This window comes from Ancylomarina subtilis, from assembly GCF_004217115.1.
GTDB classification, from domain to species: Bacteria; Bacteroidota; Bacteroidia; order Bacteroidales; family Marinifilaceae; genus Ancylomarina; species Ancylomarina subtilis.
The window spans coordinates 57,672-115,342 of sequence record NZ_SHKN01000003.1; the positions used below are offsets into that span (position 1 = coordinate 57,672).

The following is a 57,671-nucleotide window of genomic DNA, read 5'->3' on the forward strand; positions in this document are numbered from 1 at the left end:
AATAGCGAATTAGATAAAGGATCTGAATTTTGTTTGGACCTTCCGATAGAAATGGGGGAGGTTATTACAGACGAATCCGTACTGAAGCAGATCAGTAAGGTACCAGAGATGCTTAAGCTGAAGAAGATTCTGATAGCAGAAGATGATGAATACAGTTCGCTTTTAATGCGAACCGTTTTTAAAGGATGGGGATTGGAACCGACCTTTGTTAATAATGGATTAAAGGCTCTTGAGTGTTTGAAAGAATCTGCCTACGATATCTTATTGACAGATATACACATGCCGGAAATGGGAGGTGTAGAGCTAAGTCGTAATATCCGGAATGATTTGAAGTCTGATATGCCGATTATTGCTTTAACGGCCAATGTTCGTCAGGTCGATTTGGATAAATACATAAAGGAGGGCATGTCAGCTTATTTGTTGAAACCTTTTGATGAATCCGTCTTGTTGGAGATACTTTGTGAGCAATTGAATATCGATCTTGAGATGAATGAGATTGAAGAGGTGCCGTCTACTAAAGAAGCCCAGCATTTATTATTTGATTTATCGGAGATAGAAAAATTTACTGCATCAGACCCAATACTCATCGATCAGGTACTTTCCAGTTTTGTTCGTATTGCAAAAGAAAGCTTGTTGCTTCTAAAGAAAGCGAGCGAAGAAGAAAACTATATTCAGCTTGGCGAAGTTGCTCACAGAATGCTAAGTTCCTATCGACAGCTTAAGATAGACTCTGCCAGTGAAATTCTACTTGAGTTAGAAAAAATGATTCATCAGGAAGATACCAATTACTCGAATATTGACGAGCTGAACGCAGCCATAGCTCAGCTTGAAGAAATTTCGAATGAGGTGTTTGATCAAATCAATGAGTTGAAGAATTAGCCTTCAATACCATATTGCTTCATTTTTGTGTAAAGCGTTTTTCTGTCGATATTGAGTAAACGGGCTGCTTTCGATTTATTATTATTGACTTCTTTAAGGGTATTTATAATCTTATCTCTCTCAGTTGAAGCCTGAAGCAGTTTAAGATCCGTCGTACTATTATCTACACTTGATGTTTCCTGATAATGCAAAATTTCAGGAGGTAGAGCTGATGTTTCAACACGTTCACCAGTACTTAAAAGAAGGGCTCTGCGAATCACATTCCTAAGTTCACGTAAATTTCCTGGCCAATTGTAAGCTTTGAGTTTCTGAATAAATTCTTCAGAAAATTCGGTGATATTTTTATTCAGTTCCTGATTTGAAAGTTGAAGGAAATTATCGGCAAACAGTTTGATGTCTTCTTTTCGATCACGCAGAGCAGGAACCGATATTTTGAATTCGTTCAAACGGTGATAAAGATCTTCTCTGAAATTTGAATTATTCACTTCTTTAATCAGGTCTTCGTTGGTGGCAACAAGAATTCGAACATCTGTATCGATATCATCATTGCTTCCCAGTTGTCTGATTTTTCTTTCTTGTATAGCTCTTAAAAGTTTGATCTGAATTTCGTAGGACAGATTTCCTATCTCATCTAAGAAGAGAGTTCCACCTTTAGCATGTTCGAATTGCCCTTTTTTATCAGAGATAGCGCCGGTAAAAGCACCTTTGTTATGTCCGAAAAGCTCACTTCCGGCTAATTCGTTTGATAAAGCCCCACAGTCTACAGCGACAAAGTTCTTATCTTTTCGAGCACTAGCTTCATGAATTCTTCGGGCAACAATCTCTTTTCCAGTTCCACTTTCGCCCTCAATAATGACGGACATATCAGTAGGAGCAACCAAATTGATATATTGATCGATTTGGACTGAATTTGGACTTTTCCCACGAATAAATTCAATTTTCTTAACCTTATCAACTTTCTCTACAGTTTTAGATTTCTCGATTGCAGACTTGATAAGCACCAGAATTTCTTCAGGATTAAGAGGTTTTGTAACGTATTCGTAAGCCCCTAGTTTGATGGCATTCACAGCGGTTCGAATTTCAGCATAAGAGGTCATGATAATGACCGGGATGTGCGGATTCAGGCTTTTTATCTGCTTGAGAAGATCAAGACCATTGATGTCAGGTAGACGAAAATCACTAATGACTAAATTGGCCTTAAAGCTGCTAAATTTTTTTAATCCTTCATTGGCTGAAAAGGCGATTTCTGTTTCGTAACCCTTTTTGTTGAGAAGGCCTTGAAGCATAATGCAGATCGTAGGATCATCGTCTATAATGAGGATTTTATTCATAATGAGCTTCTGGTGATGCTTAACTGAGATAGTTAATTTAAACAAAATTAATTAAAAAGCTTTGACGGAATACTATGAGTTCGAAAAAAAAATAAAGGATTGTAAGCTTGCTTGAGCAATTTTACAATCCTTATAACAGTTACTTATGAATTTTCACGAGCGTATCTATGGCAAAGATCCGCTCTGCTTGCGTCAAAAAGTGAAAGGTTATAGCGACTTTCTGCTTTTCTTACCCGAAAGCTAAACTCATGATTATAGGCAGGTCTTCTGGCTTATCTCAATTTTGAACACCTTCCCGTCCACCTCAGCAGACAGTGGTCTTTTGTTCAAAATCTGGATTCGAACTGTGTCGAACCGAGAAATACAGCTGCGGGGACAGCTCCTGTTTTTAACAGGATTCCCTATTATTCCTTTCGGAACCCAAATCGTTCTGCAAGTTTAAACAAAAATAGATAAACCGCCAATTATTCCAGAAGACTGATTTTAAAAGAAATCCTCTTCTTCATTTTGGATTAAACCTTTATTCCTCGGGTTGTTAGATTGAGTGTCACAATCAAGATCAATATTGAAACCTTCTGGCTTTTCAAAATCACCTTTTGAAATATTTAAGCTTTCATCAGCATATACTTTTTGCATATAAAGGCCCCAAATTGGGAGAGCCATATTGGCACCTTGACCCAAGCTAATCCCTTCAAAGTGGATGGCTCTGTCTTCGGCACCAACCCAAACACCCGAAACAAGATTAGGTGTAACGCCCATAAACCAGCCATCGGAATGGTTCTGTGTTGTTCCCGTTTTACCACCTATTGGATTGTATAAATTGTATTTCCAGCCAAGACGTCTACCGGTACCTTGTTTGACGACACCTTTAAGTAAATTGGTCATTAGGTAAGCCGTTTTGGCACTCATCACCTCATGCTTCTGCGGTATAGAGTGAGCAACCTCGTTTCCTCTGCTGTCTTCTATTTTTGAAATAAAACGCGGTTTAATATAAACCCCTTTATTGGCATAAGTGGCATAGGCGCCTACCATTTCGCGGACAGTAATTTCAGATGTTCCCAGAAAGACAGAAGGAACCGGGTCGATTCGACTAATAATACCCATTTTCTTCGCCATATTAACAACGGTTTGTGGTTTGAATTGTTTCAGCACCCAACCGGATATATTATTGACTGAATGGGCAAGGCCCCACTTTAGGGTTACCATCTCTCCTGTTCTTGCACTTGTTGAGTTTCTTGATGTCCATGATGTGCCGTCGCCCATATCGAAGGTTTGTGCAATATTCGGCACCTTATCACAAGGGGTTAAGCCTTCTTGCATGGCTACAGTGTATAAGAATGGTTTAATAATAGAACCAACCTGACGCTTACCAAGGGTCACCATGTCATACATAAAGTGTTTGTAGTTAGGGCCTCCCACATAAGCTCTGACTTCACCTGTCTGAGGAACCATTGACATAAAACCAGCTCTAAGAAACCCTTTATAATATAACATCGAATCTATAGGAGAGAGTATGGTATCACGTTCTCCCTGCCATGTGAAGATTCTCATTTCAGTTGGTGTTGCAAAAATGTTTTTAATTGAATCAAGCGAAATCCCTTTGTTTTTCAAAACGCGATACCTTTCACTTCTTTTCATTGATAAAGTCAAATTGTTTTCGACAGCGTCGTCGTCTAAATCATCGGAGAAAGGTGGATTTTTGTGATTTTTTTTCTCATTATCGAATGCTGCTTGCAGATCAAGACCTAAATGTTCTTTTACAGCTTGTTCGGCGTACTTTTGCATGCGAGAATCAATGGTGGTATAGATTTTCAGACCATCCTTATAAATATTGTATGGCTGGCCATCAGCTTTTGTGTTTTTATTACACCAGCCGTAAAATGGATTATTCTTCCACTCTAATGAATCTTCAATAAATCGTTGCTGATTCCAAGAGGGATAATTTTCTCTTTCTGGTTTTTTGGCTGTAAGTGAAGTTCTCAAATATTCCCTAAAATATGGTGCACTCCCCCTTCGGTGGTCAACTTTTTGATAATCGAGACCAAGAGGAAGTAGTTTTAAAGAATCGTATTGTTGCTGACTTAGATAATTGTATTTTACCATTTGGCTTAAAACCACATTACGTCTATCGAGAGTTAATTCCGGTCGACGAAGAGGATTGAAGTAAGACGAGTTTTTAGCCATACCAACCAACATAGCCGATTGTTCAATTTTAAGTGAATCAGGAGTTGTATTAAAATAAACATGAGCAGCAGATTTTACTCCCACAGCCAAATTTAAGAAGTCATATTTATTTAAATACATGGTAAGGATTTCTTCCTTGGTATAACTCCTCTCAAGTTTAACACTGATAACCCATTCCCGAAATTTTCTGAAGACGATATCTAATTTGTTGCTGAATTGCTCTCTTGGAAAAAGCATTTTAGCTAATTGTTGAGATAGAGTACTTCCTCCCCCTGCATTTTTGTTTGCCGTTACAAGTCCTTTGGCAACTCGAGCCAGACCAATTAAATCGATACCTGAATGATCGTAGAAACGGACATCTTCAGTGGCAACAAGAGCGTGGACCATATCCGGCGATAGCTCATCGTATTTCACAAAACTTCTGTTTTGGAAATAGAATTTCCCGAGAAGCACTTTGTCTGCGGAATAGATTTCGGTGGCTAAACTATTTTTTGGATTCTCAAGTTCTTCAAAACTTGGCATAAAACCAAAGGTTCCGTTTGAGATACCCATAAATAAAAAGAATACACTTAGTACTACAGATGAGAACAGAGCCCAAAATGCAATGATGTATTTTTTGAAATTTTTAGATCCCTTATTTTTTTTATCTGTTTTGTTAAGATCTGACTCAGTCATATTATCTAATATTATTTGATGTTTGGCTTTGTTTGTGTACAATTGGTTTGTAAAAATAGTAAATAAAACAACAACTCGAATGGGTAAGTTTTGCCTTAAAATAAGCCACCTAAAATGAGAGGTTTTGAAAATTAGTATCATAAAATTTGGAACTTAGGGCGCATATGTTTTTACTTTGCACAAAATTTTAGAGCACGATTTTCCATAAATAGTGATGCAATGGTAGAGAATTTAGTTATTGTTGAGTCCCCTGCAAAGGCGAAAACAATTGAGAAGTTTTTAGGAGAGAGTTTTCTTGTAAAGTCCAGTTTTGGGCATATCAGAGACCTTGACAAGAAGGATTTTGGTATTGATATCAAGAACAACTTCACCCCGAAATATATTGTTTCGACGGACAAAAAGAAAGTTGTAACAGAACTAAAGAAGTTGGCGAAGGATGCGAAGACCGTATGGATTGCTTCCGATGAGGACCGCGAGGGAGAGGCTATTGCCTGGCACTTGTTTGAGGAACTTAGATTAAAAAAAGAGAATACAAAACGTATTGTATTTCATGAAATTACCAAGGAAGCGATTCTGAATGCTGTGGAGAATCCACGTCAGATTGATGATAACTTGGTAAATGCACAACAAGCTCGTCGAATTCTTGATCGACTTGTAGGTTTTGAGATTTCACCGGTTTTGTGGAAGAAGGTAAAGCCTTCTTTATCTGCAGGACGTGTGCAGTCTGTGGCTGTTCGATTGATAGTTGAGCGAGAACGTGAGATCATTGCTTTCAAATCGAAATCATTTTTTAAGGTTGTTGCGCACTTCTTAGTGACTGATAAAGATGGTTCTAAGAAAATTTTAAAATCAGAATTGCCTAAACGATTCGATACAAAAGAAGAAACCCTTCTGTTTTTGGAATCTTGTAAAAATGCAGAATATCATATTGATGATATTGTGAAGAAACCTTCGTTAAGAAAGCCAGCTGCACCTTTTACAACATCAACATTACAGCAAGAAGCTAGCCGTAAATTAGGATTTTCTGTATCGCAAACAATGACAGTTGCTCAGCGTCTGTACGAAGCGGGGAATATTACTTATATGAGAACAGACTCTGTAAATTTATCAGAATCTGCTTTGAAAACGGCTAAAGAAGAAATTACACGTTTACATGGTGCTGACTATGTAAAGATTAGAAAATACAGTACAAAAAGTAAAGGTGCTCAGGAGGCTCACGAGGCCATTCGTCCAACATACCTTAATAAGGAACATGTAGAGGGAGAATCGAATGAGAAGCGTCTTTACGATTTGATTTGGAAGCGAACAATTGCTTCTCAAATGAGCGACGCTAAACTTGAGAAAACAAATATCAAAATCAGTATTTCAACAAATGAAGAAAAATTTGTTGCAACTGGAGAGATGATTAAGTTCGAAGGTTTCCTAAAAGTTTATCTGGAGTCAACTGACGATGAGGAACAAAAGCAGGAAGAATCACTTCTTCCACAGGTAAGTGTGGGTGATAAACTTGAGAATGAATTTATCAAGGCCGTTCAAAATTTTACGCTTCGTCCTCCACGATACACTGAGGCAAGTTTGGTTAAAAAGCTTGAGGATTTGGGAATTGGTCGTCCGTCAACTTATGCACCAACAATTACGACAGTTCAAAACCGAGGCTATGTGGTTAAAGAATCTCGTGATGGTGTTCAACGTCAGTATGAAGTTCTTAATTTGGTTGATAATAATATAAATGAAGAGCTGAATACTCAAACCACCGGTGCAGAGAATAAAAAATTGTTTCCTTCAGATATTGGAATGGTTGTGACCGACTTCCTTATCAAGCATTTCTCAAATATCATGAATTATAATTTTACTGCTGAAGTAGAAAAAGAGTTCGATGAGATTGCTTTGGGGAATTCGATATGGTATGAGATGATAGGAAAGTTCTATTTCCCATTCCATGAAAACGTTGAGAAAACAATAGAAAATTCAGAGCGCTCAACAGGAGAGCGAATTTTAGGAGAAGATCCTAAAACCGGTAAGGTTATTTTGGTACGTATTGGTCGTTACGGTCCCATGGCTCAACTTGGTGAAAGTGCTGAGGGAGACGAGGAAAAACCAAAGTTTGCCAGTTTAAGAACAGGTCAGCACCTGGAGACAATAACCTTAGAAGAAGCGATCGATTTATTTAAACTGCCTAGAGATTTGGGGCATTACGAAGATAAAAAAGTTGTTGTAGCTATTGGCCGATTTGGCCCCTATGTTCGTCACGATGGTAAATTTGCATCCTTACACAAGGATGTTGATGATCCAATGACGATTGATTTAGATCGCGCTATAGTTTTGATTGAAGAGAAGCGTGAAAAAGATCGCCTTAAGCATATTAAGTCTTTTGAAGAGGATGCAGAACTTCAAATATTGAACGGGAGATGGGGCCCATATATTTCTTATCAAAAAGAAAACTACAGATTAGCTAAGGATATCGATCCTAAGTCTCTCTCTTATGAAGACTGTTTGAAGATTATTAAGGAAGGTCCTCAAAAGAAGAAAAAAACAGTTGCTAAAAAAACAACAGTGGCTAAGAAAAAAGCACCAGCCAAGAAGAAAGCTACCACTAAAAAGGCGACAACAACAAAGAAAAAGGCTAGTGTAAAAAAGATTGAATAAAAATTTTGAGCAAAAGTTTTTACGAAAAAAGAATCCTCTGATGTATTTCAGAGGGTTCTTTTTTTTTGAAATTGTTTGTGAATCAATATGATGATTTTCTAAATAGTTGTAATTTTATAGGAAGCTTGTTTAAATGTGAGACATGTGTTTTGTTTGACTAATGGCCCTTCTACTTTGATGAAGCTTGTATAAGATGAATATTATTGCTTACTTTACGACAAACCAGATTACCATTAGTATTGAATCTGTTTCTAATTTATGAGAAAAATATTTTTCATTATACTGGCTGTCGGGATTAGTTTAGTATCAAAAGCTCAGCAGGATCCTCAGTTCAGTCAGAATATGTATAATTTGCTCACTTTTAACCCTGCATTTGCAGGAGTTGGTGATGAAATGACTGGGTCTGTTATCAATCGCCAACAATGGATGGGATTTGAAAACGCACCTGTTTCTACTGCCTTTAATGGAAATGTTCCATTAAGAGTTGGGAGCAGAATGCATGGTTTAGGTCTGACTGTAATGAGTGACAAATTGGGGTTTGAAAATAAAACAACGATTAAGTTTCAGTATGCTTATCAATTTAAAATATTGAATGGTATTTTAAATGCAGGTTTGAGCCTTGGATTGCAAAATAATGCTTTGAATGGGAAATGGGATGCTAATGATGAAAATGATCCTATCTTAAATGGGGGGAGTACAGATGCAAGTGAGATGGTTTTTGATGCAGGCTTGGGTTTTTATTATCGAAGTAAAACATTATATTTAGGAGCATCATCAACACATATTAATAAGCCAAACGTGGCTTATAATGAAAAAAATAAAATATATCTGTATCGACATTATTATATCATGGGAGGTTATAAGTATGTATTAACCAATCAAATTGATATTATTCCATCTTTTTTCTTTAAAACCGATGGTAGAATGTCTCAGTATGATATCAATACAAATGTTGTATACAATAAAAAATACCGTAGTGGCGTTTCCTATAGAGTAGACGACGCTATTGTTTTTTTAGCCGGGATTCTGTTGAAAAATGGATTAGACATTGGTATTGCTTACGATGTGTCTGTATCAGATATCAAAAAGCCTTCACTTGAATTTATGTTGGCTTATCATTTTACACCGAGTCTAATTAAGCGTAAGCAGAAATATAAGAGTATTCGCTTTTTGTAGTAGAAATGTATTAAAAATCAGTGCATAGCACGAATCATAGAGTTATGAATAAACTTGTTGTATTTATCGGAGTTGTTTTTCTATTAGGATTGTCCAGTTGTATTCGTCGTAACGAAGGTGGCGAATTGGTCGGAGCATCTCATAGAGGGAAATATTTGGAACCCATTCCTCATGGTATGGTGCTTATCCCAAGTGGGAGTTTTACTCAAGGTATTAATGATCAGGATGCAACCTGGGCATTAAATTCTCAATCGAAACGTGTTTCAGTCGGAGCCTTTTGGATGGACGAAACAGAGATTACAAATAATGAGTACCGTCAGTTTGTTGAGTGGGTCCGCGATTCTATCGCCAGAACCAAACTTGGTGAGCAGTTTGATGAGTTCTTAAATACTGAAGACGATAAGGGGAATCTGATTGAGCCCCCAACTTTAAATTGGGACAAAGAAATTGAGTGGGATAACGAAGAGTATTCTGAACTTCTTGATGAGATGTATGTGCCTGAACATGAAAGATTCTCGAGCAGAAAAGAAATTGATGCCCGAAAATTAATCTATTCTTTCCAGTGGGTTGATTTTAAACAAGCCGCACTTTTATCGAATCGTTACAATAGTGAAACCGGAGAATACGAAGGATTAGTCGATGATTACCAGGGTGGACGTAAGAGTATTGAAGACAGATCATCTTTTATCATCAAAGAAAGTTTAAATATTTATCCGGATACCTTAAGTTGGATACACGACTTTACATACTCATATAATGAGCCATTGGCTGAGCAATATTTTTGGCATCCGTCGTTCGATGAATATCCGGTTGTTGGAGTGAGTTGGAAACAAGCTCGTGCTTTTTGTCGTTGGAGAACAGAATTGCATAATTCAGCACTTAGAAAAAATGGAAAGTATTCAGTTCCTGAGTATCGTTTACCCACAGAAACGGAGTGGGAATATGCAGCTCGCGGGGGTATCGCGCTTAATCTTTACCCATGGGGTGGCGATTACACACGTAATGAAAAGGGTTGTTTCCTGGCTAATTTTAAACCATTAAGAGGTAATTATGTCGATGATGGAGGTTTAGTAACACTTCCGGTTGGAACATACGAACCGAATGGATATGGTCTTTACGATATGGCTGGTAATGTAGCTGAATGGACTTCAGCTGTGTATGCAGAATCGGCATACAGCTTTACACACGATATGAATCCAAACTATCAGTATAATGCTTTACCAAATGATCCTCCAGCTCTAAAGAGAAAAGTTGTTAGAGGAGGTTCATGGAAGGACGTTGGATATTTCTTACAATGCGGAGTATCTAGCTATGAATATCAGGATACTGCAAAATCATTTATTGGATTCAGATGTGTTAGAACACGACACATGAAATAATTTCAAAATAAAACTATTCTAAACAATCTATTATGAATATTACCGAATTAGTCGAATCTCCAAGGTGGAAAAGATTTATGGGTTACGTGTATGGTTGGGGTGCGTCTGTCGTTTTATTAGGTGCTCTTTTTAAGATACAACATTGGGCTCATGCGGGTACATTATTAACTGTTGGTATGCTTACCGAGGTTATTATATTTTTCTTTTCGGCTTTTGAGCCACCACACGAAGAACCAGATTGGAGTTTGGTTTATCCTGAACTGATTGGCTTGGATCCTCGTGAAACTTCCGGAGGTCTTAAAGTTGAAGGTTTGGACGAGCTGCAATCATTCCTGGAGAATGTGAGTGTTGATTCGAATAAACTGACTAATTTAAGTCGAGGTTTAGGGAAATTGACTGATGCTGCAGATCGTATATCAGATATTTCAGAAGCAGCTGTAGCGACAGAGGGTTATATTCAAACACTCAGAAATGCTAGCGAATCTGTTGGGGTTCTTTCTGAAACGTATAACTCTTCATCAGCAGAGATTTCGGAATCGGCATCAGAATTAAGTAAATCGTACAATCAATTGGCTTCAGATATTTCAACAAATGGAAAAGTGTTCGCAGGTCGCGTTCAAGAGTCAGGAGATCAGTTATTGAATACATATGAAGATTTTAAGTCCAGTTTAAACGGGAATTTCTCTCATATTTCGGAGAGCGGTAAGAATTATGCCGAATCGATGACCAATTTGAATGAAAAACTATCTTCTTTAAATTCGGTTTTTGAATTGCAGTTGAAGCACTCAAATGAGCAGATTGAAGAAGGTAGACGCGTTCAGGAAAATTTCAATGAAATTGTTCAGAATTTGAATGTGACTCTTGATAACACAAAAGTGTACAGACAGGAAACCGAAGCCTTGAATCAACGCTTATCAGCATTGAATTCCGTTTATGGAAATATGTTGAGCGCTTTGGATATTAGTAAGAATAAAAATTAATTAAGATTAAAAATTTCTATTTGAGCTAATATGGGAGCATCGAATTGTAAAGAGACACCAAGGCAGAAGATGATCGGTATGATGTATTTATTCCTGACAGCAATGTTGGCAATAAATGTATCAAATGAGGTATTGGATGCTTTTACTATAATCGATAACGGTTTAGCGCAAACTGTTCGAACTTTTGAGGATAAGAATAAAATCATTTACAACGACTTTAAAATGGCTTTGGATGCAAATCCAAACAAGGTGCAGTCATCTTGGGATAAGGCTATGGAGATTAGGGAAATGTCGAATGATTTGTGTAAGGAATTACAGAATTATAAAGTTGAACTTGTTAAAATTGCAGACGGACCTGAAGGTCGATTAGATAGTATACAGAAGAAAGATAATATTGATGTTGCTGCCCAGGTGATGATTGTGGGGGGCGAAGGAAAAGTATTAAAGAAACAGATAACAGAATTTAGAGAGCATATTTTAAATTTAATTCCTGCAAAGGATAGTACGTTTAAACATACCATCTCTCAGAACTTGAATACAGCTAATCCTCCAAAGAAAAAGGCGGGAGATCCCGATTACACATGGGAATCATTGCAATTTGCACATATTCCTTTGGTGGGTGCCGTAACGCTTTTATCAAAACTTCAGACGGATATTCGTTCAGTTGAATCGGATGTGGTCAAGTATTTGTTTAATCAGATCGAAGCAGAATCGTTTCCTTTCAATAAGTTGAATGCAGAAGTGATTTCGAAATCGAATTTTGTTTTAAAAGGTGATATGTACGAGGCAGAGGTTTTTTTGGCAGCTGTTGATACAACCCTTAATCCTAAAATAACAATTAAAGGTGGAGGTGAGTTAAAGAATTTTGATCCGATTACCCGACGTGGAATTTACAGGAGAAAGGCTACTGATTTAGGGAAACATTCTTGGGGTGGTGTGGTTTATTACACGTCTCCATCAGGTAATGTAACCTCATATAAGTTTGAGGAAGACTATATTGTTAGTGAACCTCAGGTTGTTGTTTCACCAACGAAGATGAATGTTTTTTATGCTGGTGTTGATAATCCTGTAAGTGTATCGGCTCCGGGTTTTACTGCAGAAAATGTAAGAGCTACCGTTGATAATGGCGTTTTAATTAAAAATGGTAAGGGGTACATTGCAAGACCTAAAGTGGTTGGTAAAGATGCAAACGTGTTGGTTGAGGGAAAAATGGATGGCAAGTGGCGTCCTCTGAAATCAGTAGAGTTTAGAGTTAAACCAATCCCGGATCCGGTAGCAATGGTAGCGGGTAAAAATGGGGGTTCTATTAATAAAAACCTTTTAGCGGTTCAAACGGGTGTTGATGCTGTTATGGATAATTTTGATTTTGATTTGAAATTTAAGATCAAAAGCTTTACCGTATCTACGCAAGTAAAAGGTTTTACAAGAGATGAGAAATCAAATTCAGATTATTTTACGCCTGCACAGGTTAAGTTGTTGAAAAATTTAAGACGTAATCAGAAAGTTTATATTGAGGATATTAAGGCTGCTGGACCAGATGGTTCGATTCGTAATCTTCCTGCAATATCGTTTAGAGTTAAATAATTCTCAACGGAATATTTATAATATTTTCGGTTTATTCTAATTGAGTAAATTGTATTAAAGAAGAAAAGATCGTCAACTCTTAGGATGTGAGTGGCTATCTGCCTTGGACATAAAAATTATTTACGGATGAAAAGGATTGTATTTTTATTAGTCGGTTTAATCTTAATGGGTGGCTTTTCTCAATCAAAAGCACAAACAACTCCAACTAGTATCTATTCTAAGAATCATACTAAGAATGAGAGACCCATTCCATATGCTCACATACGTGAGGCAGATGTCATTTTCTCTAAACTTGTTTGGCGTGAGATAAATCTTCGTGAGAAGATGAATCAGCCTATGTACTATCCAACTCAACCTATGGACGATCGATACAGTTTGATTGATTTATTGATGTTTGGGATAGAGAATGAAGGTCTTACAGCTTATGATACAGATGATGATGAGTTTACAACGCCTATGAGTATTGAAGATATTCGTTCTAAATTTGGTGCGGGTGTTGATACGATTAGACAACCGAATAGAGAGACTGGATTAATGGAAACCAAGATTATTCCCAGATCGATCAGTACAAATGAGGTAACCAAATATCTGGTTAAAGAGCAATGGCTGTTTGATAAACAAAGCTCTACATTGCAAGTTCGAATTATAGGTTTATGTCCGATTCGTGAGTATGTAAAAGATGGAGACTCTGAGCTTGATGGACTTCGTAAAAAGAAAATGTTTTGGGTTTTCTTCCCGGAAGCCCGACCATTGTTAGCAACTCATGAAGTATTTAATCCGTTTAATGATGCCAGACGTTTCTCTTATGATGATTTGTTTATGAAGAGACGTTTTTCAAGCTATATTACTCAGGTTTCAAATGTTCATGATAACCGACGAATTGATTCATATACTGTTGGTCTGCAAACCATGCTGGAATCAGAAAAAATTAAGAATGACCTCTTAAATGTCGAGCAAGACTTTTGGGAATATTAAGATATTAAGCGTTTAAAAAAAGAGGAGCCTTTTGTGGCTCCTCTTTTTTTTAGATAAACTTGTTATTTTTTAAGACTTTAACATCACCAACAAAGGTTTTGATATCCTGTTCATTCTCTTTTTTGCAAATGAGAAGTGTGTCCTGACTGTCTACAATGATATAATCATGAATTCCCTGCACAACAACTAGCTTTTCTTTTGGAACATTGATTAAACAATTCTCAGAGTCGTAAAGCATCACATTATCTCCTTGTATGGCATTCCCAGCTTCATCCTTATCCGATTTGTCGTAGAGTGATCCCCATGTCCCCAAATCAGACCAACCAAAGTCAGAACAGAAGACATATACTTTATCAGATTTTTCAAGAACGCCATAATCAATTGAAATGTTTGGGCATTCAGGATAGATCTTATTGATGAATTTTCTTTCGGAAGCCTCATTTAAACTGTTTGTTCCTAAAGAAAAAAGATTGTCGATATCGGGTAAATAGGTTTTAAATGCAGAGTCAATGGCAGAAAGTGACCAGATGAAAATTCCCGAGTTCCAATAAAAATCGCCTGACTTTATAAAGACATTCGCAAGATCCAGATTCGGTTTTTCTGTAAAAGTTTTAACTTTTGAGATGCCTAAGTCTGCTGCTTTTTTTTCTACTTGGATATAGCCGTATCCCGTTTCTGGTCGATTGGGTTTTAAACCCAAAGTAAGGAGTTTATCTGTCTGATCTACGTAATTCAGCCCTTCGTTTATCACATTTACAAACTCGGTTTCATTTGTTATGAGATGATCGGCAGGAGAAACAATGATTCGAGCATTTGCATCCCGTTGTTTAATTTTATAGTTGGCATAAGCAATGCAGGGCGCAGTGTTTCTCATTAAAGGTTCTAGCAGTATTTGGTCTGCCTTCAGTTGCGGGAGCTGTTTCAGAACCAAATCTTTGTACTGTTCGTTGGTCACAATATAGTAATTCTCAGCAGGACAGATAGAGCTAAACCGCTCAAAAGTCATTTGAATAAGGGTTTTACCTGTACCTAAAATATCGAGAAATTGTTTTGGACTTTTTTGTTTGCTTAATGGCCAGAATCGGGAACCGACACCACCAGCCATAATGACACAGTAATTGTTTGAATTCATCGTTGTGTGTTTTAAGACATTAAGTAAGGATATATTATTGTCTTACTTTCTTTAAAAATACTCATTCAAATAATGATTTCAAACAGAGATTGGAATGTTTTGATTTAATTGGCCTTTTTATCTTTGTAGATGATAATTAAGGGATAATTGTTACTTTTATCATAAAATGTAATTCATATGAGTTTATTTGAAAATATAGGAAAGTATATACTTTTTTTGAGGAGAGTTGTCTCCAGACCTGAGAAAGGTCGCTTATTCTTTGCTCAGATTATCAAAGAGATATATAAGTTGGGGGTTAATTCTGTGGGAATTGTTGTTATTATTTCTGTTTTTATGGGAGCAGTTATAAGTTTGCAAACGGCCTATAATCTTGTAAATCCATTATTACCCGATTATTTAGTGGGTTATACCACCCGGGAATCGATGATTCTTGAATTTTCATCCACTATTGTAGGCTTAATATTGGCAGGAAAGGTGGGGTCTAATATTGCATCTGAAATTGGTTCTATGCGTGTGACCGAGCAGATCGATGCACTTGAGATCATGGGTATTAACTCGGCTTCCTATTTGATTTTTCCAAAGATTATTGCTGCGGTTTTTATCAACCCCTTTTTATATGTTTTAAGTGTTTTTGTTGGTATTATGGGGGGCTTGACGGCCAGTTATATGGCAGGTACAGTTAGTGTTCCTGATTTTATATATGGTGTTCAGGTTGATCTTATTCCCTATTATATAACTTACTCACTAATTAAAACACTCGTTTTTGCTTTTATTATTACTTCAGTTCCGTCATTTTACGGCTATTATGTATCAGGAGGAGCTTTAGAAGTAGGTAAGGCAAGTACCAAGGCGGTTGTCAATAGTAGTATTTTAATCCTACTGGCGAATCTAATTCTCACTCAAATTTTATTGAAATGATAACATTAAAAAATGTCAATAAATCCTTTGGTGAATTGGATGTTTTAAATGATATCTCCATTCAGTTTGAGGCAGGAAAAACCAATCTCATCATCGGACAAAGTGGATCAGGTAAAACGGTTTTATTAAAATCGATTATTGGTTTGCACGATGTGGATACGGGGTATATCTATTATGATGATAGAGATTTTACGAATATGAATTTTCATGATAAGAAAGAGATTCGTAAGGAGATGGGAATGGTTTTTCAGGGAGGTGCACTTTTCGATTCTTTATCTGTTGAAGAAAATGTGCGATTCCCTTTGGATATGTTTTCTGCAATGAGTGAGGATGAGAAGAGGGAACGTATCAGTTTTTGCTTAGAGCGTGTTGATATCAAAAAGGCCGACAAACTCTATCCTGCAGAAATAAGTGGGGGAATGCAGAAACGGGTTGCTATTGCAAGAGCCATTGCTCTTAATCCAAGGTATTTATTCTGCGATGAACCTAATTCAGGGCTCGATCCGGTAACGGCAATTATGATCGATCAACTCATTCAGGAGATTACCAAAGAATATAACATGACGACCATTATCAATACTCACGATATGAATTCGGTGATGGAGATTGGAGAGAAAATCTTATTCATCAATAAAGGGTTGAAAGCCTGGGAAGGTTGTAGTGATGAGATTTTTGATACACAAAACAAAGCCTTAAACAATTTTGTGTTTGCATCCAACCTATTTAAGAAGATCAAGTCGAAGCTTTAGACTTATTTTGTGTTGGGCTGAATCGCTCTGATTTAAATATTTTAAACAAGTTTCTATGAACTGATTTTTTATCTTTGCCTAAGATTAATTCCGTATGACTTATTATGAATAAACAATTTATATTTCTGCTTTTTGCAATGATCCTGATTTTCTCTTGTTCACCCAAAGAGGAAAAAACATATTTATCCAAGGATGATTTTACTCATATCTTGTTTGATATACATTTAGCAGATGGGGTATTAAGTACTAAAAATATTGTTACCCGAGGTAAAGAGTATCGTCCGAGTTATTATTATAATTCGATATATAAAAAGTATAACATTACGCCTGAGCAGTTTGATTCATGTGTGAGTTTTTATGCCCAGAATTCAGCCTTATACGAGAAGATTTATGAGAAAGTAATAGATTCTCTTAATCGTTTGGAGACCCAATTTCGTATTGCTTTAAAAGATTCTCTAGTTGTCAGAGATACCGTGAATTTGTGGAAGGGGAGAAGACGTATTCTCTTAGCCCGTGGAAGACATCATGATTTGAATTTTTCTATTCCTATTAGCGAAATGGGGATTTATACCGTTCGGGCAAAGGTTAAACGATTTAAAGATGATCGGAGCTGGAATCCGCTTTTAAAGGCATATTTCTGGAAAGAAGATTCTACAAAACAAGGAGAACGTATCTATTTCGATTCAATTCCTATCGACTATTCTGACAAATTTGTGCAATACGAAACGCAGTTGGAGCGCCCCGATTCTTCTTACACAGAGTTAAGAGGACGTATTATTGCCTGTAATAATCCGGATAGTAATTTTACACAACATATGGATTTGAGAGACATCATGATTTTCAATCCACAAATTAAGCGGGATTCATTAGGTTTGGATTCTCTGATGAAAATGAAGCGATTCGGGAGAGATAAACTCGATAGATATGAAGAGCTTGAAAGACCCCGAAGACTAAAAGATATAGAAGAGCTAAAGAAGAAATGAGAAAGATCTCTGCCAGTTATATTATCAGTAATGTTGGAGCTCCCTTGAGGAATGGAATTTTAATTTTGAACGATGATAATTCGGTTGCCGAATTGGTTGATAGAAAGGGATCCGTTAAAGAAATTCAAAATCTGGAATACTACAGTGGGGTTCTCGTACCCGGTTTTGTTGATGTTTTCACATTTCTTTCGTGGCCTGAAATGCATGCTGATCGTTTAAATTTTAAAGATTTAAATAATCTCCCATTGGGCGAAAGTGGAGATCTGAAATCTATCCAAAGAGGAATTAATCACCTTGAAGCATTCGGAACAAAGGGTGCTGCTGATTTTTTCCCTTTAAGTATCAGCCAAAATCTTAAATCGATGTCCGGAATTTGTTTTAGAGATGTTCACACCTCTTCTGGAAATGACTTTTTATCAGAAATACCTGATTCAATTTTAGGCCGATTATTTCCCAACAATATTTCTTTAGATAAGGCGTTTTGTATAGGTACAGGAAGTTTATCAAGTCATCAGAAATTATCGGTTTTTGAAGAGCTTAAATATCTTCAAAAGATTAAGCCTGAATTAAATCTGGAACAACTTATAAAGTGGGCCTGTCTAAACGGAGCCAAGCTTTTGGGTTTTGATTCTCTAGGGAGTTTTGACACCGGAAAACAGCCTGGAGTTAACTTGATTACTAATCTTGATTATGAGACTTTCAGTTTAAAGGCTGATAGTCAGCTAAAGGTTCTGGTATAGAGGAATGTTCTGATCTTTCATTTTTCTTTTGAGGATGGATAGTTAAGAGTAAACTTAAATTTGAATTTTAATAAATTCAATTCTGTATAAAAATTAGTTACTAAGGCTGATAGCTAACTAATCTATTTGTATATTGTTTCGTATTTTCAGATAGATTATTCAGGTCTTCTGACCTCAGTTATTTCCAATAAAATAGAATTGCTTTGAATAAAGGAAAGATAAATATTGCAGTTTTGAGTCTAGTTATAATTCTCTTTTCAATAGCTTGCTCGAATCAAAAAAATACGTTTGTGAGTCGACAGTATCACGCACTCACCACATACTATAATGTGTTTTTTAATGGAAAAGAAAGTCTAAAGGCAGGTAAGAAGAAGATTGAAGAGGGGATCGAATATAATTACACCCTTGTTTTACCTGTTTTCGACTACGAGGATGCTAATGCACGTGCTTTAGCTGCTGGAGATATTGATAATGCTATTGAAAAGGCAACTAAGGCTATAAAATTGCACTCAATTACCAGGAAGCCTAAACGTAAAAAAGGCAAACAATCTGACAAGTATAAGGAATTTCGTAAAAAGCGTGAATTTAATAGTTGGATAGAGGATTGTTATTTGTTGTTGGGCAAGGCTCAGTTTTATAAAGGGGACTACAGAACGGCAGAAAAAGCCTTGATGCAAGGTTTGAAAGATTTTCCGGAATCGAAATTGAAATCTGAATTTCAAATTGAATTGGCACGCTGTGAGATCTACCAGGAAAATTATTCAGGAGCTGTCAACCTATTGGATGAAGTGAATGCGTTACCGAAACTGTCAAGAAATAGCAGACAGGAAGTTGCTGCCCTTCTCGCTGATATTGGCATTCGTGAAAAAAATTACGGAGCAGCTATCTCGAACCTACAAACTGCAATTGAATTGCAAACCACGAAGCGTATTAAGGCTAAATATTATTATATTCTGGGTCAGCTCTATTTAAAACTTGATCAGGCGAGTAATGCGTCCGATGCTTTTCAGCGTTTGATACAATTACATTCGACTTATGAGATGGCTTTTAATGCCAAGATTTCACAGGCTCTCACTTATTCAGGATCGGAGAATGGCATGGAAATTCGTAAGCAACTGAATAAAATGCTTAAGGATCAGAAGAATGCGGATTACAGGGATCAGATCTACTTTGCTTTGGCAGAAATGGATATGAAAGATGGTGATAAGAATTCTGCCCTCGCCAACTATTGGAATTCGACCAGAGAAAGCGTGGATAATGTTAATCAAAAAGCCGTATCGTTTATTAAGTTAGCTGATCAATATTTTGCCGATTTAAATTATAAGAAAGCTCAGATTTGTTATGACAGTTCTATGGTTTATTTGGATCAGAACTATCCAAACTATAATGCTATTTCGGTAAGAGTTGGCAATCTGACAGATTTGGTTAATCATCTCAATACAATTGAAAGGGAAGATAGCTTACAGCAAATAGCGAGGATGAGTGAAAAAGAAAGAGATTTCTTAATTCGGAATTTGATTGATAAGGAACTGGAAAAAGAGGAAGCTATTAAACTGGCTGAAGCTGAAAGCAGAGCTGATAAAACGTTCTTTACCCAGAATAATATGGTGGGAAATTTCCGATCAAACAATTCGAATCAAACGCAAGGAAACTGGTATTTCTATAATCCAACAACGGTAGGTCTTGGAAAGTCTGAGTTTCAACGCAAATGGGGAAGACGAAAGTTGGCGGATAATTGGAGACGTAAGAACAAATCGATAGCTACGGGTGATGATTTTAATGAAACAGCCGAAGATATAAATGATGGTGCTGAAGCCAATCAAGTGAAAGCCGACCCCAAGAGTCGGGCCTATTATCTGGCTGATTTACCTTTGACTGACGATTTGATGGAGAAATCGGACCAGAAAATTATGGAAGCCTTGCACGAGGCATCATTTGTTTATTCTGAGCGTTTATCTGATAAAGCTAAAGCTCTGGAAACAATGGAAACCTTGCTTAAGCGTTTTCCAGAAAATCCATATCTGTTGTCTGCATATTATCAGTGTTACTCATTATGTGTTCAGAATGGGAATTTATCCAAATCAGACTATTATAAGAATCGAATTCTGACTGAGTTTGCTGACACAGATTATGCTAAAGCGATTAAAGATCCAAACTACTGGGCGAAAATTGAAGCTGAAAATAAAGAGACTGAGTCTTTATATATGGCAGCTTATGATGCCTTCCAGAACTTTTATTACGATGAGGTTGTTCGAATGTGTGAGCAGGCTATAGAGAAATATCCGGAGTCAAAATTGGAGTCAAATTTTTTATTCCTAAGGGCATTATCGATTGGTCGAACTCAAGATGTCGATGAATTTAAGAAGGTTCTTCAAGAATTAATCGATTCCAAACCCAATAGCGAAATTGAAGAGGTTGCTCGTGGTATTCTGAGTACCATAAATGCGGGGTCAGTACCAGTGCGTTATTCTCAGGAGGATATGAATAAGGCGCGTCAGAACCGTTTGCTGATTAATTGGAGAATTGAAGATCAATTAGCTTTGGAAATGGAGAACGGTAGTCGTGATGATTTAAACTCAGAGAAGGACTATTTCAAATTTATTCCTGATGAAGAACACTATTTTGTTCTGTTATTCAAAAAAAGGGCAGCCGATCCTAACAGGGTGATGTTTAATATCGATCAGTATAATAGGTCTGCCAACAAGAGAAACCTAAGAACCGACAGACTTTCGTTAAATAAGAATGATATTATTATTCTGGTAAAAGGACTCAAGGATAAGACAGAAGGGCTTAAGTATTTTAATGAAATTGTTGTTTCAGATAAGGCGTACAAAGGCTTGGAGAATATTCCCTATAAAAATTTCTTAATCTCAGTTTCCAATTTTGAAACAATGAAAAAGGATGAGCTCGTTAATGAATATATGAGCTTTTACAAGAAGCATTATTACCAGAAGAAAACGGTTTTAGTAAAAAAAGAAGGGGAGTTGGTTGATCCCGAATTTGAGGATCAGAACTTTGAAGTCGATTCGAGTGATAATCATCGTTTTATTCTTTTAGTGCCTACGCGTAAAATGAATGTGATTAAACTGAAAAATGATGTTTTCAATCACGATAAGGATTTCAGCGTTATAAAGGAACCGTATGATAAGACCCGAACGATGATCGCGGTTAATAACCTTGGGCCACAAAACTCGGCTATGGAATATTTTAATCAGATTGCTTCTGATAAAAAGGTCTTTGATCAGTTGGCTCAGGTTGATTACGAGAGTTTTGTTATTGGGGAAAAGAACTTTATGAGGTTTTTTGTAAACAGAACATTGGATAAGTACTTGTCTTTTTTCACCGAAAATTATATCATAAAGGCAGCTAAAGAAAAAAGGCTCGAAAAGAAAACTGTTGAAGTTGATGATGGTCCCTATGTGTATGATCCCAATATTGCTCACGATTTTGTTTTGATTTTTAATAAAGAAGGCGTTAATGCCAAGCTTGTTGAAAATGGCATCAAAAAATATAACACCAGAACTTTAAAAACGGAACGTTTGTCTCTTGATGAGAAACGCGATATGATTGTGGTTTCGAACATGCGAAATAAGAAGCAAGCAATGATGTATTTCAGAGCCATTATTTCAAACCGGAATTTGTTCGATCAGGTTGAGAAGTCAGGTTATCGCAATTTTATCATTTCAAAGGATAATTTTGAAGTGTTTAAAAATCTCATGGATACTGATCAGTATCTAAAATTCTTTAGCAAACGCTATTTAAATTAAGCTTTCTTAATATTTAAATTGAAATATATTAAAGGGAAGAACGTTACTTGTTGAGTAGAACAAGTTGGATAAACATTATCCCGGAATATCTTGTTACTACATTAAATATCAAAGGTGATGTCCGGTACATTGCCAATTGTAGAATTCTAATAGGAATGTACGTGAAAGCAATTAAGATACTTTGGGTAGACGATGAGATCGATTTATTGATACCGCATATTATTTTTCTCGAGGGGAAAGATTATAGTGTAGACACATGTAATAATGCACCTGAGGCCATTGATATGGTTCGAAACACCCATTACGATTTGATTTTATTGGATGAGAATATGCCCGGTATGTCAGGTTTGGAAGCCTTGTCTGAAATAAAGGCAATCGACCTTACCCTTCCCATTGTCATGATCACAAAAAGCGAAGAGGAAGATATCATGGATGAGGCTATTGGAGGCCATATAAGCGACTATCTGATCAAGCCGGTAAATCCCAAACAGATTCTTCTGAGTATCAAGAAAAATACAGATAAAAGACGATTAGTGTCTGAAAAAACCACCTCCGCATATCAATCCCGTTTTTCACAATTGGGCATGGAAATTAATGATTGCAGAAGTCTGGAGGATTGGAAACAGGTTTATAAAAAATTGGTGTTTTGGGAATTGGAGTTGGCCAGTATTGAGGACTCGGGTATGGATGAGGTGCTTAAAATGCAAAAGTCTGAAGCCAATAATCTTTTTACTCGTTTCATTAAGAAAAACTATTTGGATTGGATCAATTCTGAGAGTCATGATAAACCCCTCTTTTCACATAATGTTTTTAAAGACAAAGTTTTTCCTTTATTGGATAAGGGTGAGAAAGTCGTTTTTGTTTTAATCGACAATTTGCGAGTCGACCAGTGGCAGGTTATATACCCCATCATAAGCGATTATTTTGTGATGAAGGATGATGACATGTATTGCTCAATTTTACCCACAGCAACGCAATACGCCCGAAATGCAATGTTTGCTGGTTTAATGCCTTTGGATATTCAGAAACGACACCCTGAATTGTGGATTAATGAAGATGAGGATAGCAGTAAGAACATACATGAAGAAGAATTGTTAGCCTTGCATTTAAAACGCAAATTCAAAGATGTAAAATTTAATTACGAGAAGGTGAATTCTAAGAAATCCGGCGCTAAAATCATCGATAGTCTGTCAACTTTATTAGATTCTCAACTGAATGTTTTTGTTTACAATTTTGTAGATATGCTTTCTCACGCACGTACCGAAAGTGAGATGATTCGTGAATTGGCAAATGATGAGGCAGCTTATCGTTCATTGACTACTTCCTGGTTCGAACATTCTCAGTTGTTGGAGTTGATTAAGAAATTATCAGAGCAAAATATAAAATTGATCATCTCAACTGACCATGGGGCTATTCGCGTTCAGAATTCCATAAAAGTGGTTGGGGACAGACAGACCAACACCAACCTGAGGTATAAGCAAGGTCGAAATTTGAACTATAACCCTAAGGAAGTTTTTGAAGTGACCAAACCCGCTCAAGCTTGTTTACCTCAGATGAATATGAGTTCATCCTATATTTTTGCAACAGGAGAAGATTTTTTGGCCTATCCGAATAATTATAATTATTACAGCTCGTATTATAAAAATACATTTCAACATGGTGGGATTTCATTGGAAGAAATGTTAATTCCTTTAATAACTTTGAGCCCAAAGAAAAAATAAATGTTTTTGATAGTATTAGATACAACTAGTAAACGTGAAAATGACAGACTTAAGGATAAATAGCCTGGAAGATATTAATTCAGTGGCGAAGCAATTTATTGAATTAGTGGGGGAGCGACATCGAGTTTTTGCTATGTATGGTTCGATGGGTGTTGGTAAAACGACTTTTGTGAAGGCCGTTTGCGAAGAGTTGGGAGTAGAGGATACCATTAACAGCCCTACCTTTGCTATTGTAAACGAATATCATACCCGGAAAGATCAGATTGTTTATCATTTCGATTTTTATAGAATTGAAGATGTGCAGGAGGCTTATGATTTTGGCTACGAAGATTATTTTTATTGTCAAGCCATGTGTTTCATCGAATGGCCCGAGCGTATCGAATCAATTTTACCATCCGATGTTATTAATCTGAATTTTACTGAAGAAGAGGACGGAAGTCGAATGATTCAGGTTCAGATGGACTAATTTCTCATTCATTTAGCTCTTTCTTAGCCCGAGTAATTATCAAAATCTGTTAAGCTCTAAAAAAAACATTAACTTGTATTTCTAAAGACGACACTAACGGTATAAATGACGATTATGACAAACCTAGGTGATACCCCTAAAAATTTCCCCGTTGGATATGAATTTTATCATCCGAAGGAGAGACTTTTAGAGATTGAGAAGAGTAAAAAGCGATTGGTGATAGGTCTTCCCCGTGAGGATTATAAAGGCGAGAATCGTATTTGTTTGACACCACTTACAGTTGAGATGTTGGTGAATAACGGGCATGAAATTATTATTGAGGAAGGCGCGGGTCTTGCATCAAATTATTCCGATAGAGAATACAGCGAGAAAGGGGCACAAATAGTTCGCACTAAGGAAGAAATATACCAATGCGATATCGTTTTACAGATTTCGCCTTTGTCATCTGACGAGATTGAAATGCTTAAGGGGAATCAGATTATAATGTCTGCTCTCCAGGTGCATTGTCAGTGTGCTGAAGATATTCGGAAATTGATGTACAAAAAAGTGACCGCAATTGCCTTTGAGTATCTGAAAGATAGAGATAATCATTTCCCTGTAATACGTTCGATGAGTGAGATAGCTGGGGTGTCTGCCATCATGATTGCAGGAGAGTATTTAAGTAAGGGCAAGGGGGGCAAAGGTGTTTTACTAGGTGGTGTCACGGGCGTTTCACCAACCGAAGTGGTTATCCTTGGAGCAGGCACTGCAGCTGAATATGCAGCAAGGGCCGCCATGGGACTTGGTGCCAACATTAAAGTCTTTGACAATTCGATGTATCGCTTACGCCGAATGGAAGATCATCTAGGGCAACGTATTCACACCTCTACATTTCATCCCCATGTGCTAACTAAAGCATTAAAATCAGCCGATGTTGTTATTGGGGCTCTTCGCTACGAAGGGAATCATCCGGGAACCTTTGTCACCGAGGAAATGGTTAAGGAAATGAAGCCGGGTTCTGTTATCATCGATTTGAGTATTGATCAGGGAGGATGTTTTGAGACCTCAGAAATAACGACTCACAAAAATCCTGTATTTCGAAAGCATGATGTGATTCATTATTGTGTCCCAAATTTGGCTTCTCACGTCAGTAGAACGGCATCCTTGGCTATGAGTAATATTTGCGCACCGCTTTTATTGCATATTGGTAATAATGGCGGGTTACATCAATTTTTAAAGACCGATATGGGCCTTCGCCATGGGACTTACATCTATCGTGGAATTTTAACCAACCAACGTTTAGGCGATTGTACGGGTATATTAGCTAAGGATATTAATCTGTTTTTTGCATCGATGTAATTTAAGAAAGTTGATTTTGAATTCCCTTACCTAAAATGTGTTTTGTACCGTTAGTTCCATGCATTTAAAACATATAAATTGATATTTAAATCATAATTGAAGCTTACTTTTATTGAGTAGGCTTTTTTTTTGTTTTGACTGATAGGACTTTCCGTAACTGGATAATTTGCATTATAAAGCTATTCTTATTGAATCTTAAGTTTTGTTTCTCAATACTTTTGTTTTATTTTGCCAACTTAAATAAGCCTTTATTATGCAAAAAAAGTTCTACCTCCTGTTTTTCATATTGAATTCTTTTGTTTCAATCCTTAATGCTCACAATTCAAAGGATGAATCGCCCCTAAATATTCATGAACAAATTATTTCGAAACTGATAGAATCTTCGGTTAGTTTTCGTGATAGTAGTGAAAACAGAAGTGTTGAGATTTGCGAAAAAGCTATTAACCTGGCAGAAAAAGAACAGACCGATTCCTTATTGGCTTTTGCTTATAAAACCCAAGGGATTAATTACTATTATCTTCGCGAATATGATTTGAGTATGACATATTATAATAAGGCTTTGAACAAGTTTGAAGAATTGGGTAATTTGATTCAGGCAGCTAAAGTTTTAGGAAATATTGGTGTCATTTATAAAAGGAGAGGTGAGTACAATAAAGCTTTGGAGTATTATTTGAGAGAAGTTGATATTTTTTCTGAAATAGAATATACTGCGGGTTTAACTTCCATCTATCTAAATTTAGGGAATATATCTGTTCTGATGGGTAATCTTGACAGAGCAGAAGAATATTACACCTTAGGTTATGATCTGGCCGTTAAGACTGATAATTTGACAGATCAAGTTAGTGCCTTAAATAATTTAGGTGTTATTTATGAGAATCAAGATAAGTTTGAAGATGCATTAAAGGTCTATAAAAAGTCTTTAAAAAATGTTCTGGGTAGCGGAAATAATACAATGGAGAGTAAGTTGTATCTGAATATTGGGATCATTTATAGAAGAACAAAAGATTACGATCGCGCTTCTGATTATCTGAATAAAAGTTTTAATATCAGAAAGCTAAAGGGGAATTATGAAGAACTTCTGAGTGTTTACAATGAGTTGTTTGAACTGGCACTTGCTAAAGAGGAGTACATTAACGCCAAAAGACAGCTTGGACCGATGCAGGATTTGGCAGAGACCAATCACGATCCCGGATGGTTGGCAGATGTTTATCAAGCCAATACTAAATATTGCAAGGCAGTTGGGAATTATAAGTTAGCTCTTGAGTCTTATGAAAATTCCAGAAGAATTGGGGATTCAATTCAAAAGGCTTTTGATGACGAAAAATACAATGATTTGATGCTTAAGTATGATATGGATCATACCAAGCAGAAAATGGAGTTGATGACTCAGAAAGCCCAGATTCAGAGTCTGGAGTTAGATAAAAAGAATGCCTGGCTGGTGGCAATGTTTGTCATTATGCTTTTGGGCGTGATTGCCATTGTGGTGTCCTTTAGGATTAATAAACTAAAAGCGCAGCATAAGTTGATGAGTCTGGATCAAAAAGTCCTGTTATCGCAAATGAATCCACATTTTTTATTTAATGCGTTAACGGCAGTTCAGTCTTTGGTTCTGGATAATGAAAGTGATAAGGCTAATCTGTATCTGTCAGAATTGGGGACTTTGGTTCGTAATATATTGGAGGATTCCCGAGAGGAAAATATCAGCTTGAGAAAAGAATTGGACACCCTGCATAAATATATTGAACTACAAAAGTTGCGTTTTGATTTTGCAATTGATTTCCGTTTCGATATTGATGAGAAGATTGATTTAGATGAAGTGAATATTCCCCCCATGTTAACCCAACCTTTTATCGAAAATGCCCTGGTGCATGCCAATCTTCAGAAGGTAGAGAATCCAGAGATTCTTATCAAGTTAGAGCTGGTTGACGAAAGTGTTATTGCTTTTAGTATTCAGGATAACGGGATTGGGATAGAAGAAGGCCGGAAGCAGTCACTCATGAAAGAAAAGAAATCTTTGGCTATGCAAATTGCCCGTGATCGGATTCAGATTTATAATTACAAATCGAAACATCAGATGAAACTGGATATTATCGATCTGAAACACATCGATAAAGAGAATCATGGTACTTTAGCACGCTTTACAATTCCTACCCAGGCTTAAATCAATTCAATACATGCGAAAACTCGTTTTATTTGGTCTTTGTTTCTTACTTATTCATTTAAGTCTGAAGGGGAGTATCTTTTCTAAGGATAGTTTAAAAAAACGGTCCGACCATTACGATCAGTATTTAGATTCTATAAAGAAGATGGAATCTTTGAGATCGATTTCGCCTTCTGATTGTCTTAAATTTGGGAAAGAAGTCATTAATATGACGCGTTTAGATGCAGATCCTTCTTTGATTGGCTTAGCAGAAAAAACACAAGGAGTCAGTTATTATTATCAAGGTGTTTTCGATTCTGCTCTTTATCATTTTAATAAGGCCCTACCAGAGTTTTTAAAAGCCAAGCAAAAGCTCGATGTTGGGAAGGTGTGGAATAATATTGCTGTCATTTACAGGCGCACCAATAAGGCCGAACTAGCTTTAGAAGGTTATCTTAAAGCGAAGGAAATTTATGAGGAGGTTGGCTATCAAAGAGGAATTGCGACTATTTATTTTAATGTCGGAGGCGTTTATCATAGTTTAGAAAATTTTCTGGAAACTGAACACTACTATTTAATGGCGAAATCTCTGTTTGAAGATTTGGACTATGGCGCTCGACTTGGTGAGGTTAATATGAATCTGGGTGTTCTTTATCTGGGGCAAAAACAATATGATAGGGCTTTAAAGTATCTGAATAAATCAGAAATTTTTATTGAAGAATATGGTACTCCTCTGCAAAGAGGCGAACTTCTTCTAAATTTTGGAGAGGTGGCTTTTTATAAAAAAGAATATAAAAAGGCTTTAAGCTATTATGATGAATGTGAGGCGATTCGAATAAAAATCAATGATTTTTGGGGCTTACCTAAATCTTATGTTTATTCTGCCCAGTGTTTGACTGAATTAGAGCGATATGATGAAGCTCTCGACAAACTTAAGAAATCAGAAGATATTTGTCTGGAATATAAGTTGAGTGAAGATTTGGAAAAGACTTATTTGCAAAAATCAATTCTCTTTGAGAAGAGAAAGGATTTTGAACAGGCTTTATTCTACAGTAAAAGGGGGCAGACTCTTAAAGATTCGTTGAAATTTGATGATCAAACCCAGAGGTTGAATGAGCTTGAGTTCATACATTACCTGGACTTGAAAGAGAAAGAACTTGAGATCAAAAATCTTGATTTGAGCCGAAAAAATATTTTGCTTTTATCCCTTATTCTAGGGATTATTCTTGCCACGGCTTTTGTTCTTTTTTACATTAGGTCAAAATCATATAGAAACAAGCTTCAGACTTTATCATTGGAACAGAAAGTCCGTTTAAGTCAGATGAATCCTCATTTTCTGTTCAATTCACTCTCGGTGATTCAGGATTTTATTCTTGACAATAATAACGATAAGGCATTCAATTATCTGTCAAAATTATCCGGATTGGTAAGAGGTGTTCTGGAAAATTCAACTCAGGATTACATTTATGTAAGAGAGGAGTTGGATATTCTATCAGCTTATATTGAATTGCAGAATTTGCGCTTTGGTCAGGGGATTGCTTATCGTTTTGATATTGATTCAGAGATTGATCTGGATGAGATACGTATTCCTCCTATGTTGGTGCAACCTATTATTGAAAATGCTCTTGTACACGGAGAGTTGCGAAATAATCCTGAAGCAGAAATTAAGCTTTGTCTGGTTAGAAACAAAGAAGCGAATAGTATCGATTTCAGTATTGAGGATAATGGAGTGGGAATAGATATTAAACAAAAAAACATAGGGTCACACAAGTCGATGGGGACTAAAATTTTACATGATAGAGTCAGAATTTACAATTATTATTCGAAAAATACACTGAGTATTGATGTGATTGATTTGAAGACATTAAATAAGGATCTGCACGGAACACGGGTTAGTTTTAGTATTCCGCTTTGTCAAAATTAAACAACACACATTTAAGTTGAAAGTATAAAAAAGCCGTTCAAATTAATGAACGGCTTTTTTAATGATCAGATAGATAAACAGGTTTATCCCAAAACTTCTCTCATTTTATTTCCAATTTCTGCTGGTGATTTCACAACGTGAATACCTGCAGCTTCAAGAGCTTTCATTTTTTCAGCAGCGGTTCCTTTTCCACCAGCAATAATGGCACCGGCATGTCCCATACGTTTCCCTTCAGGAGCTGTTTGGCCCGCAATAAAGGCAACCACGGGTTTTTTCACATGCTCAGCAATATAGGCGGCAGCAGTTTCTTCATCCGAACCACCAATTTCACCAATAAGTACGATAGCCTCCGTGTCCGGATCTTCGTTTAATAGTTTAACCGCATCGATATGCTTGGTGCCGATAATTGGGTCGCCACCAATACCAATCGCAGTCGATTGCCCGAAACCTGCATTCCCAAGTTGGTGAACCGCTTCGTAAGTAAGGGTTCCCGAACGCGAGATAATTCCGATTTTACCTGGCTTGTGAATAAAGCCCGGCATAATCCCAATTTTTGCGACACCCGGGGTAATAACACCCGGACAGTTAGGTCCAATAAGGGTGGTCTTAGGACGCTTTTTAAGGAACTCGTGAACCTTAATCATATCCAATGTTGGAATTCCTTCGGTAATACACACCACAAGCTCTATGCCTGCATCAGCAGCTTCCATTACTGCATCGGCTGCGAAAGCGGGTGGAACAAAAATAACTGAGGCATTGGCCCCTGCCTTTTCAACCGCATCTTTCACGGTGTTGAAAACGGGTACGCTATCCATAAACATTTGTCCGCCTTTTCCTGGCGTCACACCGGCAACCACATTGGTGCCGTATTCTATCATTTGTTGGGTATGAAAACCCCCTTCTGAACCAGTAATTCCTTGAACCACTAGTCTTGTATCTTTATTGACTAATACACTCATTGTGTCGATTGTTTTAATAGTGATGGACCATGAATACTGATCCTTTTCTAATACTTATTTACTTACTGTTTGTCCCAAAGTGGCAACCACTTTCTCAGCAGAATCTTTAAGCTCAGTAGCGGCAATAATATTCATGCCTGATTCTTCAAGTAGCTTTTTACCTTCTTCGGCGTTGGTTCCCTGTAAACGAACCACAATAGGTACTTTAGTATTGATATTTTTGATGGCTTGAATAACGCCATTGGCCACACGGTCGCAACGAACGATACCGCCAAAAATATTGATTAAAACAGCTTTTACATTTTTATCTGAAAGGATAATGCGAAACCCTTGCTCGACTGTTTCAGCAGAAGCTGATCCCCCTACGTCAAGGAAGTTGGCGGGTTCGCCTCCGGTTAATTTAATAATATCCATGGTTCCCATAGCCAAACCGGCACCATTAACCATACAGCCAATGTTTCCATCCAGTTTGATATAGTTAAGACCTGATTTGCCAGCCTCAATTTCAAGAGGTTCTTCTTCGTCAAGATCGCGAAGAGGCACAATGTTTTTCTGACGGTACAGGGCATTGTTGTCGAAATCAGCCTTAGCATCTAAAGCTAAAACATCGCCTTCTTCAGTAACAACCAATGGGTTAATCTCGAATAGAGAAGCATCTGTTCCCATATAGGCATCGTACAAGGCCAGGAAGAATGTGACCGCATTTTTAAAAGCCGTTCCGGTCAAGCCTAATGAAAAAGCCATCTCTCTGGCTTGGAAAGCTTGCAAGCCCACTGAAGCATCAACCCCTACTTTTACAATCTTTTCAGGTGTTTCTTCGGCAACTTTTTCAATCTCCATTCCCCCTTCGGTTGATACCATAAAGGTGACTTTTGATGAGGCACGATCAAGAACAATGCCTGCATAATATTCATGTTTGATATTCGAAGCGGCTTCGATCCAAACTTTCTTCACCAATCGGCCTTCCGGTCCGGTTTGATGTGTGATTAGGGTCATTCCCAAAATATCGCTGGCATATTGACTCACGTCTTTTGCGGTTGGCGCAAATTTAACGCCACCACCTTTACCGCGGCCTCCGGCGTGAATTTGGGCTTTAACGACAACAGGCAGTCCAATTTCCTGAGCTGCTTGTTCTGCTTCTTTTACTGTAGAAGCAATTTTCCCTTGGGGAACAGGTACACCATAAGATTTTAAGATCTCTTTGGCTTGGTATTCATGAATCTTCATGGGCTAAAAATTATTGTGGCTTAGTTAGAATAACTTGTTTCAAGTCGATTTTTGTAAGCTTAAAACAAGCCTTGTTTTTTTAACGAACCTAAATATATAAATAACTAAATGAATATAAAAAGAAGAGAAGCCTTTTTTCGGACTTCTTTGTCTTTTTATTTTAAAATCCCTGATATAGAACCGGTTTGAGTGTCTGCACTACTTTTGTCAAAAAATAAGAGATAAGGTTTGCTTATTTTTTCAATATCTTAGTGAACAATTTAATATTTATTTATCAGATTTTAAAAGATGGAAAATTTAGAAACAGCCGCATCGGAGAATAAAAACGAGTTGGTGTTGGAAATTCAAGCTGAAGCGTATTTGAGTGAAACAAGAAAGTGGACGAAGTTCTTCGCAATTTTAGGTTTCATTTTTATGGGACTGGGACTTTTAGGTTCTCTGGGCTTATTTGCTGCCTCAAGTATGATGAGTGCTTACACGCCATTTCCTATGGGTGCATTGGGCGTTTTTTATTTATTAATCATTGGGCTTTATTTCTTCCCTATTTATTATTTGCTTCAGTTTTCAAACAAGGCAAAGGAAGCTTTGATGTCACGTAGTTCACAGGCTCTTACCGAGGCGATGGGTTACATCAAGTCGCATTACAAATTTATTGGTATCATGACTATTGTGATGCTGGCTTTATACCCAATCATTATTATTGGAGCGATTATCTTCCGTGCAAGCCAAGGCTTCTAATTCAGATATCTTATTTTATTAAAAGCTCCCTTCCTGCTTATGTGGAAAGGGAGCTTTTGTTGTCTGAGAAGTCTTCTGATTATCTGTTAGTTTTGTGTGTCAGGCCATGACTAAATTTTATGACTCTCAAGAAAAGATTATTACAAAAAAGAGAGCACCCATCCGGATGCTCTCTTTTGTTTTATCTAATTTGAAAAGGGATTAAAGCTTGAAAGCTTCTTTCACTTTGTCAACGTAGTCTAGTTTTTCCCAAGTGAATAGCTCTACTTCTAGTTCCTTATCTTCGAAGTAAGGTGAATGGAATTTCTTCACAACAGTACGAGGTGTACGTCCCATATGACCATAGGCAGCAGTCTCTTCGTAAATCGGGTTACGCAGCTTTAGGCGTTGTTCGATAGCAGCAGGACGAAGGTCGAAAATCTCAGCAATTTTATCTGCAATTTCACCTTTACTCATGTCCACATTACACTTGCCATAAGTGCCTACATAAATGCCAACAGGCTCAGCTACACCAATGGCATACGAAAGTTGTACCAACATTTCGTCAGCCACACCGGCAGCAACCAGGTTTTTAGCAATATGACGAGCTGCATATGCAGCCGAACGGTCGACCTTCGAAGGATCTTTACCCGAGAATGCACCACCACCGTGAGCCCCTTTTCCACCGTAAGTGTCAACAATAATTTTACGACCTGTAAGACCTGTATCACCATGAGGACCACCAATTACAAATTTACCGGTTGGATTCACATGAAGAATAAAGTTATCATCGAAGAAAGCCTGAACACGTGCTGGCAACATTTTAATCACACGAGGGATTAGGATATTGCGAACATCGTCCTTAATCTTAGCCAACATTGTTTCATCATCAGGACCAAAATCGTCGTGCTGAGTCGAAACCACAATAGTGTGTACTCTTTCGATGGTATCATCGTCAGCATACTGAATGGTAACCTGTGATTTTGAATCAGGACGCAAGTAGGTCATTTCTTTTCCCTCGCGGCGAATTTCAGCCAACTCCATTAACAAACGGTGAGATAATTCAAGTGATAATGGCATGTAATCGTCAGTTTCTTTGCTGGCGTATCCAAACATCATCCCCTGATCACCTGCTCCCTGGCTCATTGGATCTTCACGATCGACACCACGGTTGATATCATCTGATTGCTCGTGAATTGCCGTTAACACACCACATGATGTGCCGTCGAACTGGTATTCGCTTTTGGTATAACCAATACGGTTGATCACCTGGCGAGCTACTTCCTGAGTATCGATATAGGTTTTTGTTTTTACTTCTCCTGCTAAAACAACTTGTCCGGTTGTTACCATGGTTTCGCAAGCCACCTTCGAGTTTGGATCGAAAGCTAAGAATTTGTCCAATAAAGCATCTGAAATTTGATCAGAAACCTTATCCGGATGTCCCTCTGAAACAGATTCAGATGTAAATAAATATCCCATAATTTTTTAGAGTTATAAGCACTTAGATTTTAAAACTTTAGCCTGATTGGGGCATTAAAGACACCTTAGTACTGATTTAAAAAAAATATACGGGAAAGCATTGGTTGTACAATGTACAGAAAATGAAATAGGGTAAGTATTACTCTTTTTAGCATTTTTTTCTGTGGTCGCAAGCAGCCAAATCTTTCCACTTAATTCGATGCAAAGGAAAGCAATCTTTCTCAAACAAACAAGCTTATGCAGACTGCTTCTTCTTAAGAATATAAAGGACTTAGGTTAAAAAAGACTAAAATCTCTTTATTATTTGCGCTCTAGCCGCTGGGCTCTTACTTTTCATCAGCAATTTATTTCTCCTCTTTGGAGAGGAGGAGAAATTGAATACACTGTGAGTCTTGTGGCTTTATTGAACAAGTACTTATTGTTATCGAGTCAGCTCATGGAATAAAGATTCCAAATTACGTTCCTGAGATTTCATTTCGATAAGAATTAAATTGTTGCTAACAGCCATTTGAAAAATTTGCTCACGCACATCGTTTGTAGCCGATATTTGGTAACGGTTGTTGGTTAAAGTTTCGACATGAGTAATGCCCGCAATAGTTTGAAATTGCGAGTTAGAAACGGGGCAGGTAAACTGCAATTCGAACACATGTGATTCTTTAATGCTGTGGATATGGTTTGCGGCCTGATCGGCGACTAGTTTACCTTTGTTTATTATAAGTACACGTTCGCAAATGGCTTCAACCTCTTGCATAATGTGGGTTGAGAGCATCACAGTTTTTTCTTTTCCGATATTCTGAATCAACTGTCGCACTTCAACCAGTTGGTTGGGATCGAGTCCGGTTGTGGGTTCGTCCAGAATTAAAACTTTGGGATCGTGAATAAGAGCCTGAGCCAGCCCAACCCGTTGTCTGTAACCTTTCGACAGCGCACCAATTTTCTTTTTTTGCTCCAGGCCCAGACCTGTGAGCTCAATCATTTCGTCTACCCTTTTTTTCTTGTTCCTGCCAAGCTTGTATATACCCGCTACGTATTCCAGATATTCCTTTACATACAGATCCAGGTATAGTGGGTTGTGCTCGGGCAAATAACCAATCTGTTTGCGGATTTCCAGAGAATGCTTCTCTATATTTAAGCCATTCACGAAGACATCTCCTGAACTTTGAGGCAGAAAACCTGTGATGATTTTCATCATAGTTGATTTACCCGCTCCATTGGGGCCAAGGAAACCAACCACTTCGGCATCTGAAATCTCAAAACTCAAGGTATCCAAAGCTTTTTGTTTGCCATAAAATTTACTGACGTCCTTTACTTGTATCGACATGGGCTTCTTATTTCTTGTAGAAAATGATTGGATCTGTGGGATTTTATCAAAGATTGAGGCTGACAATAAATCCCGGATCATTCGAAATTCAAATTTAAGAATTTATAGCTTACATTTGTACATCAAATAGTATCAGACGAAGATTTATCAATATCAAATAGCCTACAGCTTTATATCCATTTAGATAGACTTTATCACTTGGGACATATGAAAAAGCTGTTTATAATATAAAGTCCATGACAATTTCGAAACTCAATACATTCTGTAAAGATCTATTCAACTATTCACGACGTTTATCTTCTGAAACCCAAATCGGAAAAACGCCTTTGGGAGCAGAACAGCCTATTCGTATCCAGTCGATGACGAATACCGATACCAATGATGTAAAGGCTAGTGTTGAGCAAGCTATCAGAATGATAGAGTCGGGGGCTGAATATGTGAGATTGACGACCCAGGGTAAGAAGGAGGCAGAGAATTTGAAATTCATTAAGGCTGAATTAATGGAAAGGGGCTATGAAACGCCTTTGGTTGCCGATATCCATTTTAATCCGGAGGCAGCGACTATTGCGGCTCAGTATGTAGATAAAATTCGAGTGAACCCAGGTAATTTTGTAGACAAGAAAGCCGATTTGAAAGGTTCAGAATACAGTGAAGAAATGTATCAGGAAGGCCTGAAAAAAATCCGTAAGAAGTTTATTCCTCTGATTGATATCTGTAAAGAAAACAAAACGGCTATTCGCATTGGGACCAATCATGGTTCACTGTCTGATCGAATTATGAGTCGCTATGGCGATACCCCGCGTGGGATGGTTGAAGCGACACTTGAGTTTCTTCGTATTTGTAAGGAGGAGCGCTTTAATGATGTGGCCATTTCTATCAAATCGAGTAATACGGTGATGATGGTAAAAACGGTTCGTCTGCTGGTAAGCGAAATGAACAAGGAAGAGCTGTATTATCCTTTGCACTTGGGTGTAACTGAGGCTGGCGAAGGTGAAGATGGTCGAATTAAATCGGCTGTGGGTACAGGTGCTTTGCTTAATGATGGTTTGGGTGATACCATTCGAATTTCACTAACCGAAGATCCGGAAATTGAATCACCTGTTGGACGAAAGATGGTGGACTATGTTCTGGAAAAAGAAGGCCATTATCCCATTGCATCACCCTCGTATAGTCAGATTAATCTTTGTGATTTTTACAAACGATCGACTCAGGAAGTCGTTAATATTGGCGGGCGTAAGCCAGTTGTTGTTATTGCTGATTTTAGTTTGGAAAGGCATTTTAGTAGTGATTTCCCGGAGCAGATTGGTTACAAGATGAGTGCTGAAAGTTTGGAGTGGGAGAAAGGTGATCTGGCTGCTGATTTTATCTATACCAATGGTTTTGATCCTTCAATCAGAGATTTCCCTAAGGAGTTGGGATTGATTGTCGATTCGGTATGTTGGGAAGATGCGTTTCAGTATTCAGACAGAGTCCATCCTTTATTTTCTGCTGAGGTTTTTCTTCATGACGATTTGAGTTCTTTTACCTCTGATATTCATTTTGTCAGTTGTTCTTATTCTGATCTGACTGAAGAATTTATGAATAAGCTACAAGCGAACCCGAAGGCCGTTCTTCTTTGTCAGTCGAGACATCAAAATGCTTTTGCTGAGCAACGTGCTTTTGTTTTTAAACTGATTCAGTTCAATTGCAAAACACCAGTTGTTTTTCACCGATTGTTCAATGAAAATGATCTGGAAGACCTGCAGCTGAAATCAGCTTGCGATTTAGGAGCCTTATTTATTGATGGTTTGGGAAATGGCATTTGTTTAAATAATATTGGGAATATTTCCCGTGTAGAAGTTAATGCTGCTGCCTTTGGTATCTTGCAGGCCGCACGTGTTCGAACATCTAAAACAGAGTTTATTTCCTGTCCGGGATGTGGTCGAACTTTGTTTAAATTGCAAGATGTGGTTAGCGAAGTTAAACAAAAGTTTGCGCACTTATCTCATCTTAAAATTGGTGTTATGGGATGTATTGTGAATGGACCCGGCGAAATGGGCGATGTGGACTATGGCTATGTGGGTGCAGGAGCCGGAAGAGTATCCTTATACAAATCTCAGGAGCTGGTAAAGAAGAATATCTTGAGTGAGGATGCCATTGAAGAGTTGATTCAGATTATCAAAGAAAATGGGGATTGGAAGGATGCTAAATAGTAATATGTAAATAAGTTTTTTCTAAGAGGCGTTCATTTATCTAATTTTCTTATCTTGAATTGATTATTTAAGTTAAAATTAGGGAGCCAGCGCTCTCTTTGGTTGTTATATCATCCCCGTAATACAGGATTTATGAATTTCAGATTACTAGTTGTTTTTTTTCTATTCTTTTCTTCGCTAGCTTCCTCTCAGGAACTCAATGTCAAAGGAGTCTTCACGGGATCGAATGTTTATATTATGAATCCTTTTGCCCAAACGGAAGATGCTTTTACGATTGAATCAATTTCAATAAACGGGAAGCCCTATTCTGAGGCAATTCAATCAAGTGCTTTTGAAGTTGACCTGACTCATATGGGGTTTAAGTTGGGCGAAGATCTTCGATTTTCTATCAAGTATAAAGACTCGATTGTTCCTTCAATCATAAATATGGAGGCCATACAGGCAGTGAGTTCCTTCGAAATGAAGAAGGCATTTATCGATAAAGATCAATTTCTAAATTGGGGGTGTACAAATGAAATAGGGTCTCTAACCTTTTTTGTGCAGCAGTATCGATGGAATAAATGGCTTACAGTTGGGCAATTAAGAGGTGTTGGGACAGATGGGCTTAACTATTATAGGATAAAAGTTCCGGTTCATTCCGGTCAAAATATGTTTCGAGTTTACCAAATTGATCAGAGTGAAAAGGTAAGGTATTCGGATACGATTCAATTTCATTCCAAAATAAAGCCTGTTTATCTCGTTAACAAGAAAGTGACATCGAGGCTGAACTTCTCAGCCCCGACTCAATTTGAGATTTTCGATACCTTTGGCAACCTTATTTTCGATGGTTTTGGTAAGGAAGTTCGTTTTGATGATCTAATTCCCGGGAAATACTATGTGAATTACGATAATACCATTGGCGACTTTATCAAAGAATAAGTTCAATTTAATTCGTCGCAAACAGATCCAGAACACTTTCTCCATTTTCAAGATCAAGATGATGGGCAATCATGCCAACCGCCTTGGCCGCTTCAACATTGGGGTACATATCGTCGATAAAGAGGGTTTCCTCTGCTTTGAGTTTTTCGGCTATTAGAAGTTCTTGATAGATGCTGGTATCTGGTTTACGCAGGCCCATATCGTGAGAATAATAGTCCTTTTCAAAACAGTCAGCTAAGTCAACGCCATGTGTTTCCCTGATTTGTCTGGTGTAGTATTCCCAATGAATCCGATTCGTATTGCTGAGCAAATAGACCTTATGTGTTTTTTTTAGTTCTTGTAGTAGAGCGAGTCGTTCGTAAGGGAAGTCAAGCAACATGGCATTCCAGGCATGATCTATTTGCTGATCGCTTACTTTAACATCGATATACTGACGAATTTCATCTCGAAAAGCCTGAGGACTGAGGAGTCCTTTTTCGAGACGATCGAACAAACCATTTTCGCGATATTCATGTTGAATCCTTTCAGGATCATTTAAACCAATCGCTTTAAATTGATTGACAGAATTTTCGGGATTTATATTGAGAAGAACTCCGCCCAAATCAAAGACTATATTGGGAATTGATGAAAAATTTGGCATTTTTTTTTCTAAATATTGTTGAATTATTCAATGCAAATATGTAACATTGCAGTCCGAAAACAAAGGTAATAAAATACTTTTACCGACGCGTTTTTCGAGGGCCTATAGCTCAGCTGGTTAGAGCACCTGACTCATAATCAGGGGGTCCCTGGTTCAAGCCCAGGTGGGCCCACCCCCTATAGAAGCCGTTACACATTGTGTAGCGGCTTTTTTATTACAAACAATTTTCTCTTTGAAATACAGTATCTTTAGATCTATAGCTGAATCTTTATGGCATACTGTTATATTCTACATAGCAAATCATTAGATCGATATTACTATGGTTCTACAGAGCTGGAGCCAAGTGAAAGATTGGAATTACATCTTCAATCTTATTATGGAAATAAAAAGTTTACCGCTAAGGCAAATGATTGGAAACTTGTACTTGCTATCAGTTGTGAATCGATTAGTCAAGCAAGAAGAATAGAAGCATTTATAAAAAAGATGAAAAGTAAAAAGTATGTTATCACTTTAATTTCTAATCGTGAAAAAGTAGATTGGTTGTTGGAAAACGTATAAGTCGCTGGTTCACCCCGACACTTCGGGGCAGGTGGGCCCACCCCCAATAAAAGCCGTTACACATTGTGTAGCGGCTTTTTTTTTACAATTTTCTTTGTAGAATTTGTGTCGGAATGCAAAAAAAGAACATTCAATATTGAATATTCTCTTTTTGTAAATAAATATTTTCCTTGTATTTATCTGAAACTAAATGCAAGACCTCCCGTAATGGTGTTGTATTCCTGCATTGTATAATCAGCAAATATTTTAAAGAAGCCAAGGTTTAAGCGAGTCCCTATGGTTGCTCTTACACCGCTGGCATCAAATTCAACTGATACAGGATTGGTAATGGTCTCGGTTACGGTCATTCCTGATCCTTCCAAAGTATATTCCAAATCATAAGATCCTTTAATATCTACATCCATTTTTGCTGTATTAAAACCAACTGCTCCGTAAAATTCAATCAACTTAAGGTTAACCGATGCAATAGCTTGAATGGTATAAGCGTTTGTAGAGAATTCCATCAATTGTCCTGAGCCATCCAATCCTGATTCTGCTTGAATATCATATTCTGCTGTTAGATTAGTGTAAGCAACTAAGGCCGAAACATCAAAGGGCGTTTTGTCAATTTTCAACAACTTTGAAAAGCTTTTTTGGATACCTATACCAAACATGCCAGTTTCCAGATCTGAAGTTCCAACCTTAGGTAGGTATCTTATTTTTAAATCTGCTTCGATTACTGGAATTCCTAGGCCCACTTGAAGGGTTGCAGAAGGCACAGCATTCATGGGTAAATCATCACCAATACCATCGGGCATCGTGAAATCTGTCAGCTTAAAATCGCCGCCATCTGTTGCAATTTTTGCATTTAGAATTGTATTATTATCGCCTCCCATAAAAGTCTGAATTTCTTTAGATCCACTAACATAACTCAGATTTTTGTAATCAGAATCAACAAAAGTAAAGACTTCGTCTTTACTAGGAACCTTGGCGAGATTCGCAACCAATGTGATATCAAAACCAAATTTCTTATGAGTCCTGGCTGTGGTGTACCATCCGTTATTCAATCCATACATAAAACCTTTTGAAACCGGGTTCACATAGTTCTCTGTTAGTTTAGATGCATCTTCTGTTCCGGCAAGCAGAAATTGTTCAATGTCCTGAGACTTTCCTAGAAATGGAATCAATAAGAAAAGCAGTAGAATAAATTTTTTCATAGGGATATGATTTAGTGTAAATGTTCAATGAATAGCTAATAATTGGTTATAAAACGAACTTTTCTCAAGGTAAAAGAAAAAATGAATGTAGCCAAATCATTTTTCTTAAGATTGTGTATATTATAGTCTAACTATTTTAAATCAAATTGGAGATATATCATTAGAAATAAAGGACGTTCAATAATGAATTGAAAGTCCTTATATTGCTCTGTTATTTTTTAATAACTTATGGTAGATCTATCCACAATAGTTATAGTGTTATTGATGAATTTTAAAAATTATCTTATGATGATTATGAGTTTGCTTTTTAGATAATTTCAAACTTAGTTTCTATAAAGTCACAGAAACAATTTCTTTAATTGATTCATTATCTGATTCTGATGCAATATTCACTGTTGTTACTTTTCCAGATTGAACATTTACTTTCATCAGTTTAGTGTCATTAAAAAGCCCAATAATACTTTTAGATTGAGAATCATAAACAAGACTTTCGTAATAGCCATAATTGAAGGAAGATAAATCAGCAACAAAGACCTTTGAGCCAGTAGTTTTATCGACCTTAACAATTTGATTAACATGCTCTCCTTGGATATCTGTCTCATAAAAACCATAAAGATCATCATTATCTCCAATCACAATCTCTTTAATTGATTCATTATCTGATTCTGATGCAATATTCACTGTTGTTACTTTTCCAGATTGAACATTTACTTTTATCAGTTTAGTGTCATTAAAAAGTCCGATAATACTTTTAGATTGGGAATCATAAACAAGACTTTCGTAATAGCCATAACTAAAGGAAGATAAATCAGCAACAAATATCTTTGAGCCGGTAGTTTTATCGACCTTAACAATTTGATTAACATGCTCTCCTTGGATATCTGTCTCATAAAAACCGTAAAGATCATCATTATCTCCAATCACAATCTCTTTAATTGATTCATTATCTGATTCTGATGCAATATTCACTGTTGTTACTTTTCCAGAATGAACATTTACTTTTATCAGTTTAGTGTCATTAAAAAGTCCGATAATACTTTTAGATTGGGAATCATAAACAAGACTTTCGTAATAGCCAAAACTAAAGGAAGATAAATCAGCAACAAATTTCTTTGAGCCGGTAGTCTTATCAATCTTAACAATTTGATTAACATGCTCTCCTTGGATATCTGTCTCATAAAAACCACAAACAAAAGTTTCCAAAATTGAAATATGTCCGATCACCTTAGTTTCATTTTTGTAGGTCAATGAAACTTCACCTGAAGTTGCACCCTGTGGGATTCTTATCTTAAGACTGGTGGAGGTTATTTCTATTACCTTTCCTTCAAGTTCTTTGAATTTTACAGTATAAGATTCGCTAGTAACAAAATCAAATCCTTTTATAGTAATGATATCACCTGTCTTTGTTTCTTCAGGGGTAATATTCTCTACTGTTGGGAATCTGGTAATAATTATTGTTCCAAGTATTGTAGTAATTTCATCGTAAGTTAGTGTTATATCACCACTTGTTGCATTTTCAGGGACTTTAACCTTTATCGAGGTTGGTTTGATCTCAGTAATCTTTCCTTCTGTTCCATTAAATTTTACAGAATAAGTTCCATTTTCATTGAAGTTCTTACCAGGAATTGTAATAATATCGCCTATTGCTATGCCTTCTGATTTAATAGTTTCAATTGTAGGTTGTAATAGCTCTATAGCATCATCTTCCGAACATGCAAAAATAGACAAAACCATAATTGAAATAAATAATACTTTTTTCATAAATCTTTATATGTTTTAAATTGAGAAGCAATATTACTAAAAATCATGCGTGGTTGTGTTATACTTTAAGAAAAAGACATCTTATGTTTTATGTAATATGAGGAGAATTAGGTTTGAATTCAATAATATTTTGAAGATGCAATATGGTTGTAGAATTTAGGGCACAAAAAAAGCTCCTAACTTTCGTTAAGAGCTTCTCCGAGTAGCGGGGACCAGACTCGAACTGATGTCCGCCTAAGGCGGATATGATCCTGCTAATATTTGGGAATAATTTCTTTCCGAATCCACTCTCGACCTTTAGCACCCTTGAGTTGTTTTTCTCGATCAAGTGCCTCACGTTTTGATTCAAATTCTTCGGTATGTACAATTATCCATGGACGAAATTTAATTGTCCAGCCTTTTATTCCAAGTTCGTTATGAGATTTAAAACGAGCTTCAAGATTAGAAGTACATCCAATGTAGATCTTATTAAATGCTCTAGAATAGATAATATAAACTGTGTACATATCAGGGATTAAGATATGAAAAAACGTCTAATATTCGTTAAGAGTTTTTCTAAGTATTGGAGACAAGACTAGAATTGTTGTCCGCCCAAGGCGGATATGGGTCCAACGATATTTTAGTTGAAATTTATTTGTAGAATTTAGGGCACAAAAAAAGCTCCTAACTTTCGTTAAGAGCTTCTCCGAGTAGCGGGGACCAGACTTGAACTTGTCCGCCTAAGGCGGATATGGGTCCAACGATATTTTAGTTGAAATTTATTTGTAGAATTTAGGGCACAAAAAAAGCTCCTAACTTTCGTTAAGAGCTTCTCTGAGTAGCGGGGACCAGACTCGAACTGATGACCTTTGGGTTATGAGCCCAACGAGCTACCAACTGCTCCACCCCGCAATATATTTTCAATAAGGTAATTTCGACGAAAACGAATCCCCGAAAGGATTCTCTATGTAGCGGGGACCAGACTCGAACTGATGACCTTTGGGTTATGAGCCCAACGAGCTACCAACTGCTCCACCCCGCAATATATTTTCAATATGTTTTCGTCGAAAGATGAAATCTCGAAGGATTTCTTAGTAGCGGGGACCAGACTCGAACTGATGACCTTTGGGTTATGAGCCCAACGAGCTACCAACTGCTCCACCCCGCAATATATCTTTAGATTGGTATCTTTCTTATTTGCGATTGCAAAGATACGCCCTTTTTAAACTAAAGCAAGGCAATCCTTACTTTTTTTTGATAATATCAAGATCTTTTGTGTATCGATTGTGTCATGTTTAAGCTGTTTGCTGTTGAATTTGTGTTTCGTAATGGATTTTCATTTGTCAAATAATCATAGAGTTGAGGGCTTGTGGTTTTCAGTTACGGATATCTACACAGAGGTTTTATTTTTCTTGTTTTAGGATAAGATTTTTTTTTAGAAATAGGCTCTCAATTCCATACTTCCCACGTGAATGGCTGAATTTCCTTCCGATTGTCTTCCCCGGTAGTTGATATTCATCTGAAAAGTTTTAGATAGTTGTTGTTGGTAATTTAGGCTCCATGTCATGTTATTTCCAGGCAGAAAACCTTCGAGCATTTCATATGCAATTGAACTGTTATTATCGCTATTGTACTTTAGGATTAGATAGTGCACCGAAGCATTTAAGTTCTTTCTTTTTCCTGGTGACAATTGGGCTTCTAGACCAAAATCGTGAGATTCGAGTTTTTCGATATTGAGCTTATTCTTTTTGTTCTTTAAAAGATATTCGAATCCCAATTGAAAGTTACGCCCCAACTGATATTTGAGTTTTAACTCATTTTTTAAATAGTCCAATTTGAAATCTTTGCTTGAATAGACCTCGCTGCTTCGGGTTTTAGTCCCCATATCAGCCCTGTTACTTATTTGCCAATCTTGTTTTCTCCAGACCAGGCGCAAACTGTTTTGCGAGAGCTGATTCTTTTCAAAACCGTTGTTCAGAAGAAGCTTGCCGGCATTATTCAAATAGATGTAATCGTAGCTTGTATTGGATTTTCGAGGATGAAACGAAAGCGTATTTTGAAGTGACGAAGTCTGGTTGATAATACGATTCTTATTTTCTGAGGATGAAAATGGATTTCCGTAAAGGTTAAAATTCTTATCCGTACTTTTTTTCGAAATTCGATAAGAAAAACGATTGTTAAAAGCTGAAACCAATCGGATAAACCAGGATTGACCTTTTAAGCGTTTGAGTTGGATGTTTAGACTTTGTCGGTAGTCACTGGTGTATACTTTTCTGTATTGGGTTGTGATGTTCGAAATGCGAATGTAATTGGCTTCATCTTTAAAGCTTGCAATTTCAAATTCGTTAATTTCTTTAATCTCATTTTTATTGTAATCGGTCCACTTGTATATCCCCTGTCCAGCATTTACTTCAAGGTAAGAATAGATGCGATCGGCCTCCAGTCCAGATCCCAGTTCATAATAGGTGGATGTTCGGATGAGTCCTTTTAATATTCTTGAGCGATGTTCGAGTTTGCCTAAGAAATTCTCTTCGGGTTTTTCCTGACTGATATCCTGATTTAGAATACGGAGTTTGCGATAATTACTGGCCAGTTTTAATTGATTCTTTTTGTTTTTCTTCAACCAAAGGGTAAAACCAATGTCCTCAGACTCGCTTTGTGAACTCATTTTACCTTCCCAAGGCAACAGATCTTTACGATATTGATAATAGGTTTCAAATTGATTTTTGCTGGTTTCATTGCTCTTTATATAGGCCTTGTAACTTTTGTTCGCAAAACTATTTGAGAGTAATTGGTGATCGGTTCTGTTCTTCCATTGATTGTTTTCACTATACTGCTCCAGGCCAATTTTAAAGGCATTTAGCTTATAAGTTGCATGGATATTATTTCGGAAAAATTCGGTTTCGATTTGGTCTGCCTGGCTTGTCATTAAATTGGCATTCCAGCTGAATTCAAAATGTTTTTTCTTATAACCAGCCACGGCATTGTGACGAAGACCTTTGTATTGAGACGCCTGTTTGAGAAGGCTAATATCGTAGGTGAGAAGACTTGATTTATTTTGGTAGGCATTTTTTATTTCGATAAAGTACTCTTCACCTTTTTCTGAGCTTTTCTGGATGTTCCAATCTCTTTCAAATTCCGGAGATTTAAACTTCTCAACCTCTTCGAAATTTCGGGCTAAATAATTGTAGACCAAAGATGAGTTTAACACCTGATTGCTATCGCTTTGAAAGAATTTTCGATGGGTCTCGAAATTGAAGGCCAGGCTTTTATTGTTTTTATCATCAATTGGGGAGTAGGTGTTGATATCCTTATTGCTAAAGGCCAATTCGAACTGACTGCTGGCACGTTCAGAATGTTTGAACTGACCTCCAAAGCTAATGAGTTGATGTTTTTCCGGAGCAATCATTTGAGAATTTAACGAAAAATCGCCTTGGGGTGTTGAGTTGATTGGGGCAACCCATTCGTACACTCGACCATTGGCCGAAGACTCTATTTGTCTGTAGTTGCCCTTTTTATCCCCCACATAGGTGAAGCGTATTTGGTAGATAGCCTCTTCCGGTTGAGTCGAATAGACATAGGTTTCATAGTCTTCACCATCAATGTGTTGAATTACCTTTTTATATAAAACCAGATCATTGGTAAATTCAACAAGCTGAACTTGTTGGGTCATTGCATTTTGTAAATTGTCTCCCACCTGGTTTAACAGAAGTTTTTGTTCGTCGCTCAGGTTCTGACTAAGTGTATTGTTTTTATTATCCTGTTCGTTATAAAAGTTGAATTGGAAACAGGCTTTTTCACCTTTTATTTCGGTGCTGTTATAAATCAGGTATCTCGAATAATTTTCCTCGGAATATTCAAATTCAGCAATAATTCGGGCGTTTCTATTGATGGGTTGACTGGTGTTAAAGCTCAGTTCGGCGGTATTGTAATTGATGGTGTAATCCTCATTCTCGCCTCGTGACAGCAGCTTGCCATCCTTGTAAATTTTCTCTGATCCGGCCAAAACAATAATGTAAGTTTCATTGTTGGCGCCAAACAATCGGTAGGGACCTTGGTTGCCTTCAATGCCTTGAATTTCCATCCGGTTGAATTTCCCTTTGGCTATTGAGGCACTCACTTGAGTGTGAACCTTTCTTTTTTTTTCATCCAAAATTACCCCTTGGTATTGACCGCCTTGAACCTTCTTTCTAAACTTTAAAAAATGAGATTTTTCAGAATTTTCGATTTGATAATCACCTAATGTGAGTTCGTGTTTGTCGTTGAATAGTTTTATGAAGATACGATCGAAATCCTGAATTTGCTGGGTGTTTCCATCGGGTTGAATGGGAATGTTGTCATCAGTAATGGCAGCTAGTATGTTCACATTTTCGCTGAGTTTCCCTGATAATTGCAGATCCAGATTCGAATGACTAACCACATCCTGATTGTTTCCCAATGATAAGCCACGGGTATAACTCCCCTGTTTGTTGAGTTGAGTACCGAATTCATCTGTCGTATTGAATTGATTTTGCGAGAGGGAATACCGCTTACTCTGTAGCACATCAGGTTGGTTGATTTCACTCAGATGATGTTTGTATAAAACTTGAGCAACTTTGTAATTAAACACCCTATATGTGATTGTGGCCCGTTTTCCTTTTGCTTTCAACTTTGCCTTGGGCATAAAGATTCCCCTGGCAAGATTCAGCTGATAATAGGAACTGTCAAGCAACTCCTCATTTACCCGCAGACTGATTGTTGCTGGTAGAATTAAAAGAGAGTCCAGTTGAATGCTGTCTTTAGTGAGATCGATCTCCTTGTTTCTGATATTGCTTGAATTCTGAGCATAGCTAACTGTGCACAGAAGGATTAAAAAGCAAAAGATCAGAATTCGTTTCAATGGAGTGGTGTTAGGGGATTAAAGGCTTAAAAAAATATTAGGTTTTGAGTTTTGTTCAATATACGAATTTGGGGATAATTTTTTTAGAGAAGATAGATGGACATTAAAAATGTTTAGTTTTGTAGGGTGAGATATGATTTGGCTTCATATGAATCACTTTTATCTTTATTTGTCTATTAAATGAGATTTCGTTTTGCTTTAAAACGATTTTTTTGATCCTAAATTGCTCGACACATGATTCTGTTTTATAATCTGTCCATCTTTTTTTATTCTTTATTGGTGCGTTTTGCATCTATGTTCAATCCCAAAGCAAAGCAATGGCTTGATGGGCGTAAAGCTATTCTTGAAAAGATTGAAACTGCAGTTAAGGGTGAGTCAAACCTGGTTTGGTTTCATTCGGCATCCTTGGGGGAGTTCGAACAGGGACGCCCCGTTATCGAAGCGTTCAAAGAGAAACATCCGGGTTATAAAATTGTATTGACTTTCTTTTCGCCTTCGGGTTATGAGATCCGAAAGAATTATGAGGGCGTTGATTTTGTGTTCTATTTGCCTGTAGACACCAAGCGAAATGCCAAAGCATTTATTCGATTAATCAATCCGAAGATGGTTTTCTTTATCAAATATGAATTTTGGTATCACTACTTGAATGAACTGAGAAAAAATGAGGTGCCAACCTATATCTTTTCAACTATATTCCGTCCCAATCAGATGTTTTTCAGGCCTTATGGAGGCCTTTACAGAAAAATACTCAAGGCTTTTACACACTTTTTTGTTCAGAATGAGGAGTCCATTGAGTTGCTTAAGGGCATTGGATTTAATAATGTAAGTCTGGCAGGAGATACGCGTTTCGATCGGGTTTATTCCATCGCAAAGCAAGCCACGGTTTTACCTCAGCTTGAAGATTTCGCTCAAGGGCGTCCGGTGATGATTGCCGGAAGCACCTGGCCTAAGGATGAGGAATACATTATTAAATACATTAATGCCTCAAAAAAAGCTTACAAATATATTATAGCGGCTCATGAAGTTGATGAAAATCACATTGCAAACATAGTCAGTGCTATTGAAAAGCCCTATGTGCGATTTACGAACGCGACTAAAGCTGAGATTGATGCGGCTGAGGTTTTGGTTGTGGATTGTATTGGTGTTTTGTCTTCATTGTATCGTTATGGCGATATTTCTTATATCGGTGGCGGATTTGGTCGAGGCATTCACAATACACTCGAAGCGGCTTGTTATGGGATGCCCGTTATATTTGGTCCGAATTACCACAAATTTAAGGAAGCAAAAGATCTACTTGCACTAGGCGGTGCCCACTCATATGAGAACTATGAAGAGTTAAATAGCCTCTTTGATTTTTATCACGATGATGCGGATGCTCGAAAAAAATCCGGTGCATCTTCCAAAAATTACGTTGACGAGATGAGGGGTGCGACAGACAAAATTCTTTACACAATAAAGTTTTAGTTTAAGCAAAATGCATCGGCATTCACACTTTCAGCTCTTTAGCTAATCCATTCTACATTATATTTTATTTTCAATAGGTTTTTCATCTGGGAAGCGCTCCAAACGCTCTATTTTCAGCATGTTTGGATTGTATGTTAATATCTAGATATTTCTTTTTTGGAAAACTTTTCTGAAAACGCTAAAATATAATTATCTAACAGTTAGTAAATTAACAGTTTATTGTGGATAACTTTTATTGTTTTCTTTATTTTGGTATTGCTGGTTTGAAAAACGATAACTAAATTGCATATCGTGAAGCATAAAATGGGAAAAGACGACGCATCGTCTGTTTTATGTAAAATAATAAAACGATAAATCTACAATTAATAGTTATCATGACGGTTAAAGACAAGAAACAAGAGACGATGGTTCAGCAACAAACTTTTGATTCCGAAGAAGCCTTTCAAGCCTCACTTGAATATTTTAAAGGTGATGAATTAGCTGCACGTGTTTGGTTGAACAAGTATGCTTTGAAAGATTCATTTGGGAATATTTACGAAAAGACACCCGATGATATGCATCATCGTATAGCTAGTGAAATTTCACGTGTTGAGAAAAAGTATGTCAATCCACTTTCTGAAGACGAAATCTTTGCTGTTCTGAAGGACTTTAAATACATCGTACCTCAAGGGAGCCCGATGTCTGGTATTGGAAATAAATTCCAGATTGCTTCTTTGTCGAACTGTTTTGTGATTGGAAATAATGGGGACTCTGATTCTTATGGGGGCATCATGAAAATTGACCAGGAGCAGGTGCAATTGATGAAACGTCGTGGGGGTGTTGGTCATGATTTATCACACATCCGTCCAAAGGGCTCACCGGTTAAGAATTCGGCTTTAACTTCGACAGGTATTGTACCATTTATGGAACGATATTCAAATTCGACTCGCGAAGTTGCTCAGGATGGTCGTCGTGGAGCTTTAATGCTTAGTGTATCTGTTAAGCACCCTGACTCAGAAGAATTCATCGATGCGAAGATGGAGCAGGGAAAAGTAACCGGTGCGAATGTGTCTGTGAAAATTCACGATGGGTTTATGCAGGCGGTTCTTGAAGGAAAAAATTATACGCAGCAATACCCAATTAATGCTGAAAACCCAAAATATACAAAAGATATTGATGCGGGTAAGTTGTGGAAGAAAATTGTTCACAATGCATGGAAATCGGCAGAGCCGGGAATCTTATTTTGGGATACGATTGAAAGAGAATCCGTGCCTGACTGTTATGCAGATTTAGGTTACCGTACGGTTTCGACAAATCCTTGTGGTGAGATTCCATTGTGTCCATATGATTCGTGTCGTTTGTTGGCGATCAATCTTTATAGCTATGTAGAGAACCCGTTTACAGCTGAGGCCAAATTCAACTTCGATCTGTTTAAGAAGCATGTTGGAATGGCTCAACGTATCATGGATGATATTATCGATCTTGAATTGGAGAAGATTGATGCGATTATAGAAAAAATAGAAAATGATCCTGAGGATGCTGAAGTGAAACGTGTTGAGCGTAATCTTTGGAATAATATTAAGACTAAGGCTAAGGAGGGAAGACGTACCGGTGTTGGTATCACAGCTGAAGGCGATATGGTTGCGGCTATGGGCTTGCAATACGGTACCGAAGCTGCTACTGATTTCTCAGAAGAAGTTCACAAAGTAATTGCTGTTGAAGCATACCGTGCTTCGGTATATTTGGCTAAAGATCGTGGTGCATTTACCATTTTCGATGCTAAAAGAGAAAGTAAAAATCCATTTATTTTACGTTTGAAGGAAGCTGATCCTAAGATGTATGAGGACATGGTGAAATATGGTCGTCGTAATATTGCTTGTTTGACGATTGCACCAACGGGTACAACCAGTTTGATGACACAAACAACATCAGGTATCGAGCCCGTATTTTTACCCGTATACAAGCGTCGTAGAAAAGTGAATCCTAACGATAAAGATGTTCGTGTTGACTTTACGGATGAGGTTGGTGATTGTTGGGAAGAGTTTGTGGTATTCCACCATAAATTTGTGACCTGGATGGAAGCCCATGGTATTGAAACTGCACGCCATTTTACAGATGAAGAAATTGATGAGTTGGTTAAACAATCGCCTTACTATAAAGCCACATCGAATGATGTCGATTGGTTGCAAAAAGTACGAATGCAAGGCCGTATTCAAAAATGGGTTGATCACTCAATTAGTGTAACGGTTAACTTACCAAGCGATGTTTCTGAAGAGCTTGTTGGCGATCTTTATGTTGAAGCCTGGAAGAGCGGGTGCAAAGGTTGTACTGTTTATCGTGATGGTTCCCGTTCGGGAGTTTTAATTTCTAATGATAAGAAAGAAGACGAGAAGGGACTTCCAGAAAAACGTCCTGCTGAATTGGAGGCTGAAGTAGTACGTTTCCAGAATAATAAGGAGAAATGGATCGCGATTATTGGTCTTTATAAAGGACAACCTTATGAAATCTTTACGGGTATCCAGGACGATGAAGAAGGAATCTTATTACCTAAGTCGGTAAACAAAGGGTTTATTCTGAAGCGTAAGGATGAGGAAGGCAATACCCGATATGACTTCCAATACAGCAATAAACGTGGCTTTAAAACCACTTTTGAAGGTCTGTCGTACAAATTCAACAAAGAATTCTGGAACTACGCTAAATTGATCTCAGGGGTACTCCGTCATGGTATGCCAATTGAGCAGGTTGTGAATTTGGTTTCAGGTTTGCAGTTGGATAGCGAAAATATCAATACCTGGAAAAATGGTGTTGAGCGTTCACTTAAGAAATATATTCCTAATGGAACTAAAGCCAAAGGGATGACCTGTACCGATTGTGGTTCAGAACATATTATTTATCAGGAGGGCTGCTTGATTTGCCAGTCATGCGGAACTTCTAAATGTGGCTAAACAATTAGAACAATAAAATAAGAGAGGACGTTCATATCGAACGTCCTTTTTTTGTCAATTAAAGATTGTAGCCAAGAGGGTATCCCAAAGTTATTAGCGTATTAAAAATGAAATTCAGTTTTAAAGCTGCCCTAAAAGGAGGTTGAATTTCAAAGACTTCCATTTAGGGAATTTGAGAGAGAAAGTCGTTGCTCAGGACAAGATTTTATCCTCTACCCAAAGCTGTTTTGGGAAGGGGGTTAAATAAAAAAATCCGATCGTTCGACCGGATTTTAAATATAGTATGAGGTGAAATCTCTATTTTTTATTTGCTTTAGCCCATGAATCTTTAAGCGAAACGGTACGGTTAAAAATCAATTTGTCAGCGGTGCTATCTTTATCGGTAGAGAAATAACCCAAGCGAGTGAATTGGAAATGATCTTCCGCTTTTGAATTCTTTAAGCTTGGCTCTACAAAACAGTTATCAAGAATTTGTAATGAATCTTCGTTTATGAATTCAAGAAAATCCTTGTCTTTATGTCCGTCAGGAGCCTCGTCGTTGAATAAACGGTCGTAAATTCTCACCTCAGCTTTAGCGGCATGCTTAGCCGAAACCCAGTGAAGTGTTCCTTTTACTTTTCGCTTACTTTCTTCGGTTCCGCTACCTGATTTTGATAATGGATCGTATGTTGCGTGAATTTCAGTGATGTTGCCATCAGCATCCTTCACCGCTTTTTCACACATCACAATATAACCTGCTTTAAGACGCACTTCGCGACCCGGAGTCATTCTAAAGAATTTCTTAGGCGCATCTTCCATAAAGTCATTACGCTCGATATACAATTCTCTTGAGAATGGAATCTCACGTGAACCGGATTCCGGATCTTCAGGGTTGTTTTCGATGCTTAAGAATTCTTCTTGTTCCTCAGGGTAGTTGGTTAAAACCAATTTTACAGGATCGAGAACAGCCATAACACGAGGTGCTGTTTTGTTTAAATCTTCACGAACACAGTGTTCTAAAACGGAAACATCAATCACATTATTACGCTTGGCAACACCAATGGTGTCAGCGAAATTGCGAATAGAGTTAGGCGTATAACCTCTGCGACGCAAACCTGAAATGGTTGGCATTCGGGGATCATCCCATCCCGACACATGCTTCTCTGTTACCAATTGAAGCAGCTTACGCTTACTCATTACGGTATAGCTCAGGTTCAAACGAGCAAATTCGCGCTGTTTAGGCTTGTATTCCGTATCTGTAATATTGTTTACGAACCATTCGTAAAGCGGACGGTGAACTTCAAATTCAAGCGTACAGATCGAGTGGGTGATTCCCTCCAAATAATCCGACTCGCCGTGAGCATAGTCGTACATTGGGTAAATACACCAGGCATCACCCGTGCGGTGGTGATGTGCATGCATAATACGATACATCAACGGATCGCGCATGTGCATGTTTGGCGATGCCATATCAATTTTGGCACGCAACACTTTTTCACCATCCTTAAACTCACCAGCTCTCATTCGAGCAAAAAGATCTAAATTCTCTTCAACGCTACGGTTACGGAAAGGGCTCTCGGTTCCCGGGCTTGTTGGTGTGCCTTTCTGCTCTGCAATTTGAGCGGCAGACTGATCGTCAACATACGCCTTACCATCCTTAATCAATTTTACAGCCCAATCGTAAAGCTGCTCAAAATAATCAGAGGTGTAATAAGGATCCCCATCCCATTTAAAACCTAACCATTTAATATCTTCCATTATTGAGTCTACGTACTCGGTATCTTCCTTTACAGGATTGGTATCGTCGAAACGTAGGTTACATTTTCCCTGGTATTGTTGGGCAAGGCTGAAGTTTAGGCAGATTGCTTTTGCATGACCAATGTGTAGATAACCGTTTGGTTCCGGAGGGAAACGGGTGTGTACTCTACCATCATTGACCTTATTTTTCAGATCTTCTTCAATGATCTGCTGGATAAAATTCAGAGATTTTGCATCCTTAGTATTCTCCTCATTCATAGTCTTGTTATCCATACTTCATTCTATTTTAGATGATACATGTATTGCCTGAGATTCATTAGAATCTCGCCTTGCTTTTGTCTTTTATACCCGATAGAAACCGTTTGGTTGTCAAATTTCAGATATAAGAGGTTCGAACTGACAAAAGTAGAGATTTTCACTAAATAAAACAGTCACTCACACACGAATTTGCACGAGAGATTGAATTTGAATCCGGCATTTAGAAATTTGTTTTTATATTCGCCGTGAATTAGTACAAGAATCATGAAGGGAATTATTGAATTAGAAGGATTGGAATTTTACGGCTATCACGGCTGTTTTGTAGAAGAGCAGGTGGTGGGTAATAAGTTTATTGTGTATGTGCGCATGGAGTATAATGCTGAGAAACCAGCGGCTTCGGATGCCATTACCGATGCACTCAATTATCAACGCGCTTACGAGATGATTCAGGAAGAGTTTAAGATCAAATCTCATCTTTTGGAACATGTGGCTCAGCGTTTATTGGATATGCTTTACGCTAAATTCCCCGAATTGGAGCACGCTACTGTTAAGGTTTCGAAAATGAACCCCCCAATGGGCGGACAGATCGAAAAAGTGAGTTTAACTTTAAGCCGATAAGTTTTTGATTCTCTTTTAGCTGCAGAAGTCGGTTAAAAAAAATGAGAGAAAAGCGTAAAAAAGTTTGTAAAGTATTTTCTTTATTACTTATCTTTGCATCGCTCTTAAGGAGGAAAGGGTCTCTTGGCCGAGTGGCTAGGCAGTGGTCTGCAAAACCATCCACGGCGGTTCGAATCCGCCAGAGACCTCTAAGTAAATTTTCAAAGCCGTAATTCATAACGAATTACGGCTTTGTTGTTTTTATGTGTTGCCGATTTTGTTGCCGCTTTCTTTTTTTTACTCGCAAAAGAACATTAAAAACCTGTGCCCACTTAGAATGAAAAAAGATATTACCTTTTATTACTTAAGTTTTAAAACGACATTAATCTAATTAGTTATTGGTATTATCTACAATTTGTGCAATAAACCTTTCTCTAGAATCTATAAAACCAATTTGTTTACCGAGTAATTTAAAATCAGTTAAATCCAAAGGAGGTACAATTAATAATGAATATTTATCTTCTGAGATATATACTGAACGAAGCTCCATTAAAAGGCGTCCAAGTGCATTTATTCCAATTATCAGATCAGTATTTATCTCTTTTTTAGCTCCCCAAAATGCATCTTTATTAGATATTTCTATAATAGGTTTTGGATAAGTTGTTTCTAGTAATAATCCAAATTTGTGAAAGTTTTGTGAAAGTTTGACCTTTAAACACCATCGCATAATATCCACTTTTATTTCCTCCCAATCAATTCTAGAATTATTAATGTGTTTCTTACTTACCATTTTTGCAGACATTGGACTTTTTTGGGCTAATATTTCTTCTTGAATTTCAGGATAATTTGAAAACCGTAAAGCTTGATATAATGCTTCTGATGTTAAAATTTCTGTTTGATTTATTACTAAATTGTATCCAGCACACATATTAGATAAGCCTCCGAATTCTTTTTTCGTAGAACTAAAACAACAACATTCGTTTTTTATATATTTTCGTATACTATATTTTTTCATCGTAGTAAAGATGCAATAATATCGCTAAAATCCAGTACTTGCGAATGTTTTTCAAAAAGAGGAATAAATCCACCACCTGAATACCAAAATACAAGTGGAGTATTATTTGGCACATTCCTCCAAGTAAAACATAGTGCGCCAAATCCAAAATCTTTATGGGATGGGAGAGAGTATCCTAAAGCTCTCATTTGTTGATTGTTTACGTTGCCTGTGTTTTTTAATATTTCTATTCCTTTTTCAAGTACGATGTTTTCAAAACGTATTCTATTCTCTTTAGAAGTAAAGAAATCTTCCTTTATTGGGACAGTGGATTCTCTGTAAAAATCATCTTCTGTTTCATATTTGCCATTTACATATTCATCTACAGCACTTACTACTTGATCTTTGTATTCAGATACATTTTCAGATACATGTTCCTTAATTGGTTTTACAATTTGACATTTTGAAAAAGATTTATTTGACGCGTTATCAATTCCAACCCAGCGTATCATTGTCAGAAAGTCACCAATTTCGCTACCAAATTTGTATTTGAGTTGATATATTTTTTTAAAATAATTTTTCTGATGTAGAAAAATATAAGAGAATACAATACGTGAATTATTATCCTTTATTACTTGATATCTCGTCTTACCATTTAAATCTTCAAGTAGCCATTCATTAATGTCCTGAAACAATGTATTACCTGTACATAAAATATCATCTATATATAAATAATTTTTTATGGTTTTAATATTTCTTGTTTCATAATCATATGAATAATCATCTTTTAAGACTTTTTTTAAAAGCTCAAGGAATTTCATTTGACTTTTCCCATTTTCTTGTAGTGACAAAAATTCTGTCTCATTTAGAAAATCATTTGTATTATCATATTTAAAGTAGTCTGTCAAATAATCGATTGTTTGTTTAAGAAATGATATTCCTTCTTTTTTAGTACAATATCTATTCTTAAATATATTCAACATTTCACTCAGTATAAACTCCCTATCTTTTTCATCAAATTGATTAACCCAGGTAATTATATTTTCACTTTTAATTTCATGATTATCTTCAACTCTATAATCATTTATTTCTTGAAATATTTCTTCTACAATTTTTTCCATATAATGTGTATTATTCTTCAAGTAGTATTGATATGTAATCAAAGGTTGAAGGGTATCTTTTTTTAACTAATTCTTCGTATTTTTTTGGATACATTTATCGTAAACAAATTTTTTAAATATTGCTGGTACTTCAATAGGATTCATGTTTGAGCATCTGTAATTGCATGAATTGGTTTTAAATACAAACGTTTATTTCTTTTTCTTATCTCTTAAAACATCATAAAATAGGTATCTTAAATATTCTTTTAAATCAAAATCTAATACAATTTCATCAATCTTACCCATTAGGATAATTAAGTCAGATATTCGCCCAATTTTGGTGTCAAGTTTTTCTTTAATGGCTTTTTTATAAGTACCTAACTGTGGATTATTTGATTTCTCAATTTTCCTTAATAAGAAAAAGCGTAAGTAATCAGGATTTTCAATCTTGTCAAGCTCTAAAATGTCCTCTTTCATTTCTTTTTCTGCATTCGCAATAAAGTCGGACAACATTTCTAATTGCTCAGTCACTGTAGAGGGTAGAAAGTTATGCTGTATAGAAATCCATTTGTTCTTTATGTTTTTCGGTTTAAGTAAGACTTTTGTCTTTTTTTTAAAAGTCTCAATGGTAAATAACCCAGAGAACTTGAATGCTTCTCTTTTAATTTCATCATTAGACATTTCTAGAACAAAATTCAATTCACCTATCTCCGGGATAATAGTCGGGCTATTTTTTTGGAAATAGAGTCGAATAAAAGATTCACTATACTCACAACCAGTTATCTTAAAGGTGTAATTATTTCGCTTCATTGCATTATGAATAGCAATTACCGATACAAATAATGAAAACCTAATATTATAATCATTATAAGCTTTGACAGAAGTTATTCCTCGTACAAAATAATCATCACATTTATCTCTTAGCAGTCTGAATTTCTTGGTACAAGAATCAGAGTCTTGATACTTTTCGTTTAAGTAGTTGATATTTTCTTGTAATAGATCAAAATGCCCTTGGGTAATACAAAAATTAGCAAACCTGTCTAACTTGTAATGAGATTCAAAATAATCTCGTTTAGAGCTATAA

At 37.0% G+C, this 57,671-nt stretch carries 40 protein-coding genes, 5 tRNA genes and 1 riboswitch (2 of these 46 cut by a window edge); of the genes, 26 read left to right on the forward strand and 19 right to left on the reverse strand.

The window, feature by feature from the left end:
• Positions 1–879, forward strand: the 3' end of a protein-coding gene (locus EV201_RS13550; RefSeq protein ID WP_130308187.1) for an ATP-binding protein. It extends 1,653 nt beyond the left edge of the window; 879 of the gene's 2,532 nt are visible here — the last part of the coding sequence; the start codon falls outside the window, past its left edge; the stop codon is at positions 877–879.
• On the opposite strand, the gene EV201_RS13555 is transcribed toward EV201_RS13550, so the two are convergent.
• On the reverse strand, positions 876–2,210 hold the full coding sequence (locus tag EV201_RS13555) for a sigma-54-dependent transcriptional regulator (protein ID WP_130308188.1): 1,335 nt from the start codon (positions 2,208–2,210) through the stop codon (positions 876–878). The genes EV201_RS13550 and EV201_RS13555 overlap by 4 nt on opposite strands.
• A 240-nt stretch (positions 2,211–2,450) precedes the next feature.
• Positions 2,451–2,649, reverse strand: a riboswitch (cobalamin riboswitch).
• Between the two features lie 44 nt (positions 2,650–2,693).
• Positions 2,694–5,069, reverse strand: a complete 2,376-nt coding sequence (locus tag EV201_RS13560; protein WP_130308189.1) for a transglycosylase domain-containing protein — start codon at positions 5,067–5,069, stop codon at positions 2,694–2,696.
• Between the two features lie 219 nt (positions 5,070–5,288).
• Here EV201_RS13560 and topA point away from each other — a divergent pair, with 219 nt between their 5' ends.
• From topA to porN, 6 genes are all read left to right on the forward strand, one after another.
• Complete coding sequence (gene topA, locus EV201_RS13565; RefSeq protein ID WP_130308190.1) at positions 5,289–7,715, forward strand: type I DNA topoisomerase; 2,427 nt, start codon at positions 5,289–5,291, stop codon at positions 7,713–7,715.
• Positions 7,716–7,973: 258 nt separating this feature from the next.
• On the forward strand, positions 7,974–8,891 hold the full coding sequence (locus EV201_RS13570; protein WP_130308191.1) for a PorP/SprF family type IX secretion system membrane protein: 918 nt from the start codon (positions 7,974–7,976) through the stop codon (positions 8,889–8,891).
• A 44-nt stretch (positions 8,892–8,935) separates the two neighbouring features.
• Complete coding sequence (gene porK / locus EV201_RS13575; RefSeq protein WP_130308192.1) at positions 8,936–10,270, forward strand: T9SS ring complex lipoprotein PorK/GldK; 1,335 nt, start codon at positions 8,936–8,938, stop codon at positions 10,268–10,270.
• Positions 10,271–10,302: 32 nt separating this feature from the next.
• A complete protein-coding gene (gene porL, locus EV201_RS13580) occupies positions 10,303–11,250 on the forward strand; it encodes a type IX secretion system motor protein PorL/GldL (protein WP_130308193.1) in 948 nt (315 codons plus the stop codon).
• A gap of 30 nt (positions 11,251–11,280) precedes the next feature.
• The gene (gene porM, locus EV201_RS13585; RefSeq protein WP_130308194.1) at positions 11,281–12,834 is read left to right on the forward strand and encodes a type IX secretion system motor protein PorM/GldM; all 1,554 of its coding nucleotides are present in this window, start codon (positions 11,281–11,283) and stop codon (positions 12,832–12,834) included.
• 126 nt (positions 12,835–12,960) lie between these two features.
• On the forward strand, positions 12,961–13,809 hold the full coding sequence (gene porN, locus EV201_RS13590) for a type IX secretion system ring subunit PorN/GldN (protein WP_130308195.1): 849 nt from the start codon (positions 12,961–12,963) through the stop codon (positions 13,807–13,809).
• Between the two features lie 49 nt (positions 13,810–13,858).
• Here porN and EV201_RS13595 read toward each other — a convergent pair whose 3' ends face one another.
• Positions 13,859–14,941 (reverse strand): mannose-1-phosphate guanylyltransferase, encoded by a 1,083-nt coding sequence (locus tag EV201_RS13595; protein ID WP_130308196.1) that lies wholly within the window; start codon positions 14,939–14,941, stop codon positions 13,859–13,861.
• A 177-nt stretch (positions 14,942–15,118) separates the two neighbouring features.
• Between EV201_RS13595 and EV201_RS13600 the strand changes: the two genes are divergently transcribed.
• The 10 genes from EV201_RS13600 (at position 15,119) to EV201_RS13645 (ending at position 29,687) form a co-directional block, all read left to right on the forward strand.
• Positions 15,119–15,859 carry an MlaE family ABC transporter permease gene (locus EV201_RS13600; RefSeq protein WP_130308197.1) on the forward strand — a complete coding sequence of 247 codons (741 nt, stop codon included), beginning with the start codon at positions 15,119–15,121 and terminating at the stop codon, positions 15,857–15,859.
• Positions 15,856–16,608 carry an ABC transporter ATP-binding protein gene (locus tag EV201_RS13605; protein WP_130308198.1) on the forward strand — a complete coding sequence of 251 codons (753 nt, stop codon included), beginning with the start codon at positions 15,856–15,858 and terminating at the stop codon, positions 16,606–16,608. Before EV201_RS13600 ends, EV201_RS13605 begins: the two co-directional genes overlap by 4 nt.
• A gap of 104 nt (positions 16,609–16,712) precedes the next feature.
• Complete coding sequence (locus EV201_RS13610) at positions 16,713–17,591, forward strand: DUF4296 domain-containing protein (protein WP_130308199.1); 879 nt, start codon at positions 16,713–16,715, stop codon at positions 17,589–17,591.
• Complete coding sequence (locus tag EV201_RS13615) at positions 17,588–18,331, forward strand: amidohydrolase family protein (RefSeq protein WP_130308200.1); 744 nt, start codon at positions 17,588–17,590, stop codon at positions 18,329–18,331. The genes EV201_RS13610 and EV201_RS13615 overlap by 4 nt, the downstream gene beginning before the upstream one ends.
• Before the next feature lie 233 nt (positions 18,332–18,564).
• Positions 18,565–22,098, forward strand: a complete 3,534-nt coding sequence (gene porW / locus EV201_RS13620) for a type IX secretion system periplasmic lipoprotein PorW/SprE (RefSeq protein WP_479722813.1) — start codon at positions 18,565–18,567, stop codon at positions 22,096–22,098.
• 161 nt (positions 22,099–22,259) lie between these two features.
• Complete coding sequence (porX, locus tag EV201_RS13625) at positions 22,260–23,819, forward strand: T9SS response regulator signal transducer PorX (RefSeq protein ID WP_242610495.1); 1,560 nt, start codon at positions 22,260–22,262, stop codon at positions 23,817–23,819.
• A gap of 40 nt (positions 23,820–23,859) precedes the next feature.
• Complete coding sequence (tsaE, locus tag EV201_RS13630; RefSeq protein WP_130308203.1) at positions 23,860–24,285, forward strand: tRNA (adenosine(37)-N6)-threonylcarbamoyltransferase complex ATPase subunit type 1 TsaE; 426 nt, start codon at positions 23,860–23,862, stop codon at positions 24,283–24,285.
• 114 nt (positions 24,286–24,399) lie between these two features.
• Complete coding sequence (locus EV201_RS13635) at positions 24,400–25,623, forward strand: alanine dehydrogenase (RefSeq protein ID WP_130308204.1); 1,224 nt, start codon at positions 24,400–24,402, stop codon at positions 25,621–25,623.
• A gap of 253 nt (positions 25,624–25,876) precedes the next feature.
• Positions 25,877–27,784 carry a tetratricopeptide repeat-containing sensor histidine kinase gene (locus EV201_RS13640; RefSeq protein WP_130308205.1) on the forward strand — a complete coding sequence of 636 codons (1,908 nt, stop codon included), beginning with the start codon at positions 25,877–25,879 and terminating at the stop codon, positions 27,782–27,784.
• A 13-nt stretch (positions 27,785–27,797) separates the two neighbouring features.
• On the forward strand, positions 27,798–29,687 hold the full coding sequence (locus tag EV201_RS13645; RefSeq protein ID WP_130308206.1) for a tetratricopeptide repeat-containing sensor histidine kinase: 1,890 nt from the start codon (positions 27,798–27,800) through the stop codon (positions 29,685–29,687).
• Positions 29,688–29,770: 83 nt separating this feature from the next.
• Here the strand turns inward: EV201_RS13645 and sucD are convergent, their stop codons facing one another.
• Both sucD and sucC read right to left on the reverse strand, forming a co-directional pair.
• Positions 29,771–30,646 carry a succinate--CoA ligase subunit alpha gene (gene sucD / locus EV201_RS13650; RefSeq protein WP_130308207.1) on the reverse strand — a complete coding sequence of 292 codons (876 nt, stop codon included), beginning with the start codon at positions 30,644–30,646 and terminating at the stop codon, positions 29,771–29,773.
• A 54-nt stretch (positions 30,647–30,700) separates the two neighbouring features.
• Positions 30,701–31,873 carry an ADP-forming succinate--CoA ligase subunit beta gene (gene sucC, locus EV201_RS13655; RefSeq protein ID WP_130308208.1) on the reverse strand — a complete coding sequence of 391 codons (1,173 nt, stop codon included), beginning with the start codon at positions 31,871–31,873 and terminating at the stop codon, positions 30,701–30,703.
• Between the two features lie 288 nt (positions 31,874–32,161).
• On the opposite strand from sucC, the gene EV201_RS13660 reads away from it, so the two are divergent.
• The gene (locus EV201_RS13660) at positions 32,162–32,611 is read left to right on the forward strand and encodes a hypothetical protein (RefSeq protein ID WP_130308209.1); all 450 of its coding nucleotides are present in this window, start codon (positions 32,162–32,164) and stop codon (positions 32,609–32,611) included.
• Positions 32,612–32,812: 201 nt separating this feature from the next.
• On the opposite strand, the gene metK is transcribed toward EV201_RS13660, so the two are convergent.
• The gene (gene metK, locus EV201_RS13665; protein ID WP_130308210.1) at positions 32,813–34,069 is read right to left on the reverse strand and encodes a methionine adenosyltransferase; all 1,257 of its coding nucleotides are present in this window, start codon (positions 34,067–34,069) and stop codon (positions 32,813–32,815) included.
• A gap of 421 nt (positions 34,070–34,490) precedes the next feature.
• Positions 34,491–35,390: a gliding motility-associated ABC transporter ATP-binding subunit GldA gene (gene gldA / locus EV201_RS13670; protein WP_130308211.1), complete on the reverse strand. Its 900-nt coding sequence runs from the start codon at positions 35,388–35,390 to the stop codon at positions 34,491–34,493.
• A 236-nt stretch (positions 35,391–35,626) separates the two neighbouring features.
• Here gldA and ispG point away from each other — a divergent pair, with 236 nt between their 5' ends.
• Together ispG and EV201_RS13680 are read left to right on the forward strand one after the other, a co-directional pair.
• Positions 35,627–37,582 carry a (E)-4-hydroxy-3-methylbut-2-enyl-diphosphate synthase gene (gene ispG, locus EV201_RS13675; RefSeq protein ID WP_130308212.1) on the forward strand — a complete coding sequence of 652 codons (1,956 nt, stop codon included), beginning with the start codon at positions 35,627–35,629 and terminating at the stop codon, positions 37,580–37,582.
• Positions 37,583–37,714: 132 nt separating this feature from the next.
• Positions 37,715–38,500: a hypothetical protein gene (locus tag EV201_RS13680; protein ID WP_130308213.1), complete on the forward strand. Its 786-nt coding sequence runs from the start codon at positions 37,715–37,717 to the stop codon at positions 38,498–38,500.
• Positions 38,501–38,507: 7 nt separating this feature from the next.
• Here the strand turns inward: EV201_RS13680 and EV201_RS13685 are convergent, their stop codons facing one another.
• Entirely contained in the window at positions 38,508–39,140 is a 633-nt protein-coding gene (locus EV201_RS13685; protein ID WP_130308214.1) for an HAD family hydrolase, read from the reverse strand.
• Positions 39,141–39,238: 98 nt separating this feature from the next.
• Here EV201_RS13685 and EV201_RS13690 point away from each other — a divergent pair.
• Both EV201_RS13690 and EV201_RS13695 read left to right on the forward strand, forming a co-directional pair.
• A tRNA-Ile gene (locus EV201_RS13690) sits at positions 39,239–39,312 on the forward strand.
• A gap of 98 nt (positions 39,313–39,410) precedes the next feature.
• Positions 39,411–39,698, forward strand: a complete 288-nt coding sequence (locus EV201_RS13695; protein WP_130308215.1) for a GIY-YIG nuclease family protein — start codon at positions 39,411–39,413, stop codon at positions 39,696–39,698.
• A gap of 176 nt (positions 39,699–39,874) precedes the next feature.
• Here the strand turns inward: EV201_RS13695 and EV201_RS13700 are convergent, their stop codons facing one another.
• The 7 genes from EV201_RS13700 to EV201_RS13730 all read right to left on the reverse strand — a co-directional run bounded on the left by EV201_RS13700 (position 39,875) and on the right by EV201_RS13730 (position 47,513).
• Complete coding sequence (locus EV201_RS13700) at positions 39,875–40,894, reverse strand: DUF6588 family protein (RefSeq protein ID WP_130308216.1); 1,020 nt, start codon at positions 40,892–40,894, stop codon at positions 39,875–39,877.
• Between the two features lie 330 nt (positions 40,895–41,224).
• Positions 41,225–42,655 (reverse strand): IPT/TIG domain-containing protein, encoded by a 1,431-nt coding sequence (locus EV201_RS13705; protein WP_130308217.1) that lies wholly within the window; start codon positions 42,653–42,655, stop codon positions 41,225–41,227.
• Positions 42,656–42,909: 254 nt separating this feature from the next.
• A complete protein-coding gene (locus EV201_RS13710; protein WP_130308218.1) occupies positions 42,910–43,161 on the reverse strand; it encodes a GIY-YIG nuclease family protein in 252 nt (83 codons plus the stop codon).
• 312 nt (positions 43,162–43,473) lie between these two features.
• Positions 43,474–43,546, reverse strand: a tRNA-Met gene (locus EV201_RS13715).
• 57 nt (positions 43,547–43,603) lie between these two features.
• Positions 43,604–43,676 (reverse strand) — tRNA-Met (locus tag EV201_RS13720).
• Between the two features lie 53 nt (positions 43,677–43,729).
• Positions 43,730–43,802: transfer RNA gene (locus tag EV201_RS13725), tRNA-Met, on the reverse strand.
• Positions 43,803–44,069: 267 nt separating this feature from the next.
• Positions 44,070–47,513, reverse strand: a complete 3,444-nt coding sequence (locus EV201_RS13730) for a hypothetical protein (RefSeq protein WP_130308219.1) — start codon at positions 47,511–47,513, stop codon at positions 44,070–44,072.
• A 234-nt stretch (positions 47,514–47,747) separates the two neighbouring features.
• Here EV201_RS13730 and EV201_RS13735 point away from each other — a divergent pair, with 234 nt between their 5' ends.
• Both EV201_RS13735 and EV201_RS13740 read left to right on the forward strand, forming a co-directional pair.
• Complete coding sequence (locus tag EV201_RS13735) at positions 47,748–48,977, forward strand: 3-deoxy-D-manno-octulosonic acid transferase (RefSeq protein WP_130308220.1); 1,230 nt, start codon at positions 47,748–47,750, stop codon at positions 48,975–48,977.
• A gap of 374 nt (positions 48,978–49,351) precedes the next feature.
• Entirely contained in the window at positions 49,352–51,901 is a 2,550-nt protein-coding gene (locus tag EV201_RS13740; protein ID WP_130308221.1) for an adenosylcobalamin-dependent ribonucleoside-diphosphate reductase, read from the forward strand.
• 297 nt (positions 51,902–52,198) lie between these two features.
• On the opposite strand, the gene EV201_RS13745 is transcribed toward EV201_RS13740, so the two are convergent.
• Positions 52,199–53,911 carry a glutamine--tRNA ligase/YqeY domain fusion protein gene (locus EV201_RS13745; RefSeq protein WP_242610496.1) on the reverse strand — a complete coding sequence of 571 codons (1,713 nt, stop codon included), beginning with the start codon at positions 53,909–53,911 and terminating at the stop codon, positions 52,199–52,201.
• A gap of 249 nt (positions 53,912–54,160) precedes the next feature.
• Between EV201_RS13745 and folB the strand changes: the two genes are divergently transcribed.
• Complete coding sequence (folB, locus tag EV201_RS13750) at positions 54,161–54,514, forward strand: dihydroneopterin aldolase (RefSeq protein ID WP_130308222.1); 354 nt, start codon at positions 54,161–54,163, stop codon at positions 54,512–54,514.
• A 117-nt stretch (positions 54,515–54,631) separates the two neighbouring features.
• A tRNA-Cys gene (locus tag EV201_RS13755) sits at positions 54,632–54,702 on the forward strand.
• Between the two features lie 182 nt (positions 54,703–54,884).
• Here the strand turns inward: EV201_RS13755 and EV201_RS13760 are convergent.
• The 3 genes from EV201_RS13760 to EV201_RS13770 form a co-directional block, all read right to left on the reverse strand.
• Positions 54,885–55,508, reverse strand: coding sequence for an NADAR family protein (locus EV201_RS13760; RefSeq protein WP_130308223.1), 624 nt, complete (start codon positions 55,506–55,508; stop codon positions 54,885–54,887).
• Entirely contained in the window at positions 55,505–56,608 is a 1,104-nt protein-coding gene (locus EV201_RS13765) for a phosphoribosyltransferase-like protein (RefSeq protein ID WP_130308224.1), read from the reverse strand. The genes EV201_RS13760 and EV201_RS13765 overlap by 4 nt, the downstream gene beginning before the upstream one ends.
• A gap of 189 nt (positions 56,609–56,797) precedes the next feature.
• Positions 56,798–57,671, reverse strand: partial view of a hypothetical protein gene (locus EV201_RS13770; RefSeq protein ID WP_130308225.1) — the 3' portion only. Its footprint extends 338 nt past the window's final position; 874 of the gene's 1,212 nt are visible here — the last part of the coding sequence; the start codon falls outside the window, past its right edge; its stop codon occupies positions 56,798–56,800.

Coding starts and splice junctions, on each gene's coding strand:
- EV201_RS13555 (WP_130308188.1), bottom strand. CDS start 2,210: ATGAATAAAATCCTCATTATAGACGATGATCCTACGATCTGCATTATG.
- EV201_RS13560 (WP_130308189.1), bottom strand. CDS start 5,069: ATGACTGAGTCAGATCTTAACAAAACAGATAAAAAAAATAAGGGATCT.
- topA (WP_130308190.1), top strand. CDS start 5,289: ATGGTAGAGAATTTAGTTATTGTTGAGTCCCCTGCAAAGGCGAAAACA.
- EV201_RS13570 (WP_130308191.1), top strand. CDS start 7,974: ATGAGAAAAATATTTTTCATTATACTGGCTGTCGGGATTAGTTTAGTA.
- porK (WP_130308192.1), top strand. CDS start 8,936: ATGAATAAACTTGTTGTATTTATCGGAGTTGTTTTTCTATTAGGATTG.
- porL (WP_130308193.1), top strand. CDS start 10,303: ATGAATATTACCGAATTAGTCGAATCTCCAAGGTGGAAAAGATTTATG.
- porM (WP_130308194.1), top strand. CDS start 11,281: ATGGGAGCATCGAATTGTAAAGAGACACCAAGGCAGAAGATGATCGGT.
- porN (WP_130308195.1), top strand. CDS start 12,961: ATGAAAAGGATTGTATTTTTATTAGTCGGTTTAATCTTAATGGGTGGC.
- EV201_RS13595 (WP_130308196.1), bottom strand. CDS start 14,941: ATGAATTCAAACAATTACTGTGTCATTATGGCTGGTGGTGTCGGTTCC.
- EV201_RS13600 (WP_130308197.1), top strand. CDS start 15,119: ATGAGTTTATTTGAAAATATAGGAAAGTATATACTTTTTTTGAGGAGA.
- EV201_RS13605 (WP_130308198.1), top strand. CDS start 15,856: ATGATAACATTAAAAAATGTCAATAAATCCTTTGGTGAATTGGATGTT.
- EV201_RS13610 (WP_130308199.1), top strand. CDS start 16,713: ATGAATAAACAATTTATATTTCTGCTTTTTGCAATGATCCTGATTTTC.
- EV201_RS13615 (WP_130308200.1), top strand. CDS start 17,588: ATGAGAAAGATCTCTGCCAGTTATATTATCAGTAATGTTGGAGCTCCC.
- tsaE (WP_130308203.1), top strand. CDS start 23,860: ATGACAGACTTAAGGATAAATAGCCTGGAAGATATTAATTCAGTGGCG.
- EV201_RS13635 (WP_130308204.1), top strand. CDS start 24,400: ATGACAAACCTAGGTGATACCCCTAAAAATTTCCCCGTTGGATATGAA.
- EV201_RS13640 (WP_130308205.1), top strand. CDS start 25,877: ATGCAAAAAAAGTTCTACCTCCTGTTTTTCATATTGAATTCTTTTGTT.
- EV201_RS13645 (WP_130308206.1), top strand. CDS start 27,798: ATGCGAAAACTCGTTTTATTTGGTCTTTGTTTCTTACTTATTCATTTA.
- sucD (WP_130308207.1), bottom strand. CDS start 30,646: ATGAGTGTATTAGTCAATAAAGATACAAGACTAGTGGTTCAAGGAATT.
- sucC (WP_130308208.1), bottom strand. CDS start 31,873: ATGAAGATTCATGAATACCAAGCCAAAGAGATCTTAAAATCTTATGGT.
- EV201_RS13660 (WP_130308209.1), top strand. CDS start 32,162: ATGGAAAATTTAGAAACAGCCGCATCGGAGAATAAAAACGAGTTGGTG.
- metK (WP_130308210.1), bottom strand. CDS start 34,069: ATGGGATATTTATTTACATCTGAATCTGTTTCAGAGGGACATCCGGAT.
- gldA (WP_130308211.1), bottom strand. CDS start 35,390: ATGTCGATACAAGTAAAGGACGTCAGTAAATTTTATGGCAAACAAAAA.
- ispG (WP_130308212.1), top strand. CDS start 35,627: ATGACAATTTCGAAACTCAATACATTCTGTAAAGATCTATTCAACTAT.
- EV201_RS13680 (WP_130308213.1), top strand. CDS start 37,715: ATGAATTTCAGATTACTAGTTGTTTTTTTTCTATTCTTTTCTTCGCTA.
- EV201_RS13685 (WP_130308214.1), bottom strand. CDS start 39,140: ATGCCAAATTTTTCATCAATTCCCAATATAGTCTTTGATTTGGGCGGA.
- EV201_RS13695 (WP_130308215.1), top strand. CDS start 39,411: ATGGCATACTGTTATATTCTACATAGCAAATCATTAGATCGATATTAC.
- EV201_RS13700 (WP_130308216.1), bottom strand. CDS start 40,894: ATGAAAAAATTTATTCTACTGCTTTTCTTATTGATTCCATTTCTAGGA.
- EV201_RS13705 (WP_130308217.1), bottom strand. CDS start 42,655: ATGAAAAAAGTATTATTTATTTCAATTATGGTTTTGTCTATTTTTGCA.
- EV201_RS13710 (WP_130308218.1), bottom strand. CDS start 43,161: ATGTACACAGTTTATATTATCTATTCTAGAGCATTTAATAAGATCTAC.
- EV201_RS13735 (WP_130308220.1), top strand. CDS start 47,748: ATGATTCTGTTTTATAATCTGTCCATCTTTTTTTATTCTTTATTGGTG.
- EV201_RS13740 (WP_130308221.1), top strand. CDS start 49,352: ATGACGGTTAAAGACAAGAAACAAGAGACGATGGTTCAGCAACAAACT.
- EV201_RS13745 (WP_242610496.1), bottom strand. CDS start 53,911: ATGGATAACAAGACTATGAATGAGGAGAATACTAAGGATGCAAAATCT.
- folB (WP_130308222.1), top strand. CDS start 54,161: ATGAAGGGAATTATTGAATTAGAAGGATTGGAATTTTACGGCTATCAC.
- EV201_RS13760 (WP_130308223.1), bottom strand. CDS start 55,508: ATGAAAAAATATAGTATACGAAAATATATAAAAAACGAATGTTGTTGT.
- EV201_RS13765 (WP_130308224.1), bottom strand. CDS start 56,608: ATGGAAAAAATTGTAGAAGAAATATTTCAAGAAATAAATGATTATAGA.